Genomic DNA, 57,671 nt, shown 5'->3' with positions numbered 1-57,671 from the left:
GCAGTTCCTGCTGGAGACCACCGACCACGGCGTCGAACGCGTCGCCGCGCAGGCCGGGTTCGGCTCGGCCACCGCGTTCCGGGACCGGTTCAAACGCGTCGTCGGCGTCACGCCGCAGTCCTACCGTTCCTCCTTCCGGACGAACGCCTCAACACCTTGACGCCGGGAGGGGATCAGGCGCGGCCGGCTCCGGAAACCCCGGGCCCCTACTCCTGCTCGGTCGGCCTGATCAGCAGTTCGTTGACCGCGACATGCCGGGGCCGGGTCACGATGTACGTGATCGCGTCGGCGATGTCCTCCGGCTGCATCCGCTCGATCCCCCCGAACCGCGCCCGGATCGTCTCCAGCACCTCCGGCCGGTTGTGGCCCGCGAGTTCGGTCTCCACCGCGCCGGGTTCGACCAGCGAGATCCGTACGTGCTTCTGGCCGACCTCCTGCCGCAGGGCCTCGCTGAAGGCGCCGACGCCGTGTTTGGTCAGGTTGTAGACGCTGCTCCCGCTGCGGGGCACCCGTCCGGCGACCGAGGAGACGTTGACCATGTCGGCCACGTGCCTAGGCCCGGCACCGGCCGCCTTGAGCAGGTACGGCAAAGCCGCGTGGGCACAGTAGAGCAGCCCGAGCACATTGATCTCGACCATTCTCTGCCACTCGGTCATGGGCGCTCCGGCGGCCGGGCCGAGCAGCATGACCCCGGCGTTGTTGACGAGCGTGTCGATCCGCCCCAGCTCGGAAGCCGTACGTTCGACCGCCTCGACGGCCTGTGCCTCCTGGGTGATGTCGGCCTCGATGACTAGGACGTCACCGCCGTCCCCGCGGATGCGGGCGGCGAGCTCGTCCAGGCGCTCCCTGCGCCGGGCCACCACCGCGACCGCCGCGCCCTGCCGGGCCAGGCTGACCGAGGCGGCCGCCCCGATTCCGCTGGACGCCCCGGTGACCAGGGCGACCGTTCCGTCAAGCCGCATGATGAACCCCTCGCGTAGGGAATGAGCCGACCCTGCCCACTCTAGGCAGCGATCCCCGCATGGGCGATCTTCGTCGAGGACGACGTGACCGCGCGGGATTCACCGGAGCATGCGGGTGACCACCTCCGTGGTCGAGGGCACCTCATGAGCCAGGAATCGGTAGTTGATGATCGCCGCTTCGTACCCGTCGCCCCGGTCCGGATGCCGCGGTCCGGCGGTCGCGTCCCTGACAACCGCGACTTCGAAGCCCTGCTCGAGAAATTCGCGCAGGTGGGATTCGACGCACAGGTTCGCCATCATGCCACCGAGGACGATCCTGGTGATTCCCCGCTTGCGGAGCTGCAGGACCAGGTCGTTGGTCTGCGGCCCGAACACCTTGTGCGGGCTGACGACGATCGTCTTGCCGTCTCCGATGTAGGGCTTGAAGCGATCGAGCCAGTCGGCGCCGGAGCCGGGGAAACCGGTCAGATCCAGCGGGCCGCTCCGGGCGAAGGTACGAGTCGCGAACTCATCTGCCTCCAAAGGCCCGTTGAACTTCCACCCGTGGTCGGTCGGGTAGAAGTAGTGGGGCGATACGAAAACGTCGTATCCCCGCTCCTTGGCGGCCTGAAAGATACGCTCCATATTCTCGACGGTGCCGTTTTCGGTGACGCTCGCACCGACTGCCGCCCAGCTCGTTCCATTTTCGCTCAACACGTCGTTCTGCGGATCGATGAACACCACCGCTGTATCGGATCGCTGAATTTCCATTTCGCCATGATCCTTTTACCGTTTTCCGACTCGCCCGGCAGGCCCGTCAGCAAGATCAGCCTTCATTCGCGTACCCCTTCGACCGGCCGACAACCGTCATGAACCCACCAGGGACGAGGGTCCTCCCCACATATCGGCGGGCTTCGGGGTGGGCGTAGCCCACATTGCAGCGGTCAGTCGTGAGGAAGAAGGTGACATCACGATCGGCTGGCGGGAGACGTGATGATTCTCAGGCGAATCGCTGCGGCCACGACTTTGGTCGCGGGCCTGCTGGTGTCGGCGTTACCGGCGGACGCCTCCGCTTCGGTGACGCTGGAGGCGAGCTACACGACCGCGCTGGAGAACGGCTGGGCGCTGGTGGAGCGGTACCGCGACAACTCCTCCGGGTTCCAGGCCGAGACCTATCCTCCCGACGGCCGGGGCGATCACACGGGTCAGACCAGGCGGTTGTTCGGCGACGTCGCCCGGCCGCATTCCTCCAGGTTCCTGCTCTACCACGCGCCCGGCTGGCAGAGCGGCTCCAAGGCCACCCCGGTGCTGCTGGTCCACGGCGCCAACCAGACGGCCGACCTGGCCTGGGCCAACCCCAACGCCCGCGGGGCCTACGGCTGCGGCCAGGCCAGCTGTCCCACGACGGGGCTCATGCAGTATCTGGACACGCGCGGCTACAAGGTCTTCGCGATCGGGTTCCCGCATGTCACGGGCGACGGCCACTACTGGGCCGAGCAGATAGGCGACGCGGTGGCCAGGATCAGGGCCAAGACCGGCGCGGCGCGGGTGGACGTGATCGGCTGGTCGAAGGGCGCCTTCAACGCGCGCATGTACGTCTCCTCGCTGCGGCAGTCGTGGGGTACGCCGTACGCGGGCGATGTTCGCAAGCTGCTGCTGGTGGGCGGGCCGAACAAGGGTTTCGACTGGGGCTACCGGCACGGCTGGACCCACGATTTCGCGATATTTCCCGAATGCGGGGGTACGTTGAACGCGCCCGCTCCGCACTCGAAGATGATCTGCTACGGCCTGTGGCGCAACCACCCCGAGCTGAGCTACGAGGGCAACGCCTACCCGGGCTCGGACGACATGCTCTACCGCTGGGACGACGTCTACCCGCTGCCCGCCACCGAGCAGGACTGGTACACCACCTACTACGGCGGCACCGGCTTCTACACCTACGGCCGCGGCATCCAGTGGGCCATCGACCGCGGCTCCCTGGTCAGCCCGCTGATCGCCGCCGGCACCCCGGCGAGCGTGGCCGTCTACCAGCTGTGCGGCAACTCCCCGGACATGGCACTGCTGCACAATGAGCACACCGGCCCGTCCGACGGCGCGGTCTTCGTCGCCAGCTGCACGGCCCCCGACGGCCTCACCACCCGAGCCGGTACGGCCACGCTCGGCCTCAACCACCTCAAACTCGGCTGGTCCACCACGGCGATGTCCCAGCTCGCCACCTGGCTCGGCTGATCCAAGGGCGTCAGGCCGGCATGTACGGGCTGCCGCTGGGACCCGGGAAAGGGTAGCGCCGACGGAAGTCGTACGCGGCCGCCTCCATGGTGGTCCAGGTGACGCCCTCATGAGCGCTGATGTACTCGACCAGGCGCTCGAGCACGAGCAGCATCTGAGGCCGCCCGGAGACGTCCGGATGGATGGTGAAGGCGAACACCCCGTAGTCCTGCTCCCGGTACACCCAGTCGAACTGGTCCTTCCACCACGATTCGACGTCGCGGGGATTCACCCAGCCGGCGCTGTTGGGAGACTTCTTGATGAACATCATCGGCGGCAGGTCGTCCATGTACCAGTTGGCGCCGATCTCGACCAGGTCGATGATCTCGCCACGCCGCAGCGGCTTCATCCAGGTGGCGGCCTCCCGGCCGTAGTCGATTTTCGTCCAGGAGTCACCGACCCGGGCGTAGAACGGCGTGAAGTCGTGGAGGCCCTGGCTGTGGTCGTAGGCGAAGCCGTACTTCTTCAGGAGCGAGGCGGTGTTGCCCGACATCTCCCACCAGGGCGCGACGTAACCGCGGGGGGCTCTGCCGCTGACCTGTTCGATGAGGTCGACACAGTGGGAGAGCACGTCCTCTTCCTGCTTGAGGGTCATGGAGACGGGGTTCTCGTGGGCGTAGCCGTGCGCGCCGATCTCGTGACCGGCGTCGACGATCATCCTGACCGAGTCCGGGAAGGTTTCGATGGAGTGGCCGGGGATGAACCAGGTCGCCGGCAGGTCGTACCTCTTGAAGAGGGTCAGGAGCCTTGGGGTGCCGATGTCCCCGGCGAACATGCCGCGCTGGATGTCCGAGGGCGAGTCCTCGCCGCCGTACGAGCCGAGCCATCCGGCGACGGCGTCGATGTCGACGCCGAAGACGCACTTGATGTCCTTGGGCATGGGTGATCCCCTTCCTCGACGGCGCCGCGGCGCCGCGCGACCGGATGCCGACGATCGCGGTGAGTGGGGGGATGCGCTGGCCGAGATACTCTCCTCGTCCGTCTCCTACCCACGGGCCCCAGGGGAAAGCGGAGCGGGCCCCGAAACGGTGCGTTTCAGGGCCCGTGGCGTCGAGAGCGGTCAGCGCAGGTAGTCCTGCCAGGGGCCGGTGACGGCCAGCGTGATGCCCGGAGTCTGGATGTTGACGAAGAGGACCTTGCCGTCCGGGGAGAACGTCGGGCCGGTGAACTCGGAGTACGTCGGGGAGCCGTTGCTGGTCCCGATGGCGAGCTGGTTGCGGGCGATCGCGTACGTGGGGCCGCCCGGGATGGAGCTGAGCACGTGCGAGGCGCGGACGCCGTCCTCGGCCAGGACGAGCGTGCCCCACGGCGTGACGGTGACGTTGTCGGGGCTGTCGAAGGTCATGTCGGCGAACGCAGGGGACGCGCCCTCGCCCTCGGCGAACGGGTTGTGCGGGAAGTACGTGACCAGCGTGATCGTCTCGTCCTTGTAGTCGTAGAACCAGACCATGCCGTCGTGCTTGGCCGCGTCGGCGGGCAGGTCGCCGGGGGCGAAGGCGAAGCTGTTGACGATGTAGCAGCCGTCGCCGTTGCTCCACACGCCCTCGAACTTCTTGCCCCGGGTGACCGTGCCGTCGGCGAACTGGGTGCGCACCGGCTTGGACGTCGCCTCCCGGTCCGGCACCGCGATCCACGTCACGTCGAACGGCTGCCCCAGCTGCGCGGAGGTGATGTAGGCGACATCCGGGACGATGGTGCCGTCACCCAGGCGGATCTGCATCGCCTCCAGCGTGCCCTCGGTGTCGCCGAGCTGGTCGGCGATGCCCTGCTCCAGGCGGCCGGCGCTCGAGGTCCACCGGTAGAACAACCCGTTCGGGGCGCTGGCGTCCTCGGAGAGGTACACGCGCCTTCTCTTCGGCTCGACGGCGAGGGCCTCGTGGTCGAAGCGGCCGAACGCCTTGATCGGCTTGGGCTGCTGGCTCGCCGAGTTGCTCTGGAAGACCTCGAAGACGTAGCCGTGGTTCTTCTCGTACCGGCCGGTACGGCCGCCGGCCGACCAGGTGGCGCCCGCGGTGATGAAGGTCTCCTCGCAGGTGAGCCAGGTGCCCCACGGGGTCACGCCGCCCGCGCAGTTGCGGACCGTGCCGGAGATGCCGACCCACTCGGCCGTGGGGGTGCCGTTGGGGTCCGTGGTGATCACGGTGCAGCCGCCCGCGTTCGGCGCGCCCGGGTCGTAGACCGTCCCGGGGACGTGCGGGACGCCGTACTGCGAGAGGTGCGGCGACATCTCGTGGTTCTGGATGATCGTCAGGCCGGCGTGCTTCATGGCCACGACGCCGGTCCCGTCGTGCCAGCCGGGCGTCTTCCCCTGGCCGAACGACATATCGGTCACACCCTCACGGGTGACGATCTTGTACGAGAAGCCCTCGGGGAGGGCGAGGATCCCGTTGGGGTCGTCCTTCAACGCCGGGAACGGACGTAACGGGCGTCCGCCCGATGCGCCGGCGCTGGCCGATGCCGGGGTCCCGGCGAGGCTCGGCAGCACGCCGGCGACGGACAGGCCGACGGCGGTGGTGGCGCTTCCGGTAAGGATTTGGCGGCGAGAGATGCTCATGCGTAACTCCTGCGACACGGCCAGAGACGGTGGTCCCCCGACCTTGAAGAGCCTTGGAGCCTCACCTGAACCTCAAGCCAACTCCCCGTTGCCGCCGAATGTTCATTGGACCAGCACCTCGCATTCGTCCTTGACGCGTCACGCGGGATGCCCCCACGTCCGACGCGAGACCGCCACGACCACGTAGTTGTCGCCGGTGCTGGCCACCTGGAAGTCCCACGCCTCCCCGGCGTTCCCGATCACGCAGTAGAGGAAGGGCCGGCCGGACCGCGGGATCCGCCGCGCGCAGGCGGCCGGGGTCTCCGACGCCTGGGCCAGCGCCGGGCGCTGATCGTGCAGCAGGGTCCACACGCCGAGGGTGTACGCCCCGAACGCGGGCACCGGCGTGACTCCGCCGAGGAGGGCGGACGCCTGGGTCGCGTCGCCGGCGTACGCGGCGTCGACGAGCATCTCGACCGCGTGCGCGGCCTGCAGTTCGTGGTGGTACGGCCCGCCGCTGTCGTACGCCATCGCGATGGGCAGCCGGACGAGGGGCACCTGCTCCCGCGCGCAGTCCGCGCCCTGGAACGGGCCCGGCCGTGCGGTGTAGCCGCCGCTGTAGTTGACCACCCGCAGGGTCAGGTCGCCCGGGTCGAGGGCGTAGTAGAAGGATGCCGTACGCACCCCGGACGGTTGCGCCGGATGGCTGATCGTCGTCATCAGCAGCCGCTTGGACCCGTCCGAGACGCAGCCGGTGTGATGTTCGCCGGTCGCCGGCGGGATCCGGAAGAGCCTGTCCTGGTTGTGGCCGTTGCCGTACCGGACCGCCTGGAGGGCGCCCGTGCGGGTGAGGCCCACCAGCATGGCCGAGCCGCCGATATCGACGCTGACCTCCTGGCGCGGCGAATCGTCCAGTCGCGTGACGGCAGCCGACATCCCGCCCGCGCCGGGCAGGGAAGGCGATCCGGGAGCCCAGGCGCGGATGCGGCCGTCCGACAGGTACGCGGCCCCGCCCACCGGTCCGCCGGAGGCGTTCCACAGGACCAGCCGGTCGGGGACGCGGTCACCGTCGAGATCGGCGTCCACGGGCAGCAGGCAGGCGGGCGGCCCGGGCGCGTACACGGGGGGAGCGGCATCGGGCGCGAGCGGGGTGCAGGTCCCGGCGGGAAGCGCCGACGCCTCCCGCCCCGTCATCCGGCTCGGCCACGAGACGTACGCCGGGTACGAGCCCGCCTGCCGCAGGCGGACGAGGCTGATGACCACTTCGAGGGTGTTGGCCGCGATACCCGCCACCATGAACGCCGCGTCGATGTATCCGAGGACGGGCAGCTTCCTGACGTACCCCATGGTCCGCTGCAGCCAGTCGATCGCGTCCGGGGCCTTGGACACCAAGGACGGCAGGAAGACGGCGACGAGGTCGGCCAGCAGTTTCGGGTCCGACAGGATCGTTCCCGCCACGTCCACGACGAAGCCCAGGTCGTCGCCCTGGCCGGGTGCCGGGGTGGCGACCTGCCCGGTGAGCCTGTCGAGCAGCGCCTGCTTCTCCGGGCTGTCGATCGAGGACAGGTCCAGGACGACGTCACGGTTGAGGACCATGCCGACGACCGGCAGGACGGCGTAGTTGAGAAAAGTCAGCGTACGGCTGTACGCCCTGGGCCTGCTGATGTCGAGTCCCGCCGGAACGCCGCTCTCATCGCCCCAGGCGACCGAGTAGTAGCGCGGGGAGCCTCGGAACTCGCCACCACCCGGGCGGATGATCTCGAACAGCTCGGCGACCGCGCTCTCGGTGAGCTCGTCAGGGTTCCGGCACGGCGCGAACGATATGCCGAACCAGCCGAGCACCGTACAGCCCACCGCCTTGACGCCGCTCACCACCAGCCGGCCGATGTCGGCGAGGACCGCCAGCACGATCTTTTCGAGATTGGGCACGGTGACGACTTCGCCGGGCACGGCGCCCAGCGGGGAGGCCGGGGATTTCCCGTTTTCGTAGAAGAACGCCACCGCCGGGCTCCGGTTGACGACCCGGTTGGTGACCCCGTCCGAGCAGACGGTGAACGGCGATGTCCCCGAAGGGTCGGCGGCGTCGAACCGCCACATCGGGAGGTCGCACGATTCCCTGTCCGGCTCCCTCGTGGTGATGGACGTCCGGGTCGCGGCGTCGAGCTTCAGGGCGCCGCCGCGCGGTTTCGGGCACGCGGTGATGTCTCCGCTCGCCGCCGGCCGCTCTCCGGAGTCGATCGCGGCCCTGATCTCCGCCATCCGTCCGTCCAGCGCGCAGATCAGTCTGGCCTGGGATCTGAGTTCGGCGGGAGGCGGCGTGCCGCCCGCGTCGGGATTCCCGGCGATGCGGGCGCACAGACGCTCGGCGTGGTCGAGCAGCACCACCGAGGTCGGCCCGCTCCGGGCCAGCGTGTCGAAGAAGCTCACCGACAGCGCGTCCGGCCTGGCCGTCCACGGCGTGAGCAGGGTCTGACCGATGCTGGCCGCGCCGCAGTCCGCGACGAAGCTCTGAGGGGTGAGCCCCGGTAGGGACCAGACCGGTACGGTCGCGAGCGGGCCACCGGACCGATTGAGGATCACCGCGAGGCCGCCCGTGTTCCGGGCGATGTCGATGTCCGCCCACGGATGCCCGGACGTCCCGGCGGCGGGTTCGGCGGACAGGTCCTGGACGACCCCGCCGACCATGACCTTGGCCGCGTGCTTGGTGGCCTCGCCGAGGTCGACGATCATCCTCCGGCGTTCGGTGGGAACCTCGCTCAGCCCGCCGGCCGAGGCGCCCGGACCCAGACCCATCACCAGGCCGTCGCCCGGGGAATTCCCGCCGCCTCCGCTCCACACCACGACGCCGGTTCCCGCGACGAGCGCGAGCCCGAGCACCACCCCGAGGACGCTTTTGGACCGGCGTCTCCGCTTCCGGCCTTTCGCGGGCAGGGACGCCGGGCGTGCGGTTTCCAGATCGACGGGAAGCGACGGTGCCGCCCGGCCGGAGGAGATCTGTGTCATGCGCCGTTCTCCCCACCCTGCGACGACTCATCACGCGTACGGGCCAATGGCGGAATTTGACAGGTCACGAATTCCCATTTCAGATTCCCCGACGGGTTTCCGAAATCCCGGTAGGTGCCCGGCCCTTTATTTTGGTCTCTGCGCCGGAGTCGAGGCAATGCCGGGTCTCTCGCGGAACCCGCTCTTTGTCGCCCTTTTCGCTTTTCACCGGCGGGCATTTCAAAAATGAGGGTCGATCAGTGGCGTCACCGCACTGGGCGGACCTGATCCGCGAGAGACTCCGCGGAGATCGGCCGGGTCGCCTCCACCGCCGCGAGCAGGGTCGTCTCCTCGGCGCCGTGGCTTTCGATCTCCACCAGCGCGCCGCCGCTGTGGGCGAACACCGCGACCCGACCCTCCCATCCGTGGCGAACCCACCGATCGCGTGAGGCAGGGCGGCAGGGCTCGCTCCCGGCCGCCCAGGAATCGGCGTAGTACGGCCTCGCGCACGCCCGCGCGGGGGTCGCGGCAGAGCTCCGTCGCAGGAGCACCTGAATGCCCAGCCGGCTCCCGCCCACGGTCTCCGCACCGACGCGGCGGTACTCCAGCATGATCACCGGCTCGCCCGCGCCACCGACGACCGGCGCCGCGGCCTCGTACAGCCTGTATCCGGGGAGGTGCGGCGCGACCAGGGGTACCCCCACCAGGGTGAATCCGCGGGCCAGGTGCCAGCGCGAAGCCGGCTCCGCCAAGGGAACGGCCAGCACGCAGACGGCGGCGAGCACGCCGAGCATCGCGATCCTGGACCACCACCGTCGCGTGGCGGCCACCAGCCAGGCCGCGACGGCGAATCCGGCCACCGCCGCCAGCAGGTGGACTCCGCCGAGCAGCCATCGCTGGAACCCGTAGTTGGTGGTCTCGGGCGTGACCCTCCACAGAGCCTCGCCCAGCGCCAGCGTGGCGATCCCGCCGGCGAACGCGACGAGGGGCCAGAGACGCAGCCGGACCTGACGTGCCGCCACCGCCCCGATCACGAAAGCCGCCACCGTCATCGGGAGGGTGTAGGGCCCCCGTGTGCCCGAATGCCCGTCCCACGGCGCGCTCACCGCCCACAGCACGGCCTGCACGACGCCGACCACGCCGCCGACCACGACGCCGACCACCACACCAGCCAGTGCACCCTTACCCGTCTCGGGCACGAAACCATAATCGCGAGCCCGTCCCACGATCGCCTCCGATCTCCGGCAAGCTCCGAAACCGGAGGCGCGGCGTCCAGGTCACGGTCCCGTGGCCGGGTGGTGGATCTTGTTGTGCCTATGATCCCTGGGAATGGGAGGTGGCGGATGGCGACAGGGAAACTGGGGCGGCAGCCGTACGAGAAGGAGCTCTTCCGGCTGCAGGGTGAGTTGGTCAAGCTGCAGGAGTGGGTGCGGGCCGAGGGTGTGCGTCTCGTCGTGCTCTTCGAAGGGCGTGACGCGGCCGGCAAGGGCAGCACGATCAAGCGGGTGGTCGAGTACCTGAATCCGCGGGTGACCAGGATCGTGGCGTTGCCGGCGCCGACCGAGCGGCAGCGCGGCCAGTGGTACTTCCAGCGGTACGTCGAGCAACTCCCGGCCGCCGGGGAGATCGTGCTGTTCGACCGCAGCTGGTACAACCGGGCGGGAGTGGAGCGGGTGATGGGGTTCTGTACCCAGGACGAGTACACCAGGTTCCTCCATCAGTGCCCGATCTTCGAGCGGTTGCTGGTCGAGGACGGCTTCCTGCTGCGCAAGTACTGGTTCTCCGTCAGCGACGCCGAGCAGGAGAAACGGTTCAGGGCGCGGCTGGAGGATCCGATGCGCAGCTGGAAGCTCTCGGCGATAGACCTGGAGTCGATCACCAGGTGGGAGGACTACTCGCGGGCCAAGGACCAGATGCTCGTCCACACCGACATCCCCGAGGCGCCCTGGCACGAGGTGGAGAGCGAGGACAAACGATCCGCGAGAATCAACATGATCTCCCACCTGCTCTCCTCGATCCCGTATCGGGAGGTACGGCGCGCTCCGCTGGAGATTCCCGAACGGCCCGCCGCCACGGGCTACCGTCGTCCGCCCCGCAGCCTTGAGAACTACGTTCCCGACGTCGCCGCCAGACTGCGGGACGCCTCTCACTGAAGTCGGTCGTGGGTCCTCGGATCCAAGCCGAGTCTCAGAGACTCACAAGACACGCTTGCCATCCTCTCCACAACCGATTCGAGGAGAGGATCTGATGAGGAGCATCAAGGCACTGTCATGCGCGGTCCTGGCGGCCGCGCTCGGACTGGGGCCGGCGTCGCCCGCGCAGGCGACCACCCGTGCGTACGCCGCGGATTCGCTGAAGTTGTACGACGACGCGTTCTACGAGGGCTACTGGAGGCTCTTCCCGCACACCAACCACTACTTCGACTACGAGGACAACGACGAGGCGAGTTCGGTCGAGAACAACACCCCGTCGGCCTGGGTGCTGTTCGACGACGTCGGCTTCAAAGATCGCCGCTTCTGTATCCGGCCAGGTGAGAAGGTGGTCCATCTGGGGGCGCCCGCCTACAAGTTCAACGACAAGGTCTCGTCGGTGCTGAGGCTGGGCAGCCCGAGCTGCGGGGATTACCCCACCTTCTTCTCAGGGGACTGAGCGGCCGCTGCCCGGATTCCGGGCCGAATCATGGGCTGTCGGGGGCGAGGACGATGTCGAAGCGGACCTTCGACCAGGTGCCGTCGAGTCGTCTCCCGTCGGGGGCCGGCGTGCCGGTCGGCTGCTGGTCGAAGCGCCGGACGAGTGACTCCTTGACGCCGAAGACGGCGTCGGAGCCGAGGAGCGCGTCCCCCTGGACGAAGATGTGGGTCACCAGGGTGCGGTAGCCCTCGTGGACGACCTTGAAGTGCAGATGCGAGGCCCGCATCGGGAATCGTCCCACCGCTTGGAGCATCGCGCCGACCGGCCCGTCGTGGGATCGGGTACGGCGTCGGCGTGATGCCCCAGAAACGGTATTCTCCGTCGTCGCCGGTGTAGAGGTGGCCGCGGGCGGCGGTCCGGTCGTCGCCGTACTGGACGTCGTAGTGGCCGTCCTCGTCGGCCTCCCATACCTCCAGGAGGACGCCGGGGAGTGGTCGGCCTTCCGTGTCGCGTACCGATCCTTCCACCCAGCACGGTTCGCCGGCCGCGCCGTTGGAGATGTCACCGCCGAGCGGGACCTCCGGTGAGCCCTCGACGAAGAACGGGCCGACGACGGTCGCTTCGGTGGCCTCGCCGTACGCCTCGTTGTTGACCGCGATGGTCTGCATCGAGGCGCCCAGGGTGTCGGAGAGCAGGATGAACTCCTGCCGTTTGCCGCTGGTGATGTGGCCGCAGCGGGTGAGGAAGTCGATCGCCTGGGCCCATTCCGCCTCGGTCAGGCGTACCTCGCGGATGTAGGCGTGCAGGTGGCGTACGAGTCCGGCCATGAGTTCCCGGAGCCGGGGGTCGGCGCACGCGTCGAAGGAGCGCACCACGCGCTCGGTCAGCTCCTCCTCGCGGGCCTGCTGCTGCGCGCTGATCTTCGCGGTGCTCATCGCGGTGGTCTTCCTTCCCAGGCCGCGCGGATCAGCGCGGTGACGTTGTCGTGAGTGACGAACCTCATGCGCTCATTTCTACTTCGGGGTCGTATCCGTAGATCCAGCCGTTCGCCACCAGCGGGTCCGCCTCGGTGAAGGACTTGTCGCGAGCCTCCTGGTCGGGCCCGTCCGGTAAATGGTTGATGTGGGAACGCCCGTGGCTCACCTCCTGCAAGCGGGTCGTCCGCGGCAGGCGCAGCTGCTCGTAGCGTCGCAGGGCGCGGGCCGGGTCGGTCACGTCCTCGGCCAGGCAGCCGGCCAGCACGGCAGCGTCTTCGATGGCCTGCGCGGCGCCCTGGCCGAAGAAGGGGAACATGGGGTGGGCGGCGTCGCCGAGGAGCGTGACGGTGCCACGACTCCACTGCCGTAGCGGGAGCCTGTCCAGCAGCGCCCAGCGTCCGGGGACCCCGGCGGCCCTGATCAGGGCCCGCAGGCGGGGATCCCACCCGTCGAACTCCGTGAGGAGCTCCTCGACGGTGGCGGTCGCCGTCCACGACTCGACCGAGTACTCGCCCGCGGGGGCGACCGCCACCAGGTTCACGAACGCGCCGGCCGAGATGGGGTAGTGCACCAGGTGGTGGTCCGGGCCGATCCACAGCGTCTGCGCCGGCCGCCGGGCGAACGACGGGGCCCGCTCGGCCGGGACCAGCGCCCTGAAGGCGGAGAGCCCGGAGACTCTCGCGGGCGCCGACCCGGCCAGCGACCGCCGTACGACGGAATGGACGCCGTCAGCCCCGATCAGGACGTCGGGCTCGACGCGTTCCCCGTCCTCGAAGAGCAGCACGGGGCGATCACCGTCGTGCCGGAGCTCGACAGCGCGCCTGCCCAGTCTGACCGTCCCGTCCGGTACGGCCGACTTGATGACGTCGAGCAGGTCCGCGCGGTGCGCCGTGTACGTCTGCTCGCCGTAGAGCCGGACGCATTCGGTGGTGAGGTTCTCGGCCGACAGGATCGTCCCGTCCTCCCATCGCCGGAACTCCCAGCCGACCTCCAGCTCCACGGCCCGGCGCAGGAAGACGTCGAGCACGCCCAGCCGCCGGAGCAGCCGGGCGGCGTTGGGGGCCACCACGAGGCCGGCGCCCAGCTCCTTCAGTTCCGACGCCTGTTCGTACACGGTGCACGGGAGGCCCGCGCGGTGCAGGAAGGCGGCGGTCGCGAGCCCGCCGATGCCACCGCCCAGGATCGCGATGTCGGGGGATCGCACTGATCGCACTGATCGCACTGCCGATGCGGCCATCTGCCTCGCACTCCGATTCGGGTCGTGAATCTGAACTACGCCATACTGCTGCGACAGGTGGGCAACGAGGTAGGCATGGTCATCCTAGGGTCCGCGCCGGATGAGCACCCCACGTGATGAACCTGTTATGAAGATCTACCTTTCGAAATACGCCGGTAACGCCCTAGCCTCGGGATAACGTTATCTCGACCGGTCCAAGCCGACTGGAAGAGGTCTTTTGCCTGCTCAGGCAGGGGCAGAAAGGCACCCCCATGAGGAACACGCGAGGCGTCCTGGCGGCCGCCGTCATGGCGACGGCGCTCACCAGCTCGCTGATCACGGCGATCCCCGCAACGGCCGCGGTCCCCACCGTCGACGACCAGTGGGCGGAGATCCAGCAGATCGTCGGCCCGATCAAGGGCCGCTGGACCACCCAGGGCTACGGAGGCTCGGTCAACAGCACCATGCCCGACACCGCCCTCCTCGGAAACGGCGACATCGGCGTAGCCTCCGGCGGCGGCGACGGTTACAAGACCTTCCACATCTCCAAGGGCGACTTCTGGACCCCCACGCCCAGCGCTTCGCTGCTCGCCCTCGGCTCCGTGACGATCACCCCCGACACCACCGTCACCGCCTCGAACCTCGCCCTGGGCGCGAACGCGACCTCATCCAGCAACCACGGCTCCTTCCCGCCCAACCGCGCGGTCAGCGGCGCCTGGGCCGCCGGCTACGAAGGCTGGGTCTCCAACGTCGGCAAGCCGCAGTGGCTCCGGCTGGACCTGGGCTCCGCGAAGACGTTCCGCCGCTACATCGTGCGCCACGACGCCGCGGCCCGCCCGGCCGAGACCGCCAACGTCACCAAGAACTGGACCCTCGAGGCCAGCACCGACGGCGCCGACTGGACCACGATCGACACCGTCACGGGCAACAGCGCGGCGACGACCGACCGTGCCCTCCCGAGCGTGACCGCGCGCTACCTGCGCATGAACATCACCGAGCCGACCCAGGGCACCACCTCCGACTCGCTCAACAACCCGCGCGCCCGCATCGGCGCCTTCGAGCTGTACGACGTCGAGGGCCCCACCGCGCCGACCGGCCCGTTCCTGGAGGAGCAGAACATCCTCAAGGGCGACATCGACACCACCATGGTGATCAACGGCGCCCCGGTCACGATGAAGACCTTCACCGGCGCCGACAGCAACCTGGTGGTCACCTCGATCACCTCGCAGGGCACCGCGCCGGTCCGGCTGCGCGCCCAGACCGCCGTCGGCGCGGCGGGCGGCGGCCGCAACCTGCCCGCCACCTCGGGCGTGTCCGGCGACACCCAGTGGGCCACCCGGTCGACCTCCCCGGGCGGCGCCTGGGTCTCCCGGGCCTCGGTGGCGACCCGCGTCATCGGCGGCACCCAGATCGGCGCGCCCTCGGGCGGGCGCATCACCTTCGAGCTGGCCCCCGGCGAGACCGTCGACATCGTGACGGCCGTCGCCGGAGGCGGCGCCGACACGCCCGACCCCGGACCCGCCGCGGTCGACCTGGCGAAGGCGCAGACCGCCGCGTCGGTGGACGCCCTCTACGGCGAGCACCTCGACTGGTGGAAGAACTACTGGCTGCGCTCGTACGTCGACCTCGACGACGACGTGCTGGAGAAGTTCTACTACGGCTCGCTCTACTTCCTGGGCTCCTCGCTCCGCGAAGGCAAGACCGCCTCCGGCTTGTACGGCATCTGGGCCACCTCCGACAACCCCTCCTGGGGTGGCGACATGCACATGAACTACAACTGGCAGGCCAACTACTACGGCGTCTACAGCAGCAACCGGCCCGAGCTGGCGCTGCCGTACTTCGACCTGGTGACCGACTTCCTGCCCGCGGCGCGCACCCGGGCCCGGACGGACCTGCGCCGCGTCAAGGCCGACTACGTGGACAGCCGCTTCCCGTCCGGCGGCATGCCTTCGGGCGTGCTGTTCCCCGTGGGCATCGCGCCCTTCGGCGCGACCGCCGACAACAACTACCACCAGCAGGTGGGGAACTCGCTGTTCGCGGTGTCGCAGTACATCTCGTACTGGCAGTACACGCGGGACGAGCAGTGGCTCCGCGAGACCGGCTACCCGTTCATGAAGGAGGTCGCCGCCTTCTTCGAGAACTGGCTGGAGCGCGACGAGACCACCGGCCAGTACTCCTTCTTCGGCGGCCCGCACGAAGGCACCTGGGGCAAGAACTCCAGCCCCGACCTGGGCATGCTGAAGTCGCTGCTGACCACCCTGGAGGAGGCCGGCACCCGCCTCGGCGTCGACTCCGACCGCCGCTGGGTGTGGGGCAAGATCCTGCGCAACCTCCCGCCGTCGCCCACCACCGTCCACAACGGCAAGACCGTGTACGCCCTGGGCGAGCCGGGCACCCTCATCGGCCTGCCGGCCATCCGCCCCGGCGACAACACCGTCAACCTGGAGTTCATCCACCCGGGTGAGCGGATCGGCATCGGCTCGCCGGAGCTGGAGCGGCAGACCGCGATCGACACCCTCACCGCGATGAACTCGTGGGGCCAGGACAACAGCTTCCCGAAGGTGTTCACCCAGGCCGCCCGGGTCGGCTACCCGGCCCAGAGCCTGATCGACCGCCTCAAGCAGCAGATCAACACCAAGTCGGCGGCCAACCTGCGCATCGTCGACGGCTTCCACGGCCTGGAGAAGGCCGGCGCGATCGAAGCCCTGAACAACATGCTGCTGCAGAGCTGGGACGGCCTGGTCCAGGTCTTCCCGGTCTGGCCCGCGGGCAAGAGCGGCGCCTTCCACAACCTGCGCGAGAAGGGCGGCCTGGTCGTCAGCGCCAAGCGCACCGGCGACGCGGTGGAGTACATCACCGTGACGAGCGAGCAGGGCGGCAAGTTCGAGATCAAGAACCCGTGGACGGGGACCAAGGTCGACGTCTCGGTGAGCGACGGAACCGCGAGCGACATCGGCGCCGGAAAGTCGACGCTCCGCATCGTGGCCGCCAAGGGCGCGACCTACACCTTCACCCCCGCCCAGTAACAAATCACCGACGAAGGCCCGGCACCGACCGCCGGGCCTTCGTCATTCGTCGGCACCCGTACGGCCCGCACTCGTGAAACTGCGGAGAAACCGGTGGCTCCTAGCGTACGAGCGAAGATCTTGCCCGATTCGAGAGGAGCAACACATGTCGTTACGGCTCAAACGGTTCCTGTCCGCGGGGGTCGCGGCCGGTCTGGCCGTGCTGACGATGGCCGGTCCGGCGCGTGCCGACGACTTCGTCCCGGGCGGGACCGAGCCTGACGGACCCTACGTTCAGCCGGTGGACGCCGCTGTGCCCAAGCGAGGCTGCGCCACCACGCTGGCCGACCCCAAGAACGCCGCTGGCAGCATCCCGGCGGTGCAGGTGATCTACGCCTGGCACGAGGGCAACGGGAACCACTACGAGGCCTACGCCGAGCGGATCGCCAAGATCGTCGATCGGATGGACTGGCTGCTCGACGAGACCACCAACTACGACCACCACCTCAACATCAGCTGCCGGACCGGCCACGACACCAGCACGTACGCGGGGTACGCGCGCGCGATGGTGATCCCCGAGAAGATCGAGGACGCCGTCATCGACGGCGAGACCGACCCGTTCGTCATCGCCGACGACCTGACCGCCGCCGGGTATGACAACGCCGGTCGCAAGTACCTGGTGTTCGAGGACTTCGACGGGACGGCGACGGCCCACTGCGACGGCGTCTGCGTGGCGACCACCGACGTGGACTGGGACAGCGGCACCATGATGCACGAGCTGATCCACACCTACGACGTGGATCACGCCAAGGTCAGTGAGGTGCCGGGCAGCTTCTCGTCCCAGGACGTCATGATCAGCCAGTACAACGACTGGCAGATCGACCAGGAGTTCAACACCTACTACGACCCCAGCGAGCCCTCGGCGCTGTTCTACACCTCCAACGACCCGAATGACAGCCGCAAGGTCAACATCGCCAACGCGCCGGAGTTCACCACGCCCGTCTGCTGTGACGTGGGCTACAGCAACGACCTGCTGACCGCCCAGGAACGCACTGTCGAGGCCGACGCGCCGTTCGGATTCCCGTCCGGCTTCACGGTCTCCGGCGGCGGCTGGATGCAGGTCACCCCGCCCGGACCGAACTTCCAGACCTCGGCCCGGTGGTACGACGGCCGCCGGTCGCTCACCATGAACGTCCAGGCGCACGCCGAGGGGAGCGTCTCGGTCACCCGCAGGCCGGCGGTGACCGCCGGGCAGCCGTACAAGTTCTTCGCCCGGTTGACCACCAACACGGCCGGCAACGTCAAGCTCCGGATGGCCTGGTACAACGCGTCGAACACGCTCATCTCCACCACCGACAGCTCCACCTTCGCGCTGACGTCGGCCTGGCAGGAGTATTCCGTCTCCGGGACCGCGCCGGCCGGGACGGCCGGCGTGCGGCTCTCCGTCGTGAGCCCCGCGGGACAGAACTTCGCCTACCTGCTGGACAGCCTCCAGCTCAACCACTGCAACAACGGCCGCACGGCCAGCGGCTGCCGCAACGACGGATGATCCGCGGCCTGCCGACCCCGACCGACTAGAAGCAGCGATCCGCCGCGCCGTGCGGCGGATCGCTGTTGTGCGCCTGCGCTCGACGAAGGGCGTACGCGTTCGTCGGGGAGACGGACGGCGTGCGTAGACGGTAATCCATGTCCCCGTGACCTGGTGGAAGTGGTGAAACCGCTGTGAAACCGGGCGTTCCTACCGTGGCTGTCGATCATCGACGCCGTGGTCAGGAGCGGTGTCCAGTCGCCTGTGAGGTGCAGGGTGTTCCTCCATGCCCGGTTTCATGATGAGCGTGTTCCACGCCGGCGTTCCGGCGGCGTGCTGACCGTCTGCGCACTGCTGGCGGCGTTCCTCGTCGGGGCGCCGCAGCCGGCCACGGCCGACGATCCCGGACCACCCCCGCCGGTGGTGTACGAAACAGACCAGGCGCTCCAGGTGGCCCAGCAGACCGGGCAGACCGTGGAGATCGCCTCCGCGCGGACCGAGACGTCCCAGGTGTTCGCGCAGCCGGACGGCACCCAGCGGCTGGTCGTCGCGGCCCGTCCGGTACGGGTGCTCCAGGGCTCGCAGTGGGTCGACGCCCAGCCGAAGCTGGTCCGGCGCGCGGACGGCACTATCGGCCCGGTCGCCAGCACCCTGGACATGACCTTCTCCGGCGGGGGGACCGGCTATCTCGTCCGGGTGGACAGGGAGGGGGTCACCCTCACCTACACCTGGCCGACGCCGCTGCCCGCGCCCGTCCTCGCGGGCACCGCCGCCACGTACGCCGAGGTGATCCCCGGCGTCGACCTCGTGCTCAACGCCGACGTCGAAGGGTTCTCCGAGGTGCTCGTGGTGAAGACGGCCGAAGCCGCCGCCCGGCCGGAACTGGCCGAGCTGCGGATCGCCGTACACGTCAGCGGGGGAACGCTGCGGCGGGACGCCGGCGGCAACCTGACGCTGATCGCGGACGACGGCACGGTGGCGCTGCACGGGGCCGCGCCGCGGATGTGGGACTCCTCCGGGGACGCGCTGGAGGACGGCGACCGGCGCACCGGCCCGCGCACCGGGGACGCCGTCGGCGAGATCGCCACCAGCCTGGACGGCGGCGTCCTCACACTCGCCCCGGACCTGGGGTTCCTGCGCGATCCGGACCTGACCTTCCCGGTCTACATCGACCCGCCGATGCACGGCGCGGCCCGGCTGGCCTTCACGTACGTGTCCAAGCACTTCGCCGGCACGAAGTTCTTCAACACCAGCGACGTGGCCAAGGTCGGGTACGTCAACGACCCGAACGTGCCCTCCGGGCCCACCATCGACACCTACCGGTCCTTCTTCCGGATGAACACCGCCCCGGTAAACGGCAAGCACATCATCAGCGCCGTCTTCCGCACCTTCGAGGTGCACTCCTGGTCGTGCAACGCCAGACCGGTGGAGCTGTGGACCACGGGCGCCATCGGCACCGGCACGACCTGGAACGCGCAGCCGGGCTGGTCCTCGAAGATCTCCACGGTGAACGTGGCCAAGGGGTACAACTCCAACTGCGCCGACGGCGGCGTCGACTTCCCGGCGACGTCCGCGGTGGTCACGGCGGCGAGCCGGGGCTGGCCGAACCTCACCCTGGGCCTGCGCGCGAGCAACGAGTCCGACACGTTCGGCTGGAAGAAGTTCCGCAACAACCCCACCCTGGAGATCACCTACAACTCCACGCCGAACGTGCCCGACCAGCGGTCGGCCGACATCGGCGCGAGCGTCGGCGTGCCGTGCGCGGCCGGCGCCGCCGCGCCGTACGTCACCACGACCACGCCGACCCTGCGGGCCAGGGTGCAGGACCCGGACGCGGCCAAGGGGCAGAACGTGCGCGCCCACTTCGAATGGTGGGCGACCGGCGGGAGCAAGGCAGGCGAGAACTTCACCGCCTACGTCAAGTCGGGCACACCGGTGACCGCCGCGATACCGTCCGGGGCGTTCGCCGACGGGGCGAGGATCTCCTGGCGGGTGCGCGGGCAGGACGGGGTCGCCACGAGCGGGAACAGCGACTGGTCGCCGTGGTGCGAGCTGATCGTCGACCGCACCAGACCGTCGGGCGCGCCCGTCGTCACCTCCGCCGACTACCCGGAGACGCCCGAAGGCGGCGATCCGGTGCCGTCCGGCGGCATCGGCAGGATGGGCACGTTCACGCTCCGGCCCGCGACGGCGGACGCCGACATCGGCGGCTTCCTGTACGCGCTGAACGACGACGCCCCCGGCGCGGCCGCCACGGCGGCGATCTCCGGCGGCCAGGCGACCGTCAGGCTGACCCCGTCCCGCGACCTGCTCAACGTCCTCTACGTGTGGAGCCGGGACCGGGCCGGCAACATCGGCCCGTTCAAGCGGTACGAGTTCAGTGTGCGGGCAGGCGCGGGACCGGTGGCCAGGTGGACGCTGGACGAGGGCGCCGGCACCGCCGTGGCGGACTCCTCCGGCGGCAACGGCGGCACGCTCACCGGCGGCGCCACCTGGACGTCCGGGCGGGACGGCAGGGCGGTCCGGCTGAACGGCACGGACGGCAGGATCGAGCTGGCGCGGACCACCCCGCTCGTCGCCACCGAGCTCAACTACAGCGTGGCCGCCTGGGTGCGGCTGACCGACAAGTCCGACTACCGGACGATCCTCAGCCAGGACGGCAACACGCGCAGCGGCTTCTACCTCCAGTACAGCCTCTCCACCGACCGGTGGGCGATGGTGGTCACCTCGGCCGACTCGCCGTCGGTGACGTACAACATGGCCAAATCCGACGCGCCGCCGCAGCTCGGCGTGTGGACGCACCTGGCGGCCACCTTCGACGCCGCGACCGGCCTCATCCGGCTCTACGTCAACGGGCGCCCGCAGGCGGCCACCGCCGTGCAGGCCACGCCCTGGCACGCGGGCGGCCGGTTCGCCATCGGGCGGGCGCTCGGCCTCACCAACCCGTGGGCGGGTGACGTGGACGAGGTCCGGGCGTACGACCGGGTGATCTACGCGCCCGAGGTGGCCGCGCTCGCCACCCGGCCGCCGGTCCTGGAGGGTCACTGGAAGTTCGACGAGACCTCCGGCACCACCGTGGCCGACTCCTCCGGCCGTGGCCGCACCGGCACGGCGACCGGCATGACCTGGGACGAAGGATGGGTCGGCGGGGCCGGGAGCTTCACCGGCACCGGGCACGTCAGCACGGCGGGACCGGCCATCCGGACCGACCAGAGCTTCACGGTCGCCGCCTGGCTGCGGCTGGACGCCAAGGGCGACTACCGCACCGCCGTGAGCCAGGACGGCGTCAACCGCAGCGGCTTCTACTTCCAGTACAACAAGACCGTCGACCGCTGGGCCATCTACCTCACCCAGTCCGACGCGGCGGGCGCGCCCCTGGACGGAGCCCTGTCGTCCGAACCGCCAACGCTCGGCGAGTGGACGCACCTGGCCGCCACCTACGACTACGCCACCGGGAAACTCCAGCTCTACGTGAACGGGAACCCCGAGGGCTCGGGGAGCCACCTCACCACCTGGAACGCCGGAGGCCGCCTGGCCATCGGCCGCGCCCTGGGCGCGACCAACCTCTGGCACGGCCTCATCGACGACGTACGCGTCTACACCGGCGTGCTCTCCGAAGACGAGATCTTCGACCTCGCCCTGCAGTGATCCCCTCACGACCGCCGTGGGAGGCGAATCCCTCCCGCCTCCCACGGCCAGGAGGCAAACAATGATCTTCTTACGCCGCAGCCGCCGGAGCAGGTGGCTGCCGATCGGCATCGTCGCGGCGGTCGCCGCCACCACCCTCGTCATCCCGCCCGGGCCGGCGTACGCCGACGGGTGGAACCCGCCGGAGCCGCAGCAGGACACCCTGGTCGAGGGTGAGCCGGTCGAGGCCCAGCCCACACCCGAGGATCCCGCCGAGACCGGGGCGCTGACCGGGCCCCCGGACGTCACCTGGCCGGCGACGGGCAGCGCGGAGGCCACCCTGCAGTCGTCCATGACCGCGCTCACCGGCCTGCCGGTCTCCGTCGGACCCGCGCCGGGCGCGGCCGGCTCCGCCGCGCCCGGCCGGGTACGGGTGGAGCTGCTGGCCGCGGACGCGTCGGACGTCCGCCTCCAGGTCACCCGCGCCGACGGGACGGCCACGGCGGCGCCCGTACGGCTGAGCTTCGACTACTCGGACTTCCGGCACGCGTACGGCGGCGACTGGGCCGCGCGGCTCCGCCTGGTCGAACTGCCGGGCTGCGCGCTCACCCAGACCGCGGGCGTCGGGGACTGCCCCGCGCCGCGCCCGGTGACGACCGCCAACGACATGGAACACGGCACGCTCACCGCCGACGTCACCGCGGCTCCGGCCGCCGCCATCGGCGCCGACGCGTCGTACACGGCCGGGCTGTTCGCCGTGGCCGCCGCGCCGTCGGGGGCCACCGGGAGCTTCGCCGCGAGCACGCTCTCGCCGACCGCCAAATGGCAGGTGAGCGCCCAGACCGGCGACTTCTCCTGGTCCTACCCGCTGCGGGTGCCACCCTCGCTGGGCGGCCCGTCGCCGCAGCTCGCCTTCACGTACTCCTCGGGGAGCGTGGACGGGCAGACCGTGTCCACCAACAACCAGCCCAGCTGGGTCGGGCAGGGCTTCGACTTCACCCCCGGCGGCTTCATCGAGCGCCGCTACAAGTCGTGCAACGACGACGGCGTCACACCGAAGAACGGCGACCAGTGCTGGGGCGGCGACAACGCCACCATGATGCTCGGCGGCAGCGCCACCGAGCTGGTCCGCGACACCGGCGGCGTCTGGCGGCCCAAGTCCGACGACGGGTCGCGGGTGGAGAAGCTGGACGGCGCGATCAACGGCGACGACGACGGCGAGTACTGGAAGATCACCTCGACCGACGGCACGCAGTACTTCTTCGGGCAGAACCGGCTGCCCGGCTGGGGGACCGGCAAGCAGGAGACCAGGTCGGCGTGGACGATGCCGGTGTTCGGCGACGACGCCGGCGAGCCCTGCAACGCCGCCACGTACGCGGCCTCGTGGTGCCGGCAGGCGTACCGGTGGAACCTGGACCACGTCATCGACACGCACGGGAACACGCTCAGCTACTTCTACCAGCCGGAGACCAACCACTACGGCCGGAACGTCAAGGCGGCCGACGAGACGTCGTACACGGCGGGCGGTTACCTGGAGCACATCGAGTACGGCCAGCGGTCCGGCGCCGTCCACACCACGCGGGCCCCGGCCCGGGTGTGGTTCACGGTCGACGAGCGGTGCCTGAAGACGGCGTCCTTCGACTGCGCGCCGGACAAGCTCACCCCCGCGAACGCGAAGTACTGGCCGGACGTGCCGGCCGACCAGCTCTGCGCCGCCGGCAAGGACTGCCCGAACTTCTCGCCGACGTTCTTCACCCGCAAGCGGCTCACCAAGGTCACCACCGAGGTGCTGAAGGCCGGCGCGTACGTGAACGTGGACTCGTGGACGCTGACGCACACCTTCCCCGCCGCCGGTGACCGCATGAGCCCCGCCCTGTGGCTGGACAAGATCCAGCAGACCGGGCTGGTGGGCGGTTCTGAGAGCACGCCGCCGGTGGACCTGGACGGCGTCGAGAAGCCCAACCGCGTGGACGCCCTGGAGGGCATCGCGCCCATGATGAAGTGGCGCGTCAACGCGGTGGAGAACGGCACCGGCGGCCGGCTGATGGTCAACTACGCCGAGCCGTCGTGCGCCCGGTCGGCGCTGCCGTCGCCGTCCGGCAACGGCAAGCTGTGCTTCCCGTCGTACTGGGCGCCGGAGGGGTCGGCCAATCCGCTGCTCGACTGGTTCCACAAGTACGTGGTCAGGCAGGTGCTGGAGGCCGACCTGATGGGCGGGTCGTCGATCGTTCAGACGAACTACGCGTACCGGGGCAATCCCGCGTGGGCGTACGACGATCAGGAGTTGGTGCCCGCGAGTCGCCGTACCTGGTCGCAGTACCGGGGCTTCGAGAAGGTGCAGGTGACGAAGGGGGACACGCGGGACGTCCGGGTCGCCGTCGAGCATCTGTTCTTCCGCGGCATGGACGGCGACAAGCAGCCGAGCGGCGTCCGCGACGTGCGCGTCACCGACTCCGAGGGCGTGGCCGTCGAGGACCACTGGCGACTGCAGGGCTTCGAACGGGAGACGCGCTACCTGGTCGCGCCCGACGGGGCCGAGCAGTCGGGCACGATCAACGATCCGTGGCTGGACGGGCCCACCGCGTCCGGCGGCGGCGACCAGGCGTACCGGCTCGACCTCGCCAAGGCCCGCAGCCGGGCCAAGCTGAGCACGGGCGTGATCCGGCGCACCGAGACCCAGCGGTCCTACGACGCCTCCGCCGCGGTGACCCAGATCAACGACCTCGGGGACACCGGCACGGCCGCCGACGACCGCTGCACCCGCTTCACCTACGCGCCCAACACCACGGCGATGATCCTCTACCTGCCGATCCGGATCGAGACGGTCGCGGTGGCCTGCACCGCCACGCCCGCCAGGCCCGCCGACGTGATCGGCGACGGGCGCATGTCCTACGACGGCGGCGCGTACGGCGCCGCGCCGACCAAGGGCGACATCACCAGGACCGAGGAACTGGACGCCTACAACGGCGGCACGCCGCACTACCTGACCGTGTCGCGCAGCGTCTACGACGACCACGGCCGGGTGACGGAGAGCTACGACGCGGCGGACGCCAAGACCACCACGGCCTACAGCCCGGCGTCCGGGGAGCCGGTCACCCAGATGACCACCACCAACCCCCTCCAGCACACGAACAAGATCTTCCTGGCGCCCGAATGGGGCGCGATGGTCAAGCAGGAGGACGCCAACGCGGCCGTCACCCACCTCGCCTACGACCCGCTCGGACGGCTCACCAAGGTCTGGATGCCCGGCCGGGCCACCACCGCCACACCCGACGGCGAGTACACCTACACCGTGCAGGCCGGCAAACCCGTCGCGATCACCACCAAGACCCTGCGCAACGACGGCACCACCACGGTCGGCCACGAGCTCTACGACGGGCTGCTGCGGCTGCGGCAGACGCAGCTCCCCGGGCACGACGGGGGGCGTCTGGTGAGCGACACCCTCTACAACACGCTCGGCCAGGTGGCGAAGAAGAACGACGTGTACGCCAACGCCGACCCGCCCTCCACCACGATCCTCGGCGCGGCCGACAGCGCGATGCCCGCGCAGACCGTGTTCGGCTACGACGGTTTCGGCAACATCACCACCGAGACCTTCAAGGTGCTGGGCTCCACCAAGTGGCAGACCACCAGGGCGTACGCCCCGGACCGGGTGGACGTCGACCCGCCCAACGGGGCGACGCCCACCACGAGCATCCTCGACGGGCGCGGCCGCACGGTCGAACTGTGGGAGTACAAGGGCGGCGCGCCCACCGGCGACCACGACGTCACCAGGTACGCCTACGCCAAGAACGGCGCCGAGGCGACGGTCACCGACTCCGCCGGCAACGTCTGGCGCACCACGTACGACGTGCGGAACCGGGTCGCGACCACGGAGGACCCGGACAAGGGCACGACCAGCTACACCTACGACGTGCTCGACCGGCCGGCCACCAGCACGGACGGCCGGGGCCGCACCCTCGCCTACAGCCACGACGCGCTGGGCCGCCGTACCGCCATGTTCGAGGGGTCGGCCACGGGCACGAAGCTCGCGGAATGGACCTACGACGCGCTCCCCGACGGCACCTCGGTGAAGGGCCTGCCGGTCGCCGCCACCCGCTACTCGGGCGGCGCGGCCTACGTCACCCGGGTCGACGCCTACGACGAGCAGTACCGGCCGACGTCGGCGAGCTACGTGATCCCCGACGCCGAGGGCGCGCTGCGAGGCACCTACACCTTCGAGCCGCGCTACAACCAGGACGGCACGCCTTCGGCGCTGATCTACCCGGCGGCGGGGAACCTGCCCGCCGAGACCGTGCGGACCACCTACACCGCGCTCGGCCTGCCCAAGCAGACCCGCTCCAGCCTCGGCATGTACGTCAACGACACGCTCTACTCCAAGACCGGCGAGCTGCTCCAGGAACGCTGGGGCGAGACCGGCGCCCGGGTCCTGCACGACTACACCTACGAGGAGGGCACGCGCCGGGTGCTGCGCCGCATCACCGACCGGGAGACCGCCTCCCAGGCGCGCCAGGCCGACCTCAACTACCGCTACGACGAGGCCGGCAACATCATCCGCGTCGCCGACACGCCACCCGTCGCGAACGCGCCGTCGGACGTGCAGTGCTTCCGGTACGACTACCTCAGGCGACTCACCCAGGCGTGGAGCGCCACCGACAACTGCGCCGCCGACCCCGCGGCGAGCGTGGTCGGCGGGGCCGCGCCGTACTGGCACTCCTACACCTACGACAAGACCGGCGGCAGGCTGACCGAGACCAGGCACGCGGTGGCCGGGGCCACGGCCGACACCAGGAGCGACTACACCTACCCGGCCGGACCGGGCGCCGTGCGCCCGCACGCCCTGCAGCAGGTGACCACCACCGGCCCGGCCGGCACCAGGCTCGACACCTACGCCTACGACGGCGCGGGCAACACCACCACCCGCAAGCGGGGCTCGGCCGAGCAGACCCTCACCTGGGACGCCGAGGGGAACCTGAGCAAGGTCACCGAGGCCGGCCAGACCACCTCGTTCCTGTACGACGCCGACGGCGCGCGCCTGATCCGCCGCGACCCCACCGGCACCACCCTCTACCTCGGCGCGATGGAGGTACGGCTCGCCACCGGCGCCACCACGCCGACCGCGGTCCGCTACTACGGCCACGGCGACCAGATGGTCGCGGTCCGCACCGACGACCGGAAACTGAGCTGGCTCGACCCCGACCACAACGGCACCGCGATGCTCTCCATCGACGCGGCGTCGCTGCAGGTCACCCGCCGCCGCTTCGACCCGTTCGGCAACCCGCGCGGCGCCGTGCCCGCGTCCTGGCCGTCGGAACGCGGCTTCGTCGGCGGCACCGCCGACCAGTCCACCGGCCTCACCCACCTCGGCGCCCGAGAATACGACGCGTCCACGGGCCGCTTCCTCTCGGTCGACCCGATCATGGACCCGACCGACCCGCAGCAACTCCACGGGTACGCCTACGCGGGCAACAGCCCGGTCACCTACGCCGACCCGGCGGGCACCCGCGAACTCTGCGGCAACTACCCCGGCGAATGCCAGGACGCCCCGCCGGACGGCTCCAGCCCGAAGCCGCCCGCGGGCTCCAACCCGGGTGGCGGCGCGCCGCCGACGCCGCCCAAGGGCGGCCCCAGCCAGGGCGACCAGGACGAGGCGCGCAACACCGTCAAGAAGACCTGGCAGCAGGTCGCCATCGAGGTCGGCGGCAAGCTGATCCTGGACATCATCGGCTTCACCGACATCCGCAACTGCCTCCAGGGCAACATCGGCTCCTGCGCGATGGCCATCGCCCAGATCCTCCCCTGGGGCAAACTCCTCAAAGCCGGACCTCTCATCAAGTCGGCCGTCCGCGCGGGCAAGGCGGTGCTGCACTGGCTGGAGCGGGTCAAGTGGGCCCGCCGGATCCTCCGCGAAGCCGACGAGGCCGCCGCCGCTGCCGCCAAGTACGAGGACGACCTGGCCAAATGGAAGAAGGCCCAGGACGCGGCCAACGCGAAGAAGGCCGCCGGGGCGGGCCCGGCCGGCGGTTCGCCCAAACCGGGCGCGGGCGGCGGTGGCGGCCTGAAACTGCCCACCGTGCGAGAACGCGGCCCCAGCTGCACCAACAGCTTCGTCCCCGGCACCGGGGTGCTGATGGCCGACGGCTCCCACAAACCCATCCAGGAGGTACGGCTCGGCGACGAGGTCCTGGCCACCGACCCCGAGACCGGCGAGAGCACAGCCCGTCCCGTGGTCGCGACCATCGTCGGCGAGGGCGACAGGCACCTGGTCGAGATCACCGTCGACACCGACGGCGCGCGCGGAGCCGGGACCGGGCTCGTGGTCGCCACCGGCAACCACCCCTTCTGGGTGGACGACCGGGGACTCTGGATCGAGGCCGCCGACCTGGAGATCGGCGACACGCTGCGCACCCCGGCGGGGGCCCGGCTGGCCGTCGTCGGCCTGCACGAGCGCGACACCCGCACCCGGGTGCACAACCTCACGATCGACGGCGTGCACACCTACCACGTCGCCGCCGGAGAGGCCGATCTCCTCGTGCACAACTGCCCGAGCGGCGGCGGAGGCGGCGGCACGGGCAAATCGGGCGGTGGCTCCGGTGGCTCCGGTGGCTCCGGCTCGTCCGGTTCCGGGGGAACCTCCTCTGGAGGCGGCGGAGGCTCTTCACCCGGTTGGGGACCCGACTACACCGCGGGCACTCGCCACGACCCGCCCGACTTCGAGCTCCTCGGAAAGGAACTGAAGGACAAGAAGCCCACAACGCTGCTGGTACCCGCGCCCAAGACCTTCACCAAGCGGGAGAAAGTCAAGTGGTACGCGCGCCAGGGCCTCATGATCATCACGGAAATCGCCAAACGCATCGTAGACGGCGTCTAGAGGGGAACGCATGAAAAGGATCAAGATGGTGCTGGCGGCGCTGGTGGTCGCCGCGGGGGTCGTGCCGCCGATCGCGAACGACTTTCCCAAGCCACGCCCTGGCCGGATATGTCCGTACCCGCCGGGGCAGGCGGAGAAGCTCTGCGGCAGCCACTGGATGCTGCCCCCGGATCCCGCGGTCTAGGCGGACGGCGGCTGCTGGCCGGATCGGCCGCCGGGCAGGGCGCGGAGCGCGTCGGCGGCGCGCTCGTGCCAGACCGGCAGGCCGATCCGCTGGAAGCCGCGGTCCGCCTCTTCGAGCAGTGCCCTGGCCGTCCCGGCGTCCCCCGCCGCGGCGGCCAGGCGGCCCGCCGCCAGGCGGGCCCGGGCGGCCACGAAAGGCTCCGCCACCTCGGTGGCCAGCAGCAGCGCGGCGTCGAGCGCCTCGGCGGCGCCGTCGTGGCCGCCCGCGAGCAGCCGGGCCTCGCCCAGTCCGAGCAGGCCGTACGCCTCGCCGATGCGGTCGCCCGCCGCGCGGGTGCTCTCGGTCACCTGGCGGTAGGCGGCCTCGGCTTCGGCCGCCCGGCCCTCGCGCAGGTGCGCGGCGCCCATGCGGTTGAGGATCTGCGCGGTTCCCCGTACGTCGCCTAAATCGCGATAAATCACGACTGCGGTTTCCAGGAGCGGGCCCGCCTCCTCGGCCGAGCCGTGCTCGATGTGGATCTGGGCGACGCTGCCCAGCACGTGCGCCTCGGCGCTCAGGTCGCCGACCTCCCGCAGCAGGTCGAGCGCGTGACCGTACCGGTCCAGGGCGACCTCGACGCGGCCCTCGACCCGGTCGAGCAGTGCCGCGTTCCGGACGGTGAGGGCCTCCCCGTGCCGGTCGCCCGCCTCGGTGAACAGCGCGAGGGCGGCGTCGAAGTGCGGCCTGGCGGCGCCGTACCGCTGCCGGAACAGGTCGAGTTCGCCGAGGGAGAATCGCATCGCCGCCTCGCCCCGGACGTCGCCGGCCTTCCGGGCCACCTCCAGCGCGGTCGAGCAGGTGCGCAGCCAGTCGTCGTACAGGCCCTGCGCGTCGAACAGCGTCACGGCCGTCAACGCCAGATCCCAGCAGGTCTCGGCGAGGCCCAGCCGGGCCGCCTGGTCGACCGCCGCCACCAGGCCCTGCCGCTCGCCGCGCAGCCACCCCGCCGGGTCGCCCAGCAGCAGGCTCTCGGTCTCCGGGTCCACCTGCCAGCGCTCGGCACCGCCGTGCAGGATGAGATAGTCACCGCCGTACTGGCGGCGGTGGGCACGCTCGGCCAGCGCCAGGTACGCGCCGGTCAGCCGGGCCAGCGCCGCGTCGGCCTCGCCCGGACCCTCCTCCTCGGCCGCGCGCTCCTTGGCGTGCAGCCGTACCAGATCGTGCAGGCGGTAGCGGGCCACGCCGACGCCGTCGAGGCCCGCGTACTCCACGAACCGCGCGTCCAGCAGGCTCTCCAGCGTGTCCTCGGCGGCGCGGGGGGCCGCGTCCAGCAGGGCGGCCGCCACCCAGCCCGCGAACTCGGGCGTCTCCACCAGGCCCAGCCGCCGCAGCAGCGTACGTGCCGGGTCGGCGAGCCCCGAGTAGCCGAGGGCGAGGCTGGCCCGCACCGACAGCGCGCCGTGGGCCAGCTCGTCCAGCCGGTCGTGCTCGGTCTCCAGCCGCGCCGCCAGCCGTTCCGCGGACCAGTGCGGCCGGGCGGCGAGCCGGGCCCCGGCGATCCGCAGCGCCAGCGGCAGCCGGCCGCACAGCTCGGCGAGCCGCCGCGCGGTCGCGCCGTCGAGGTCGTCCCGGCCGGTGATCGTGCCGAGCAGGTCCACGGCGGCGTCGACGGGCAGCGTGCCGAGAGCTAGCCGATCCGCCCCCGCCAGGGCGGTGAGCGCGGCCCGGCTGGTGACCAGGCACACGCTGCCCGCGTCGGCCGGGAGGAGCGGCTCGACCTGCGCCTCGTCCGCGGCGTCGTCCAGCACCACCAGCACCCGCCGGCCCGACAGCCGGGCCCGGTACACCTCGGCGCGCTCGTCCAGCGTGTCGGGGATCCCCGCCCCCGGAACCCCGAGCGCGCGCAGGAACCGTCCCAGCGTCTCCCGCGGTTCGACCGGCCGGGCCCCCGCGCCGTGCAGGTTCACGTAGAGCTGGCCGTCCGGGAAGTCCTTGCGCACCTCGTGCGCCGCCCGTACGGCGAGCGCCGTCTTGCCCACCCCGGCCATGCCGGAGATCGCGCACACGACGGGCGTGCTCGGGGAGAGCCCGCCGAGCGTGCGCACCAGGTGGCGGAGTTCGGCGTCGCGTCCGGTGAGGTCGGCCACGGACGCGGGCAGCAGGCACGGCGCCGGATCCGGCTGGAGCGCCTCCGCCGCCCGTACGGCCGCGCCGCCCCACCGCGCGGACGACCGGCGCGCCGGCGCGACGTCGGCGTCACCCCGCAGCACCGCCCGTTGCAGCCGGCGCAGCTCCGGCCCCGGCTCCAGCCCCAGCTCCTCGGCGAGGACCGTCCGCGTCCGCCGGTACACCGCCAGCGCCTCCGTACGCCGCCCGGACCCGCTCAGCGCCATCATGAGCCGGGCCGTCACCGACTCGTCCAGCGGGTCGGCCGCCGCCAGCCCCATCAGCTCGGGCACCAGCGCGCCGTGGCGGCCCAGCCGCAGCTCGGCGTCGATGCGCTCCGTGACCGCCCGCCGCCGCATCTGCTCCAGCCGCTCCGCCGCCTCGGACAGCGCGATCACGTCGTCCAGCCCGCTGAACGCCGGCCCGCGCCAGAGCGCCAGCGCCTCCGCCAGCAGTGCGGTCGCGGCCTTCGCGTCGTTCCCGGCCAGCGCCTTACCGCCCCGCTCGGCCAGTTCGGCGAAGTGCCACGCGTCCACCTCTTCGGTTTCGGCCAGCAGCGCGTAGCCGTACCGGTCGTGCCGGATCCGCTCGGCGTCGCCGAGCGTCCGCCGCAGCCGGTGCACGAGCACCTGCAGGTTCTTCGCCGCCTGCGACCCGAGCCGCTCGGCCCACAGCGCGTCGGTGAGCGTCCCCGCGTCCACCACCCGGCCGCCCCGGCTGATGAGCAGCGCCAGCAGCTGCTCCTGCCGCCGGGAGGCGAGCGGCAGCGCTCGTCCCGCGGTGAGGACGGTCAGATCGCCAAGCACCCGGAACTCCATCGACGCTCCCGTGCACGGTGGAACACACATTCGATGTGATCGACGTGATCGATGCTACGTCGCCCCCGCCGCGGCCGAAGATCTTTTCAACGCCGTCGCTGCCGGGTGTCAGTCCCGGGGAGCCGATGCCGGGCGAGGATTTCGGTGACCCGGAGGAAGCCGTCGGCGCCGTGGCCCTGCCCGATGGCGCGGCGGGCCAGTCCTTCGGCGGCGCGCATCACTCCCGCGTCGATGCCGTGGGCCTCCGAGGTGTGGACGATATGGGCCATGGACGAGGCCGCCGAGGTGATCGGGTTGTCCTCGCCGGAGAAGTTGCCGCTGTCCGCGTCGTCCGCGAGCTGTTCGAAGATCGGCGGGAGGATCGAGCCGATGCCTTTGGCGAACGGCGCCAGTTCCTTCGCGGTGATCCCTTCGGCGTTGGCGACCGCCAGCGCGTGTGCGTAACCCGTCATCGCGGTCCAGAAGATGTCGAGCAAGGCGATGTCGTACGCGGCGGCCTGGCCGATCTCCGTGCCGAGGTGGGTGTGGCTGCCGTTCAGGGCGTCCAGCACCGGCCGGTGGTCCAGGTACAGCCGCTCCGGGCCGCTGTAGAGGAATACCCCGTCCGGTGTCCCGATGGTCGTGGCCGGTGTCATGATCGCGCCGTCCAGGTACCCGATGCCGTGCCCGGTCGCCCAGGCCGCGGTCTCCCGGGCCCGGCCGGGGGTGTCGGCGGTCAGGTTGGCGACGGTGCGCCCGTTGAGCGCGCCGGCGACCGCGTCACGCCGCGTTATGGCGTCCACCGCGTCGTAGTTCAGCACGCAGACCACGGTCAGCCCGCTCGCGGCGACCGCCTCTTCGGGCGTCGGAGCGGCGACCGCACCCCGCTTGACCAGCTCCGGTTCCTTGCCCGGCGTACGATTCCAGACCGTGGTCCGCAGACCGGCGTCCAGGAAGGCCCCGGCCAGGGCCCGGCCCATCGGCCCCAGGCCGAGCACGGTGACGGCAGACTCTTCAGTGTGCGAGGGCATGCCTCAAACTCCTCGAAATTAGCAAATAGCGATGAATGGGGATGAAGATGACACGCAGCCGTGCCCAGGACCCGAACGTCTGCGGAGTGACCGCCGCCATCGCTGTGATCGACGGCAAGTGGAAGACGGTTCTGCTCTGGACGCTGGAGTCCGGCCCGCACCGCCCCGGCGAGCTACGCCGGGGGTTGCCGGGCCTCACCGAGAAGGTGCTGACCCAGACGCTGCGGGAGATGGAGGCCGACGGACTGGTCCACCGGGAGGTCCACGACGTACGGCCCCTGAAGACCGTCTACTCCCTGACCTCGTTCGGCCGCGAACTGGCGGACGCGCTGGAACCGCTCTCCGACTGGGGCCATCGCCGCCTGGAGAAGCTGACCGAGGCCCAGCCAGTCTCCTGAGGCACCGCCAACCTCCCATCTGATCTGGATTCGCGGGCCTTCACCCCGCACGACCAAGCTTCCGGTCACCCCGTCCCGGCCCACAAGTACCCACAAAAAAGTGGCTACCGCAGGTGCGCGTAGCGAACCCCCTGCCGCCGGTGGGGCGGCAGGGGGTCGGGGGCGTTATCTCGCTGTGCAGGTCAAGGCGGGTACGGAGTTGGTCGTGCCGGCGTTGGCGAGGAAGCCGAACGCGGTGGTCGCGCCGGCGCCGAGGCCGCCGTTCCAGCTCAGGTTGCCGGCGGTGACGCCGGCGCCGCTACTGGTGATCGCGGCGTTCCAGGACTGCGTGATGGCCTGGCCGTTGGCGTAGGTCCAGGTCACGGTCCAGCCGGTGATCGCCGAACCGCCGGCCCGTACGGTCACGTCGCCCTGGAAGCCGCCCTGCCAGGTGTTCGTGATCGCGTAGGTGGCCGAGCAGGCGCGCGTGCCTCCGGAAGGGCTCGGTGAGGGGGAGGGGGAAGGACTCGGTGAAGGGCTCGGCGAGGGTGAGGGTGACGGGGACGGGGACGGGGTGGGGCTTGGTGAGGGGCCGGAGCCCAGCGTCAGGTCGGCGTCGGTGAATGTGCCGTGTGCCGGGTTGACGTCGGTCTCGCCGCCCGCGCCGTTGCAGCCCCGATCGGGGTTGAACATCAGGTAGGTGCCCGAACCGCAGGCGATGGCCGGCTCGGCGTCGCCGCCGACGACCACGCTCCCGCTGAGGTTCGCGCCGCCCTGCACCAGGGCGCTGTCGCGGACGATCGCGTTGCCGGTGACCGTGGCGCCGCTGTTGACCCAGGCCATGCCCTCGATCCGGGCGTTGCCGCTGACCGTGCTGTTGCCGTAGACCGCCGCCCGTGGCCCCACGTACGCGGTGGACGCCACGTTGGCGCGGCTGTCGACCCAGCCGCCGCCGTTGGAGTGCCACCGGCCGCCCGTGGGGGTGGGCCGGGTGTGCCCGGCCTCGTGCCCGTACGGGACGGCTCCCTCGATGCGGAACTGGTAGGGGTTGCGGTAGTTGCGCGGGTAACCGTCCAGGAAGGCGTACTTGTGGACGACTCCCGGCGTGCCCGCCACGACGAGGTACACGTCCCGCTCACCGGACTGGGTCTGGAAGCTGAGCGTGCTGTCGGTCGTCACGGTCACCGGGCTGTAACGCGGCGTCCCGTTGCGTACGGCCACGAACCCGGCCGCGAGACCGTTCTGGCCGGCGCTGCTGACGTGGGCCCGGACGCGTACCCGGATGAGGGCGCCGTCGCTCGCCGGGACGAGCCGGATCTTGTTGTACCCGTAGGTGGACGGCGCCAGCGCCTCGGGGATGCGGTAGTGCCCCGCCGCGGCGTTGACCGCCTCGACCGGATGGCCGTTGTAGACGGTCACGAAGGGATACAGCCGGTTGATGAAGGGCATGATGTCGGCGCGGTTGGCGTAGTCCCAGGTGACGTTGCGCTGGGCGTACTCGCCGATGCGCCGGTTGAGTTCGGCCTGGGTGATTCCGGTCAGCCGCCGGTAGACCTCGAGCGGGTGCTCGGTGTTGCGGGCCTCGTTCCACATCCGGTTGAACATGGCCAGGCCGTCGCGTTCCTTGATGTACTGCACCAGCATCCAGTTGCCGTAGTGGTGCCGGCTGCTGCTGTAGGCCAGGTGCTCGGTGCGGATGAACCGGGTCAGGTCGCCGGCGGCCACGGTGGGGTAGACCTGCATCGCCATGAACTCGGCGCTGGTCTCCCAGAAGGTGCCCGCGGAGGCGTGCGTGAAGCCCATCCCCGAACGGCCGAGGAAGGTGTAGTTCTGGAACACGTGCGCCAGTTCGTGGGCCAGGCCCCAGGATCCGGGCGCCGCGGCGGCGGGTGCGATGTTGATGACCCCCACCAGGCCGTCCACCGAGCCCCCGGTGGCCCAGGCGTCCAGGGCCGTGCGGTTCCAGGTCCGGGTGACGATGACGATGATCTTGTGCTGGGCCAGCAGGCCGGTCTCGGGCGTGAACCGCATCGTGTTCACGTAGAAGTTGTAGAGGCTCTCCAGCTGGCTGAGGATGTTGTCCGGATCGAACCGGACGTCCGACGGCGCGGTCAGCGGGTTGGTGCCGGACCGCTCGCCCCACAGCAGGATGAAGTTGGCCGACTCCCTGGTGCGGTTCTGGGCCCAGGGCACCTCGCCCGTGCTCACCCAGCGGCTGGGGATGTAGACCGTCTTGGCGACGGCCGCGGAATGGGGGAGGGGCGTCGCGGCGAGGGCGGCGAGCACCAGGATGACGGTCGCGATGATGGAGCGGAGACGCGACCGGCGCGATTGAACCATCTGAGTCCTCACGGTTGCGGCCGATGCGGCCCGGCGCCGGCGGGGGTCCGCCCACCCACGCCGAGGCACCCGATCCACACCCGGCAAGACCTTTGCCGTTCCGCATAGTTTGTCGCCCCAACAAATCATGTCAAGGCGGGGAGGGCCGCGCCCGCGTCCGGCATCGGCGGGTACGGCCTGAGCCATGAAAGTTTCGGATCGATCGGCGAGATCCACGAAAACCTTTTCCGGGCTATTCCTTGGTGCCCCCGGCGAGCATGCCGGACACCAGGGCCCGCTGGGAGAACAGGAAGACCAGCAGAACGGGAAGGATGGTGAGCAGCGCCGCGAGCGCGAGCTCCGGGCGCAGGATCGGCGCCTCGGTCCCGGCGGAGGTGTTGAACACCGCGGAGGCGGTGAGCAGGTTGTTCAGGCCGACCTGCGCCGGGTACTGCTGGCTGTCGGGCAGCATCACGAACGGCAGGAAGAAGTTGTTCCAGTTGCCGACGAAGCTGAAGAAACTGACCAGGGCGATGATCGGCTTGGCCAGCGGGATCGCGATCTTGGCGAAGACCTGCCATTCGGTGCATCCGTCCAGGCGGGCGGCGGCGAGCAGGTCCTCGGGGATCGTCGAGGAGTAGTAGATGTAGGTGAGGTACACCCCGAACGGGAAGAAGGACAGCGGCAGGATCACCGACCAGATGGTCCCGGTCAGATTGACCGCGTTGATCTCCAGGTAGAGCGGGAGGACCAGGGCCGCGGCCGGCATGATCATGACGATGAGGGTGATGGTCAGCAGGGTCTTGCGGCCGATGAACTTGGTCAGCGCGAGGCCGTAGCCGGCGGGGATGGCCGTGACCAGGGTGATCACCAGGGCCCCGAAGGCGTACACCGCGGAGTTCTTCATCCAGAGCAGGATCGCGCCGTCCTGGAAGGCCAGGAGGTTGTTCCAGGTCTGGGTGAAGTCGTGCCAGTTGCCCAGCGCGAACGGGTGCCCCCGGATGATGTCCCCGTCGGTCTTGCCGGTGGCGAGGATCATCCACAGGACGGGCAGGGCGAAGAAGATCAGGAACAGTCCGGTGCCGCCGAACCAGGTGGCGCGGCCGAGGACCCGGCCGGCGGTCCAGCGGCGCCCGTCCCGGTGACGCGGCTTGGCGTGGCCGGTGGCCGTGGCGCGTGAGCGGTCCTGGAGTGTGACCACCTGAGATCAGTCCCTTTCGAACATGCGGCCGCGGAAGACCACCGCGGTGGCGCAGGCGAGGCCGACGAAGAGCAGGTCCACGGCCAGGGCCGCGGCGCCGTTGAAGTCTCCGGCCTGGAAGGCGTACTGGTAGGAGAGCTGGTTGGGGGACCAGCCGTCGGGGATCATGCCGAAGCTGGCCGTGGAGACCAGCTGGGGTTCGACGAACAGCTGGGTCCCGGTCGCGAAGGCCAGGATCAGCATGTACGCGATCCACTTGCGCAGCAGCGGAAGCTGGATCCGCATGGCGATCCGGAAGGTTCCGGCGCCGTCGGCGCGCGCGGCCTCCAGGATTTCGGCCGGGATGTTGTTGAGCGCTCCGTACATGACGAGAATCCAGCCGCCCGCGCCGGTCCAGAAGGCGATCACGGTGAACAGAACCGGCAGGTGCGAGGGCAGGATGACGGTGGCGAGGGAGTCCCAGCCGAAGGCCTCCAGGATGAACCCGACGGGGCTGTTGGCCGGGTCGAGCAGGATGAGCCACAGCACGACGCTCGCCACTCCCGCCAGGGCGCCGGGCAGGTAGTAGACGAAGCGCAGCGCCGCGCTCGTCCTTCTCATCCGGCCGTGCAGCATCAGGGCGAGGGTGACGACCAGGACCATCAGCGTCACCAGCCAGATCAGCACGTACACCACGATGTGGGTGAACGCGGCGGCGAACCGGTAGTCGGTGAAGGTGCGCAGGAAGTTGCCCAGGCCGACGAGCTGGCCGCGCGAGTTGCTGATCGACAGCCAGACGGCGTACACGGTCGGCAGGATCCCGAACGCCACCAGCAGGATCACGTAACCGGACACGAAGAAGTAGCCGGCCCGGCTGGGCTTCTGACCCCCGCGCACGCCGCCCTCGGGACGGCGTGCGGAGGTGCTTGCGACGGCCATCGGCTAGCTGACCTTGTATCCGAGCGTGGCGGCCTTGTTCTTGATCGCGGTCTGCCAGGCGTCCAGGGTGGAGGTGATGGTCTGCCCCTGGTTGAGGGCGGGGACCACCGTCGACGCGTAGATCGACTCGTGGCTGTACTGGGTCGCCGACCAGCCCGGCCAGACCTGCTTGGCGGCGGTGGTGAACGCCGGGGCGATGTCCTGGGCGAAGTACCCGGTCGCCTGCTGGTTGCTGAGCCACAGCGTCGCCGCGCTCTGGAACGCCGGGTAGGTGCCCGCGTTGCCCTGCGCCTCGTCGGACGTGGTCACCCAGCTCACCAGGTCGGCCGCCGTCTTCAGGTTCTTGCTGTGGGAGGAGATGTACCAGACGCCTCCGCCGACGTTGCCGGTGAAGGTCTCGGAGTCGGCGGCGTACTTCAGCGGCGCCGCCGCCGCGATCTCCCCCTTGGGGATCTTGAAGGTCGCGTTGAACAGGACCTGGCCGTACCAGGACGGGCCCGGGGCCATGAGCAGCTTGGCGGCCTTGTCCTTGATGAATCCGGCGTCGAAGACGCTGGACTTGGACATCGACCCCGCCTTGATCAACGTGTCGATCATGCTGACCGCGCGGGTGCACTTCTCGTTCTTCAGATCGACGGTGACGTTCTTGCCCTCGGTCACGGTCGAGGCGGGGCACTGGCTGGCCCACAGGTAGATCTCGGGCATCCACGGGTCGCCGGCCGTCCCGACGAGGTAGCCCGGGTGCTCGGTGGCGACCTTCTCCCCGAGGGTCTGGTACTCCTCCCAGGTGGTGGGGACCTGGTAGCCGAACTCGTCCAAGAGCTTCTTGTTGTACCAGAGCACCACCTGGGCGAGGTCGTTGCGCACGCAGTAGACGTTCTCGCCGACCTTGCACGGGTCGAGCGCGCCGGGGGAGAAGCCCGACAGGACGGACTGGTCGATGACCTTGTCGACGGGCGCGGCGTACGGCTTGGCGCCGAAGGCCGCCCAGGCCGTGTCGGCCGTCGTCGTGCTGAACGCCACGTCGGGCCATCCGCTGCCGGTCCGGTCGAACAGCTGGACCTTGGTCTGCAGGTCGGTGGCGCCGTTGGCGTTGCCGCTGTAGGTGACCAGCTTGATCTTGGCCTCGGGGTGCGCCTTCTGGTACGCCTCGACCACAGGGACGCGGGTCGCGTCGGCCCAGACCGTGATCTCGCCGGCCGGGTCCTGGGCGACCTGCTTGAACTGCTCGGCGTCGGCCGAGGGCGCCGGCGCCGGATCGGCGCTTCCGCACGCGGTCAGCAGGAGCGCGGCACCGAACACGGCGACCGCGCCGGCAATCCGATGGTTCATAGGGGTGCGTCCTTTCGGGGGGATGAAAAATACCAGGTCACAGGTGCTGACCCAGCTCAGCGGGATAGTCCAGGCCAGGGGGAAGGCCCACTCCCGGTGCGGTCGGCGCGTGCACGAGCCCGTCGGAGTCGACGATGGACTCGCGTCGCGCCGGGTTGGAGGTGATCAACGATTCGTAGTAGGTGTTGTTCGGGATCGCCATGCACAGGTGCTGGTGCGGGATGATCGGCCCGTGCACCTCGGCGCGCAGCCGGAACGAGTCGGCCAGGTGCGCGATGCGCATGGCGCCGGTGAAACCGCCCCGCAGTTCGGTGCTGGTCCGCACCCCGCCGGTCGCGGCGCCCGAGGCGATGAAGTCCGCGCTGTTCATGTGCGCGCCGTCGGACGTCTCGCCCACCAGCAGCGGTACGGAGACCTTCTCGGCGAGCCACTTGTACGCTGTCACGCTGAACTCGCGCATCGGCTCCTCGTACCAGAGGTAGCCGGCGTCGGACAGGACGTGGCCCAGCCGGATGGCGTCGGCCAGGTCGAATCCCGCGGAGCCGTCGTAGGCCAGCGGGAACTCGTCGCCGACGTGCTCGCGCAGCGCCGCGCACAGCTTGGCGTCGCGCCGCCAGTCGCCCCAGGCGTGCAGCTTGATCGAGGTGTAGCCGAGCTCGATGATCTGGTCGGCGACGTCGAGGAACTCCTCGACCGAGGAGTAGGTGACCGTCGAGGCCTGGGCGGGGATCTCCGTACGGTATCCACCCAGCAGCTTCCAGACCGGCAGTCCGACGGCCTTGGCCGCCAGGTCCCACAGTGCCACGTCGACCAGGCCGAGCACGTACAGCGGCATCTCCTCCACCCGGTCCAGCTCCCAGACGCGGTGCCAGAGCCATTCACGCTGGAGCGGGTCGGCGCCGAGCAGTTCGTCGCGCAGGAGCCGATCTACGATGTTCTGTACGATCAAGCCCTTCCGGGGAGCGAATGCCACACCCTCATTGCCTTCGTCGGTGCAGATGCGCAGGACCGCGCCGTCGCCGTCGGGCCACGACCCCGGCAGTCCGTCCCGCCAGGCGAAGGCCGGATCGGGCCCGGGGACCTTGACGAGATAGCACTCGACGTTTGTGATGCGCACGTTGCGCTCCTTCCAAGCTGGACATATGCCATTGATGGCGCCGAAACGTGGGCGTCATGTGACGGCCGCCACTTCATCATATGAATTACGTATGCGCAAGGGTATGCTGCTACCGTCTTCACGATGGGAGGAACCTTGACCACGCCTTCAGGGATTCAGCGGGACGATTCGAACGCGCACCCGCTCAACGTCCCCCTGGCGCCGATCAGGCCACGGCAGGCCGGCAGGCTGGGCGACGTCGTGGTCACCCACCTGGTGGACCGCATCGTCTCGGGGGAGTACGCGGTGGGCACGGGACTGCCCATCGAACAGGTGCTGTGCGACGAGTTCGGCGTCTCACGCACCGTCGTCCGCGAGTCGATCAAGCTCCTGGAGGAGAAGGGCCTGGTCCGGGCGACCCGGGGCCGGGGCACCCTGGTCCTGCCGGAACGCGGCTGGAACCTGCTGGACCCGCTGGTCCTGGAGGCCCGGATACGCCATGACCGGGAACTCTCCATCCTGGACGACCTGGTCAACGTGCGGGCGGCCCTCGAATGCGACATGGCCGCCCAGGCCGCCCGGACCATCAGCGCCGGGCAGTCGGCGGAGCTGACCGCGCAGCGGCTCGTCCTCGCGGCGCAGCTCGGCGATCCCGTCCGCTACGCGGCGGAGGACGTGATCTTCCACGATCTGATCATGCAGGCGTCGGGCAACCGGCTGGGGCACGCGATCATACACAGCATCCACAGCAAGGCCCGCCTGTCCAGCCGCTACAACGGCACACCCACGCTCCAGGAGCTCCGGGAGTCCCTCGCCGAGCACCAGCGGATCGAGGAGCTGATCCTCAGCGGTGACGCCGACGGGGCCGCCGCCCAGATGCGCGCCCACATCCTCAAGTCCTGGGCCAGACGCCGCCCCGCCATCATGGGCGCGCAGGCCGGGCAGACGATCTAGCGGCGCGCCCGGGAGGCGCCGATCCGCCTCCTCCGATTCGCCGCGGCGCAGGCCGGGCGCCGCAGGGGTCAGCCGGGCCGCAGGGGTCAGCCGACGCGGGCGGTCAGGTAGTCCATCTCCTCCGGGCGGGAGACCACGTTGCGCAGGACGCCGATCCCGTCGATCCCGATCGTCATCTCGTCGCCGTGGCGCAGGGTGAAGGGCAGATCCGGCACCAGGCAGGTGCCGGTCGAGAGGATCGCGCCGTCGGGGAAGGCGTCGGCGCGGAACAGGTGCTCGACCAGGTCCTCGAAGCGGCGGTGCAGCTGGCCGGTGCTCGCTTCGCCCGACCACACGGCGACGCCGTCCCGGACGATCGAGGCGGTGATGGCCAGGTCGTACGGGTCCTCGATCTCCCAGGACGGGCGGATCGCGGGGCCGACCGCGCAGCCGCCGAGGTAGACCTTGGCCTGGGGCAGGTAGAGGGGGTTCTCCCCCTCGATGCTGCGCGAGCTGAGGTCGTTGCACACCGTGTAGCCCGCGATCTCGCCGGCGGGGGTGAGCACCAGGGCCAGCTCGGGCTCCGGGACGTCGACGGCGGAGTCGTCGCGGACCGTGACCGGTTCGCCGTCGCCGCAGACCCGCCACGCCGCGGACTTGAAGAACAGCTCGGGCCGGGGCGCGTCGTAGACCTGCTCGTAGATCGTCGCCGAGCGTTCGCTCTCCTCCATGCGGGCCTCGCGGGAGCGCCGGTAGGTGACTCCCGCCGCCCACACCTCCATCCGGCCGTCCACGGGCGGAAGCAGCCGCTCCGGCGCCACGGGATCCGGCGCGGCCTGCGCCAGGGCGGCACGGAACCCCGACAGGCCCTGCCGGAGCAGGCCACCCACGGTCGCGCCGGGGAGCCGGTGCACCACCCCGTCCCGCCTGACCCCGACCTCGACCGCGCCCTCGCTGATGTAACGAACTATCTCCATACGGCTCACATTAATGACTTCATCAGATAAAGGACAATCTTCATCTGATGAAGACTGGCAATCCGCCCGGCATCTGGCTAAGCTCCCCACCCAGAGAAGGGGGTGTCGGCGTGAACCAGACCTATCCGGACGGAGCCCGGCACGGGCTCGTCGTGCACACACTCGGACCCCAGATCGTCCGGGGCGGCCGCAAGCCGGGCGACCTGGTGCCCACCGAGGAGGCGCTGGTCAACGAGCTGGGCGTCGGCCGCTCCGCCGTACGCGAGGGCGTCAAGGTGCTGGCGGGCAAGGGACTGCTGGTGACCAGGACCAGCGCCGGAACCCGCGTCAGGGCGCGCGCCTCGTGGAACCTGCTGGACCCCGACGTGCTGGCCTGGCGCTACGATCCCGACCCGACCGAGTACGACATCCGCGTCCTGGCCGACCTGCGGGTCGCCCTCGAACCCGGCGCGGCCCGGGTGGCCGCCGAGCGCGCCGACGCGGCCGGCATCCGCGGCATCGACGAAGCCCTCGCCGCGCTCTACGCCACCGTCGAGGACCCGGACGCCTTCATCGAGGCGGACCTCCGGTTCCATCAGGCGATCTTCGCCGCCGCCGACAACGACCTGCTGCTCTACATCCACGAAGTCATCGCCATCGCGCTGCGCTCGGTCCGCGAGGTCCACACCCGGGCGGTGGAGCACAACAAGGAGACACTGCCGATGCACGAGAAGGTCGCCCTGGCCATCCGCAAACGCCACCACCGCAAGGCCGAGGACGCCATGCGCGCGGTGGTGGAGGGAGCCCGCCACGACGCGGAATCGGGGCTCTACCAGTGCTGAAGGAACCGGCCTCGGTCGACCTGACCTGCGAAGGACCGGTCGCGACGATCACGCTCAACCGGCCGGCGAAGCTGAACGCGATCACCCCGGCGATGGCGGACCAGCTCCGCGAACGCGTGAGCGAGGTGAACGCCGACGACCGGATCCGGGCCGTGGTCCTGACCGGCGCGGGACCCAGGGCGTTCTGCGTCGGCAGCGACATCGCCGAACTCGACTCGTACGCCTCCCCCTGGCAGTTCCGCAACCGGCTGGACTACGGCGACCTGCTGCGCACCCTCCGCAAGCCGATCATCGCCGCGGTCAACGGCTACGCGTTCGGCGGCGGCCTGGAGATGGCCCTGGCCTGTGACATCCGCCTGGCCTCGGCCAACGCGACGTTCGCCGCGCCGGAGATCAAGCTCGGCTGGATCGGCGGCAGCGGCCAGTCCGCGCTCCTGGCGCACAGCATCGGCAGCAGCAACGCCGCGGTGATGCTGCTCACCGGAGACCCGATCGACGCGGCCCGGGCGGAGCGCTGGAGCCTGGTCAGCGAGGTCGTGGAGCCCGACGCGCTGGCCGAGGCGGCGCACACGCTGGCCGGGCGGATCGCCGCGCGCGCGCCGATCGCCGCGCAGACCGCCAAGGCCAACCTGCGGGCCGCGTACGCGATGCCGCTGGACCAGGCCATCGCGTACGAGCGCGATCTGCAGACCATCTGTTTCGCCACCGCCGACGCCGCCGAGGGCCGAGCCGCCTTCGCCGAGCGCCGCGCCCCGAACTTCACCGGAAACTGAGGCACCACCCATGGGCGTACTGGACGGCTACACCGTCATCGACCTGTCCATCGCGATGGCCGGACCGCTGGCCGCGATGCGGCTGGGCGACCTCGGCGCCGACGTGATCAAAGTGGAGCCGGTCACCGGGGAGTGGCAGCGCAGCTCGCCCGCGGGCGGAGCCGTCGGCAAGGAGATCAACGCCTCGTTCCTGTCGCTCAACCGCAACAAGCGCAGCCTGGCGGTCGACCTCAAGAGCGAGGAGGGCAGGACGATCGTGCTGGAACTCGCCCGGACGGCGGACGTGTTCCTGCAGAACTACCGTCCCGGCGTGGCCGAGCGCCTGGGCGTGGACTACGAGAGCGTCAGGGCCGTCAACCCCTCCATCGTGTACGTCTCCATGTCCGGGTACGGCGAGTCGGGCCCGATGGCCGGCCGGCCGGGACAGGACCTGCTCCTCCAGGCGATGAGCGGCGCCATGTACTCCACCGGCCGGGACGGCGACGCGCCCGCCCCGTCCGGGACCTTCGCCATCGACGCCGTCACCGCCTACAGCGCGTTCGAGGGCGCTCTCGCCGCGCTGCTGCACCGCGCCAGGACCGGTGCGGGCCAGCTGGTGTCGGTCAACATGCTGGACGCGGCCATCGCGGTCCAGATGCAGGAGCTCGGGGTGTACACCGTGGGCGGCGTACCGCAGACCCGCGGGACGGAGGCGCACGCCCACACCTACATCCGGGCCCCCTACGGCGTCTTCGCCACCGGCGACGGCTACCTGGCGCTGGCGATGCCCGACCTGGGCGTCCTGGCCACGGTGCTGGACGTGCCCGAGCTGGCCACGATGGACCCGCACGTGGACGGCTACGCCCAGCGCGACCGCATCACCGCGCTGGTCCGCGCCGCGCTCGCCCGGGACACCACCGCGCACTGGCTGGCCGCCCTGCGGGACGCCGGACTGTGGGTGAGCCCCGTCTACTCCTACGCCGACCTCCTGGACGACCCGCAGGTCAGGCACAACGGCTCGTTCGTCACCTACGACCACCCGACGGAGGGGACCGTGACCACGCCCGGGTTCGCCTTCCGGCTCAGCGCCACCCCGCCGGAGGTCCGTTTCGGTGCGCCCCGGGTCGGCGAGCACACCGGCGAGATCCTGCGCGCGCTCGGCTACCCGCCGGAGCGTATCGAGGAACTGGCCGACCAGGGCACGGTCGCCCATGTCTGACACGACCCTGACGACGCTGAGCGGGCTCACCTGGGACCATCCGCGCGGGTACGGGCCGCTGGAGCGGCTCAGCCGCGACGGCGCGCCGGTCCGGTGGACCCGCCAGCCGCTGCACGGATTCGAATCCGAGCCCATCCACGACCTGGCCCGCCGCCACGACCTGCTGGTGATCGACCACCCGGGTCTCGGCGCGGCGGTACGGCACTCGGCCCTGCGGCCCGTCGACTCGCTCCTCGACGCCGACGAGCTCATGGCGATCCGGGCGGCCGGCGTCGGCGCGAGCTACGACTCCTACTCCCTCGACGGCACGCAGTGGGCGCTGCCCATCGACGCCGCCGCCCAGGTCAGCGTGATCCGGCCGGACCGGTTCTCCGGACCGCCGCCCGCCACCTGGGCCGAGGTCGCCCAGACGGTACGGACGACGCCCACCGCGCTCTGCCTCGGCGGCCCGCACGCGTTCCTGATGTTCAGCGCGATCTGCGTCGCCGCGGGCGAGGAACCGGGGCGCACCCCGGACGGCTACGTCTCCCGGGACATCGGCCGCGCGGTGTTCGAGCTGATGGCCGAACTGGCCGGCCACAGCGACCGGGGCCTGGCCGGGGCCGACCCCATCGGGGTGTTGGCCGCGATGGAAGGCGACGACGGGCCCGCGTACTGCCCGCTGGTCTACGGCTACGTGAACTACCAGGGGACGCTGCGGGCCGGGTCCGCGCCGGCCTGGACGCCGGACGGCCGTCCGGGCAGCGTGCTCGGCGGGACGGGCGTCGCGGTCTCCGCGTACTGCGCGCGCCCCGATCTGGCCGCGCGGGAACTGCGCCGGCTGGTGTCCCCGCGAGTCCAGCGGGAGGTGTTCCCGGCCTCGGGCGGACAGCCCGCGGCGCTGGCCGCCTGGACGGACCCGGGCGTCAACGCCGCCGCGCACGGCTTCTACCGGGAAATCGCGTCCACGGTGGCCGCGGCCTGGGTCCGGCCGCGTTTCGACGGCTTCATCGGCTTCCAGGCCACGGCCTCGCGGCTGCTGCGCGAGGCCCTGCTCGACGGGTCGCCGCCGGACCGCACGCTGGACGGGATCGACGAGCGGTTCCGCGCCGCACGCGAAGGAGCGTCACGATGAACCCGCACGCCGCGGCCTTGATCACCGGCGCGGGCGGCGCCCTGGGCCGGGCGACCGCGCTGCGGCTGTCCGCCGACGGACGCCCGGTCGCGATCCTCGACGTCGACGAGGACAACCTGGCGGAGACCGCACGCCTGATCGAGGAGACCGGCGGCGCGGCGCTGCCGCTGATCGTGGATCTGCGCGACGCCCAGGCCATCGCCGACGCGATCCAGCGGACGATCGACCGGTTCGGGCCGCTCGGCGTCCTGGTGAACAACGCCGCGATCTACCCCAGCCGCCCGTTCCTGGACGTCCCGATCGCCGAATACGACGACGTGCACGCGGTCAACCAGCGCGCCTACTGGATCGCCGCGCAGTGCGCCGCCCGGCGGATGGCCGCCACCGGCGGCGGCGCGATCGTCAACCTCGCCTCGATCACCATGCACGGCGGCTGGAGCGACCTCGCCGCGTACGTCGCGACCAAGGGCGCCATCACCTCGATGACCCGCGCGCTGGCCCGCGAACTCGGGCCCATGGAGATCCGGGTGAACTGCGTGTCGCCCGGCGCCTTTCCCACCGCGGCCGAGACGATCCATCCGGATCCGGACGCCTACAACCGGTCCGTGCTGGCGAGCCAGGCGCTCAAACGGCGCGGCAAACCGGCCGAACTGGCCGCGGTGATCTCTTTCCTGACCGGCCCGGACTCGACGTTCGTGACCGGGCAGTGCCTCGAAGTCAACGGTGGATGGGTGATGGCGTGAAGCTGTACGGCAAGGAATACGACCGGCGGACCCTGGCCCGGATGGCGGGCGACGTCGCCGCGGCGGGCGGAGTGCGCTCGGTGGTGCTGGCGGACGGCTCCGAGCGGGGCGTCCGCACCCTGGAGTTCCGCACCGCGGCCGGGCTGGCCTTCGACGTGCTGGTCGACCGGGCCATGGACATCGGCCCGGCCCGGTACCGCGGTGTGGGTTTCGGCTGGGAGTCCGCGACCGGCTACCGCAACCCGGGCCTGCACGAGTACGCCGACGAGAACGGCCTGTCCTGGCTGCGCAGCTTCTCCGGCCTGGTCGTCACCGCCGGGCTCGACCACACCCTGTTCACCGCCGACGTGGACGCGGCGAACTACCGCTACCCGCACCGGAGCACGGTCTGGAACGGCCTGCACGGCCGGGTGGCCAACATCCCCGCGCGGCTGTCCGGCTACGGCGAGCGCTGGGACGGCGACCGCTGCGTGCTGTGGGCCGAGGGCGAGGTCAGGCAGGCCGCCATCTTCGGTGAGCACCTGCGGCTCGTCCGCCGGATCGAGGCCGACCTGGACGGCACGGAGATCCGGCTGACCGACACCGTGCGCAACGCGGGCTTCGACCGCACCCCGCACATGTACCTGTACCACATCAACATCGGCTGGCCGCTGCTCGACGAGGGCGCCCGGTTCGTCGCGCCGATCAGGGAAACCCTCTGGGCCAGCGACAGCGACACCGAGCAGGGCGCGTCCAACCTGGTCTTCGACGGCCCGCGCCCCGGCTTCGTCGAGCAGGTCTACGAGCACGACCTCCTCCCGGACGAGCACGGCCGGGTACGCGCGGGGCTCGTCAACGACCGGCTCGGCCTGACCTTCGAGGTCGAGTACAACAGCGCCGAGTTCCCCGCGTTCTTCCAGTGGATGCACCTGCGCGAAGGCGCCTACGCCGTCGGCTTCGAGCCCAGCACCAACGCCGTCGCCGGCGAGCCCGCCGCCCGCGAGGCCGGCACGCTCACCTTCCTCGAACCGGGCGAGGAACGCGCCTACCACACCGCCCTGCGCATCCTGGAGACCTGAGGGCGGCCCTCGTCGGTGCTGATCCCGACGTCGCGCCGCGGTGCTGGAGGATGGCGTTCAGGCCGGGGCGCGGTGCCGTCCACGAACGCCTCGACGTCGTCGAGCCGGCCGGCCGGGCCGCCGACCGCGTCGAGCACGCCGCGCGCGGGCGAGCCGGGCGTGGTCGGGGCCTTGTGCGGGCGCAGCCCGCCGGTCGCCTCGTCGCAGGCGATGGCGTCGACGAACGTGCCGCCGATGTCCACCGCGAAGCGGATCGCCGAGGTCACAGGGCACCTGCGTGCCGGGGGGCAGGCAGGTCGTCGCGGACGATCCGCCCGGCCTGCATGACGAAGGGGATGCGGCGCAGCGCGGAGACGTCGCCGAGCGGGTCGCGGTCGGTGACGATCAGGTCGGCCAGGTAGCCCTCCTCGACGGCGCCGGCCTGACCGGTCATGCCGACCAGGCGGGCCGCGTCGAGGGTGCCGGTGCGCAACGTCTGGGCGGGGTCGAGTCCGGCCTCCGACAGGAACTCCATCTCGCGGACCGCGACCACGGTGTCCTCGATCGGCTCGCCCGGCGGGTAGTCGGTGCCGGCGAGCATGGTGATGCCCGGCGCCCGCGGATCGGCGGGGTCGGCGACGCCGGCGGCGATGGCCCGGCGGATGCTGGCCAGGTGGCCGGGGCCGACCTCCAGGGCGCGCTCGATCTGCCAGGGCGTGAAGGCGTGCTCGGCCATCCACTCCGGGCAGCGGGTGACGCACAGGGTCGGGGTGAGGTAGACCCGCCGTTCCGCCATCCGCGCGGCCGTGTCCCCGTCCAGGTCGTAGGCGTGCTCGAAGCCGCGTACGCCCGCGTGCAGCGCCTCCCTGATCGCCGACCCGGACCCGGCGTGCGCGGTGACGTAGGTGCCGTGCTCCTCGGCGGCGCGGACCACCGCCCGCATCTCGTCCACCGTCATCTGCGCGCCGGTGAAGGACTCGCCCTGGTGGGCGATCCCGCCGGTGATGAAGATCTTGATCAGGTCGGCGCCCGCCGCCAGTTCCTGCCTGGCGGCGCGCAGGAATCCGTCGTGGCCGTCGGCGTAGGAGCAGGCGCTGCCGTGCCCGTGCCCGCCGGTCGTGGAGATCGCGCGGCCCGCGCCGACGATGCGCGGCGCGTCCACCCAGCCCTGCTCGGCGGCCGTGCGCACCAGCAGGTCGGCGCGGTTCTGCTCGTGCACGCAGCGGATCGTGGTGACCCCCGCGCGGAGGGCGTCCTGGGCCCGGGACAGCGCGCGCAGCGCCGTCAGGCCCGGGTCCTCCGACTCGTCGGTGGCCGAGAACGGGTAGACCACCGAGAGGTGGGTGTGCACGGAGATCAAGCCCGGCAGGAGATACCTGCCGCCCAGGTCCACCGTGGCCGCCTCCGGTGGCGGGGCGGCGGCGGTGATCCGCTCGATCCGCCCGGCCGTCACCGCCACGTTGTGGTTCGCGCGGACCCGCCCGGACCGTACGTCCACCACGTGCCCGCCGGTCAGCCAGAGCGTTCCGGGTTCCGGCGGCCGGGTGCGTCCTCCGGTCGTCACCGCTGTCTCCTCTCGTTCGTGTCCGGCGTCCCGCCCACCTTGGCCGCCGCGGTCGATCTCCTGGCAGCGCTGGTGTGGCAGCCCGCGGGAACCGGGGGAGCTGGCCATGGATCTGCTGCAGCGGCTGGAGAAGCGTTCTCCCGGCGAGCATGGCGGCGGGCGTTCGGACCGGGTGGGGGCCAAGCTCATCACCTGTGCGTCCTGCGCGCCCCCGCGTTGACGGTCATCAGGACATGGGGCCGACGTAGAGCCAGCCGTCGCCGTCCCGGACGAAGCGGCTGTGCTCCCGCAGGACGCCGGGGCCGCCGGCGTCCACGTAGTGCGCGGCGAAGCGAACCGTACGTCCGGCGGCCTCCAGGACCTCCAGGCGCACCCAGCGCAGCGAGGACTCCAGCTCCAGGGACTCCGGCCGCGTCGCCGGGTGCCAGGTGCGGAGCAGGTAGCCGACGTCGCCGACGGCGAAGGCGCTGAACCGGGACCGCATCAACGCCTCCGCCGTCGGAGCCGCCTCTCCCCGGTGCAGCCTCCCGCAGCAGTCCTCGTACTCGGCGGGCAGCCCGCACGGGCAACCGGATCGTCTGGCCATGCCGCCCATCATGAACCCTCAGGCGAAGAGGCGTGACCACCGGGGCTGTGACCGGCGCCGAGCGGAGTGCGAATCTGTCGGCGGGGGCTGCTAGAACTTGACTCCCCCTTCGTTGAGGAGTCCCAGTGATTCACGCGCATCTCACCGAGTTCCACGGTCTCCCCGTTCAGTACGTGGGCGGAGCCGGTTCCGCCTCGCAGGTCGCCTGGCGGGTGGCGGGAGATCCGTACGACGGTGACGAAACCATCGAGGACAGCCTCCGGCAGCTGTTCGACGAGGTCGACGGCGACGAGGTGCGGGCGATCGTCGTGGGCACCTGGGGGTGGGCGCACGACGACGACCGCGCCGACGTGCCGGTCCAGCTGCTCGTCGAGGCCGCCGGCAGGCTTCCCGCGCTGGAGGCGATCTTCCTCGGTGACTACGTGAGCGAAGAGTCCGAGATCTCCTGGATCGGGCAGGCCGACGTCACGCCCCTCCTGACCGCCTATCCCCGGTTGAAGCGGCTGGACGTGCGGGGGAGCGACGGGCTCGAACTCCGTCCCGTCACGCACTCCTCGCTGGAGACCCTCCGCTTCGAGTCGGGCGGGCTGCCCGGCGCGGTGGTCCGCGCGATCGGCGCGTCCACGCTGCCCGCGCTCCGCCATCTGGAGTTGTGGCTCGGCTCGGAGAACTATGCGGGCGACTCCGGCCCGGACGACTGGGCGACGATCCTGGCGGGCGGCGGCCTGCCCGCGCTGACCCATCTGGGGCTGCAGGACAGTGAGCGGCAGGACGACGTGGCCGCCGCCGTCGCCACCGCGCCCATCGTGGCCCGGCTGGAGTCGCTCGATCTGTCGATGGGCGCCCTGTCCGACGAGGGCGCGGAGGCGCTGCTGTCCGGCCAGCCGCTCACCCATCTCAAACGCCTCAACCTGCGCCACCACTACATGAGCGAGGAGATGGCCGCGAAGGTCGGGGAAGCGCTCGCGGACGTCGAGGTCGACCTGACCGACCGGCAGGAGCCCGACGGCACGTGGCGCTTCATCGAGGTGTCCGAGTGACGGCACCCGCCTTCGTGGTCGTCGGCACGCCGGGGGATCGGCGGGTGAACCTGTTCGCGGCGGCCCTGGAGACCCACGGCCTGACCGGGCCGTCCGTCGTCGCCTGGCGTGACCTGCTCGCTGGGGCCGAGATCGGCGTCCCCGCGGGGGCCCTGGTCCGGATCGACTCGCCGGGGGAGGACCCCGAGGCCGACGCGTTGCTGCGCGGCCCCGGATCACCCGCCCGGGTCGGCGGGGGAGCCGTCTGGCACGCCCGGTTCGTCCAGGCCCTCGAACGGATCCACCAGGCCGTGGCACGGACGCCGGGAGCGCGGCTGCTCGGCGACGTCGAGGAGATCGCGGTGATCTTCGACAAGCGGCGCTGCCACGCCCGCCTGCTGGCCGCGGGCGTGCCGGTGCCGCCCGCGCTGCCGGGACCGGTCGGCGGCTATGCCCACCTGCGGGAACTCATGGCGGCGGCGGGCTGGAGCCGGGTGTTCGTGAAGTCGGCCCACGGCTCGTCCGCGTCCGGGATCGTGGCGCTCCAGATCCGGGGCACGCGGGTCCACGCGGTCACGTCCGTCGAGCTCATCCGGCCCCGGCCGGGACACGTCGAGCTGTACAACACCCTGCGTGTCCCCACGTACACCGACGAGGCGGACATCGCCGCGATCATCGACGCCCTCGCGCCCGACGGACTCCACGTGGAGCGGTGGTTCCCCAAGGCGTCGTCGGACGGACGCATGTTCGACCTCCGGGTCGTGGTGATCGGCGGGCGGCCCACGCACGCGGTCGTCCGCGCCAGCCATCGGCCGATGACCAACCTGCACCTGGGCGGCACGCGCGGCGACCTCCAGCAGGTCCGCTCCCGGCTCGGAACGGCCGGGTGGGAGCGGGCCATGGCGGCCTGCGCGCGGGCGGCCGCATGTTTTCCCCGGTCCGTCATGGTCGGAGTCGATCTGATGGTGGGCGTCACCTGGGACCGTTTCGCCGTGGCCGAGGTGAACGCCTTCGGCGACCTGCTGCCCGGGCTTCCCGGCCTGCCCGGGAGCGGAGCCGAGGGACTGGACAGCTACCACGCGCAGGTGGCCCACCTCCTCGGACATCGGAGCGCGGCATGAGGGACATGGGCCAGATCATCGGTACCCATGATCTGCTGCTGGTCACCCTCGACACCCTGCGCTACGACGTGGCCGTCGACCTGCTGGCCCGGGGCAGGCTCCCCACCCTGGCGAGCGTGCTGCCGGGCGGTGTGTGGGAGCGGCGGCACTCGCCCGGCAGTTTCACCTACGCCGCGCACGCCGCGATCCTGGCCGGCTTCCTGCCCACCCCGGCCGGGCCGGGCCCGCATCCCCGGCTGTTCGCCGCCGCCTTCCCCGGCAGCGAGACCACCGCGGCGGGCACCTGCGTCTTCGACGCCGCCGATCTGCCGGGCGGGCTGCGCGAAGCCGGCTACCACACCGTGTGCGTCGGCGGCGTCGGCTTCTTCAACAAGCTGACCCCGCTCGGATCGGCGCTGCCGTCGCTGTTCGCCGAATCCCACTGGCGGCCCTCGTTCGGGGTCACCTCGCCGACGTCCTTCGAGGAGCAGATCGCGTGCGCCGAGCGGGCGGTGCGCGACCGAGCGGAGCCGGTGTTCCTGCTCGTCAACGTGTCGGCGCTGCACCAGCCGAACCACTTCTACCTGCCCGGGGCGACCGGCGACTCACCCGCGACGCACGCCGCCGCCCTGGAATACGTCGACCGGCACCTCGGCCGCCTCTTCGCTCTCATGACCGAACGGCGGCCCTGCCTGGCCATCGTCTGCTCCGACCACGGCACCGCCTACGGCGAAGACGGCTACACCGGCCACCGCATCGGCCACGAGGTCGTCTGGACGGTGCCCTACGGCGAATTCGTGCTCCAGCCCGGGGGACACCCATGAGACCTTACGAAGGGTACGTCTACGCGTACCCGCACAAAACGGCCTACCGCCCGCTTGATCCCCGGCCGCCGCTGAAGGAGGTCTGGACGGGTGAGCGCACCGACGCGCTCTTCCTCTACCTGCACGTGCCCTTCTGCGAGATGCGGTGCGGCTTCTGCAACCTGTTCACCAGAACCGGAGCCCCGGGGGAGCTGGTGGCCGCCTACCTGGACGCGCTCCGGCGCCAGGCGGACGTCACCCGGGAGGCCCTGCCGTCCGGCACGAGGTTCGCCGCCGCGGCCATCGGCGGCGGCACCCCCACGTACCTGGAGGCGGCGGAACTGGCCCGCCTGCTCGACCTGGCCGAGCAGGCCATGGGGGCGGACTTCTCGGTCGTCCCGCTCGCGATCGAGACCTCCCCGGCCACCGCCACCCCGGATCGCCTGGCCGTGCTCGCCGGGCGCGGCACCAGACGGGTGTCCATCGGCGTGCAGAGTTTCATCGACGCCGAGGCCAGGGCCGCCCTGCGCCCGCAGCGCCGCGCCGAGGTCGAGACCGCGCTCGCCGCCATCCGGGAAGCGGCCTTCCCCACGCTCAACATCGACCTGATCTACGGCATCGACGGCCAGACCCCGGACAGCTGGCGTCACTCCCTGGACGCCGCCCTCGCCTGGCGTCCCGAGGAGATCTACCTCTACCCGCTGTACGTCCGGCCGCTCACCGGGCTGGACCGGCACGGCCGCGCCTGGGACGACCAGCGCCTGAGCCTCTACCGCCAGGGACGCGACCATCTGCTGGCCGCCGGCTACGAACAGGTCTCCATGCGCATGTTCCGGCTGCCGGGCACGGACGCCGGCACCGAGTACTCCTGCCAGCACGACGGCATGGTCGGCCTCGGCTGCGGAGCCCGCTCCTACACCACCCGCCTGCACTACTCCTTCGAGTACGCCGTGGGCGTCCGGCACGTCCGCGCCATCATCGACGAGTTCGTCGCACTGCCGCGCGCCGAGTTCGCCTTCGCCAACACCGGTTTCGCCCTCGACGACGCCGAACGCCGCCGCCGTCACCTCATCCAGTCCCTGCTCCAGGCCGACGGCCTCGACCGGGCCGCCTACAAGGAGCGCTTCGGCACCGACGTCCTGGCCGACTTCCCCCTCGACGCGTTCGCGGAACGAGGATGGGTGGAAGACGACGCCACGCACGTACGCCTGACGCCGCACGGCCTGGCCTACTCCGACGCCATCGGGCCCGCCCTCTTCTCCGGCCGGGTCCACGCCCTTATGGACACCTATGACGCTCGCTGACAACTCAACGAAACCCCCGCCCACCCCCGACCCCCTTCCCGCGGCCCATTCCGTGGCCCGTCCCCCGGGTGTTGTCGGTGGTGGTTCGACGGAGCCGCTGTCGGCTGCCGATCCCGCTTCCGCGGTCCTTCCTGCGGCCCTTTCCGTGGCCCGTCCGGCGGGTGTTGTCGGTGGTGGTTCGAGGGAGCTGCTGTCGGCTGCTGGTCCCGCTTCTGCGGTCCTTCCTGCGGTCCTTTCCGTGGCCCGTCCGGCGGGTGTTGTCGGTGGTGGTTCGAGGGAGCCGCTGTCCACTGCCGATCCCCCTTCCGCGGCCCCTCCCGTGGCCTTTCCCGCAGGGGTTGTCGGCGGCACCGGATGCGCGGTGGAGGTCGCTCCCGCGCCGTCTCGGCCGCTGGGACGGGAACCGCTGTCAATCTGGGACATAACGCCCCGCTACGTGGATGTCGCCCCGGTCGGTGAGGTCCCGAAGCCACGGGAGTTGAGCCTGCTCTATCGGGGCCTGCTCGCCAGTTGCGACTACGACTGCGGATACTGTCCCTTCGCCAAACGCCGGGACAGCCCCGACCGGCTGCGCGCCGACCGCGAGGCCCTGGAACGCTTCGCGGCCTGGGTCGCGGCCCAGGACTTCCCGATCTCGGTGTTGTTCACCCCGTGGGGAGAGGGGCTGGTCAGGTCGTGGTACCGCACGGCGATGGTGGAGCTGAGCCGCCTGGACCATGTGCGCAGGGTCGCCATCCAGACCAATCTGAGCGGGCGGCTCGGCTGGCTGGCCGGCGCTGACCTAAACACGCTCGCCCTGTGGGTCACCTACCACCCCACCCAGGTGACCCACGATCGGTTCCTGGTCAAATGCCGGGAGCTGCTCACCCGTGGGGTGCGGTTCAGCGTGGGCGTGGTCGGCCTGCCCGGCCAGCTCGAAACGGCCAGACGGCTGCGGGCCGACCTGCCCGCCGAGGTGTATCTGTGGATCAACGCCGCCGAAGGGCACACGTACTCCGACCAGGAGGCGGTGGCCTGGACGGAGATCGATCCGCTGTTCGGGTACAGCCGGGAGCCGCACCGCAGCCGCGGGCTACCGTGCCGTACCGGCGACAGTGTGGTGTCGGTGGACGGGGAGGGCACGGTGCGGCGCTGTCACTTCGTCGCCCAGCCGCTCGGCAACCTCTACGACGGATCGGCCCTGCGCGCCCTCCGGCCCCGGCCATGCCCTCTCGACGTGTGCGACTGCCACATCGGGTACGTACACCTCGAAACGCTCGACCTCTACCGCACCTTCGCGGGAGGCGTCCTCGAACGCCTGCCCGCCGCCTGGCCAGGGCCATCCTCCGCGAAGACACCGGGGATCTCCACCTGAGCCCTGGCCGCCTGGCCGAGATCATCCCCCCGCGAAGACACCGGAGGTGATCAGGAAGGCATCGAGCGATCAGGTCTGCCCCTGCGGCCCGCCGCCCGGCCAGGCCCATCCCCCCGCGAAGAAAGCGGATGATCTGCACCTGCGCCTTGGCCGCCTGGCCCGGGATCATCCTCCCGCGAAGACACCGGAGGCGATCAGGAAGGCATCGATTGATCAGGTCTGCACTTGCGGCCCCGCCGCTTGACCAGGCCCATCCCCCCGCGAAGAAAGCGGATGATCTGCACCTGCGCCTTGGCCGCCTGGCCCGGGATCATCCTCCCGCGAAGACACCGGAGGCGATCAGGAAGGCATCGGTTGATCAGGTCTGTACCTGTGGCTCGTACTGCTCGTCGGAGAGGCCGAAGGTCCAGGCCACGCCCTGGCGCGCGGTGGTGACCCACGGTGGCACCCGCAGGAAGTAGGTCCGGCTTGTCCCGTCGGGTTCGGGCGTGGAGTTGACCACCTCCACCATGGTGAGTGGCTCGTCGTCGGCGACCGGAGCCCGCCAGAGTGTCCCGGTCTCGTCGCGGTGTACGAGGTCGGCCCCGGACTCTTGCAGGTAGCGGTCGAACCCGAAGTGCTCCAGCATCACCCGGCGCAGTTCGGCGTTGTCCTCCTCCCTGATGCGGGTCACCGACAGATCGGCCATGGCCGCGCCGAACTCCGGCGGAACGGGCATGCCGCGCCAGGCGTGCAGCGCGAAACCGTCCGGGAAGGCGAGGGCGGGGCCGACGGCCCGGTGCAGGCGGCCCAGGTCGTCAAGGTGCAGTTCGGACGGGCGTTCACAGATCAGCACGGCGTGCTCGAACGGCCACCACCACCCGGCCTCCCGCGCCACACGCATCAGACCGTCGAGCGGGGCCAAATCGACCGCGCCGCCACCTGCACCGCCGTCCGCGCCGCCACCTGCACCGCCGTCCGTGCTCCCCGTGCCGCCACCTGCGCTGCCCGTGCCGCCACCTGCGCTGCCCGTGCCATCACCTGCGCCGACTGTGCCGTCGTCTGTGCCGCCCGTGCCATCACCTGCGCCGACTGTGCCGTCGTCTGTGCCGTCGTCCATGCGGCCGAATGCCTCGAAGAACGCGAGCCAGGGAGCGTCGTGCTGCCCGAGGATCGCGTCAAGGGTTGTCCGGCGCAGGAGCATCCCGACCCCGCCGTCCTCCTCGGCCGGCCGAGGACGGCGAGGCCGACCGGCCGACCTGGCCTCCTCCGACGAGGTCGACCCGGGCGTGGCGGCTAGCCTGCCGATCCCGCGCCGGATCTCGCCCGCGAGGCCGTTGACCCTCGGCCAGCAGTCCGCGTTGACGAGCGCGCACGCCGCCGCCCACGCGGCCGGTGTGAGCAGGGCGGCGGCCTCGGCGCGGACGCGTTCCCACGGCCGGGTTCTGACCAGGTCGCGGACGGGCGCCCCGGCGTCCAGTTCGAGGAGCGCTTCCGGGAGGGCGTTCGACTCCCGGGCCTCGGCGCGGGTCTCCGGGTCTCCCGCGAGGACGGTGGCGGCCACCGCGGCCTGCGCGGGCGAGGCGAACCAGATGATCTGTTCCGGTTCCGGCAGTCCGGCCTGCCGGTAGGCGGCGCGCACGCCTTCTTCGGCGGCGGGCCGGTTCGCCGGGCCGGTCGCGTACGCGGTGAGTTCCCACCGGGTGACGGCGTCGGTGATCCGGGCGGCCAGTTCGGGCGAAAGAGCGAGAGTGGTCATGATTTCCTGGCTTGTCGGGGGGTTGGGGCGTCAGCGCTGAACCGGTCTCAATCGGCCACGAATCTGCGGTATTCGCCGGGCACGTACTCGAACTGACGCACGATCCGGAACCACCCCTTCGGGAGGGTGATGGCGGAATGCTCCTCGTGCACCAGCCGCCCGCCCTCCGGTAAGTGCAGGAACTCGGGATGTTCGCCATCCCGGTCCAGCAGCATCGTGCCGGGCCCGGGGACGGCGTGCGCGTGCCCCGTCGCCTCGCCGAGCGCCAGCACCAGCCGGCCACGACCGTCCCGGGCCGCGGCCCGCCGATGCGCGGGCACGGACTCCGCGGCGACCGGCATGATCAGAATGTCTCCCTGACGGAACACGGAACCTCCTCCTCGTCGTCGCTCGACAAGCTAGAGGACCCCACCGACAATTCCGCCGCCCCCGCACACCGTCGTCCCACGATCAGGACGGCACCACACCGGGACTGGCCACCGACAAGATCATGGGGGTACGAGCGCCGCCAAGGGAACGTGGTGCTGGCCCGCGTGGATGTCCCGATCGCGCAGGCTGCCCTGCGCCACCGGCCGGGGGTACGAGATCTTCACGACGTTGAGGGCGGGGATGCGGAAGATCTGGATGT

At 70.9% G+C, this 57,671-nt stretch carries 44 protein-coding genes and 1 pseudogene (2 of these 45 running past the window's edge); 23 read left to right on the top strand and 22 right to left on the bottom strand.

The genetic code is table 11. From position 1 onward, the window contains the following. Positions 1-160: the 3' end of a GlxA family transcriptional regulator gene (locus tag Aph01nite_RS05480; protein ID WP_204039635.1), read on the top strand. Its footprint begins 797 nt before the window's first position; the window shows 160 of its 957 coding nt (coding positions 798-957); its start codon lies off the left edge, out of view; its stop codon occupies positions 158-160. 46 nt (positions 161-206) lie between these two features. Here the strand turns inward: Aph01nite_RS05480 and Aph01nite_RS05475 are convergent, their stop codons facing one another. Then, positions 207-962, bottom strand: a complete 756-nt coding sequence (locus Aph01nite_RS05475) for an SDR family NAD(P)-dependent oxidoreductase (RefSeq protein ID WP_204039634.1) — start codon at positions 960-962, stop codon at positions 207-209. A 99-nt stretch (positions 963-1,061) separates the two neighbouring features. Then, positions 1,062-1,712, bottom strand: coding sequence for a cysteine hydrolase family protein (locus Aph01nite_RS05470; protein WP_204039633.1), 651 nt, complete (start codon positions 1,710-1,712; stop codon positions 1,062-1,064). A 222-nt stretch (positions 1,713-1,934) separates the two neighbouring features. On the opposite strand from Aph01nite_RS05470, the gene Aph01nite_RS05465 reads away from it, so the two are divergent. Further along, complete coding sequence (locus Aph01nite_RS05465; protein ID WP_204039632.1) at positions 1,935-3,170, top strand: esterase/lipase family protein; 1,236 nt, start codon at positions 1,935-1,937, stop codon at positions 3,168-3,170. Between the two features lie 10 nt (positions 3,171-3,180). Here the strand turns inward: Aph01nite_RS05465 and Aph01nite_RS05460 are convergent, their stop codons facing one another. The 4 genes from Aph01nite_RS05460 to Aph01nite_RS05445 form a co-directional block, all read right to left on the bottom strand. Then, positions 3,181-4,089: a polysaccharide deacetylase family protein gene (locus Aph01nite_RS05460; protein ID WP_204039631.1), complete on the bottom strand. Its 909-nt coding sequence runs from the start codon at positions 4,087-4,089 to the stop codon at positions 3,181-3,183. Between the two features lie 180 nt (positions 4,090-4,269). After that, positions 4,270-5,763, bottom strand: a complete 1,494-nt coding sequence (locus Aph01nite_RS05455; RefSeq protein WP_204039630.1) for an alkaline phosphatase PhoX — start codon at positions 5,761-5,763, stop codon at positions 4,270-4,272. A gap of 138 nt (positions 5,764-5,901) precedes the next feature. Continuing rightward, the gene (locus Aph01nite_RS05450) at positions 5,902-8,745 is read right to left on the bottom strand and encodes a hypothetical protein (RefSeq protein ID WP_204039629.1); all 2,844 of its coding nucleotides are present in this window, start codon (positions 8,743-8,745) and stop codon (positions 5,902-5,904) included. Between the two features lie 245 nt (positions 8,746-8,990). After that, a complete protein-coding gene (locus Aph01nite_RS05445) occupies positions 8,991-9,923 on the bottom strand; it encodes a hypothetical protein (RefSeq protein WP_204039628.1) in 933 nt (310 codons plus the stop codon). A gap of 144 nt (positions 9,924-10,067) precedes the next feature. Between Aph01nite_RS05445 and ppk2 the strand changes: the two genes are divergently transcribed. Both ppk2 and Aph01nite_RS05435 read left to right on the top strand, forming a co-directional pair. Next, entirely contained in the window at positions 10,068-10,877 is an 810-nt protein-coding gene (ppk2, locus tag Aph01nite_RS05440; RefSeq protein WP_239161410.1) for a polyphosphate kinase 2, read from the top strand. A 94-nt stretch (positions 10,878-10,971) separates the two neighbouring features. Beyond that, on the top strand, positions 10,972-11,373 hold the full coding sequence (locus Aph01nite_RS05435; protein WP_204039626.1) for a hypothetical protein: 402 nt from the start codon (positions 10,972-10,974) through the stop codon (positions 11,371-11,373). A gap of 28 nt (positions 11,374-11,401) precedes the next feature. On the opposite strand, the pseudogene Aph01nite_RS05430 reads toward Aph01nite_RS05435, so the two are convergent. Continuing rightward, positions 11,402-12,182: pseudogene (locus Aph01nite_RS05430) on the bottom strand (hydroxyquinol 1,2-dioxygenase). Here Aph01nite_RS05430 and Aph01nite_RS41155 point away from each other — a divergent pair. After that, positions 12,181-12,333: a hypothetical protein gene (locus Aph01nite_RS41155; RefSeq protein WP_239161416.1), complete on the top strand. Its 153-nt coding sequence runs from the start codon at positions 12,181-12,183 to the stop codon at positions 12,331-12,333. The pseudogene Aph01nite_RS05430 and the gene Aph01nite_RS41155 overlap by 2 nt on opposite strands. Positions 12,334-12,354: 21 nt before the next feature. Here the strand turns inward: Aph01nite_RS41155 and Aph01nite_RS05425 are convergent, their stop codons facing one another. Beyond that, positions 12,355-13,545, bottom strand: coding sequence for an FAD-dependent monooxygenase (locus tag Aph01nite_RS05425; RefSeq protein ID WP_239161409.1), 1,191 nt, complete (start codon positions 13,543-13,545; stop codon positions 12,355-12,357). A gap of 275 nt (positions 13,546-13,820) precedes the next feature. Between Aph01nite_RS05425 and Aph01nite_RS05420 the strand changes: the two genes are divergently transcribed. The 5 genes from Aph01nite_RS05420 (at position 13,821) to Aph01nite_RS05400 (ending at position 28,763) form a co-directional block, all read left to right on the top strand. Next, positions 13,821-16,574: a glycosyl hydrolase family 95 catalytic domain-containing protein gene (locus Aph01nite_RS05420; protein ID WP_204039624.1), complete on the top strand. Its 2,754-nt coding sequence runs from the start codon at positions 13,821-13,823 to the stop codon at positions 16,572-16,574. Between the two features lie 145 nt (positions 16,575-16,719). Continuing rightward, the gene (locus Aph01nite_RS05415) at positions 16,720-18,102 is read left to right on the top strand and encodes a hypothetical protein (protein ID WP_204039623.1); all 1,383 of its coding nucleotides are present in this window, start codon (positions 16,720-16,722) and stop codon (positions 18,100-18,102) included. Between the two features lie 255 nt (positions 18,103-18,357). Then, entirely contained in the window at positions 18,358-21,729 is a 3,372-nt protein-coding gene (locus tag Aph01nite_RS05410; protein ID WP_204039622.1) for a LamG-like jellyroll fold domain-containing protein, read from the top strand. A gap of 61 nt (positions 21,730-21,790) precedes the next feature. Continuing rightward, a complete protein-coding gene (locus Aph01nite_RS05405; RefSeq protein WP_204039621.1) occupies positions 21,791-28,579 on the top strand; it encodes a polymorphic toxin-type HINT domain-containing protein in 6,789 nt (2,262 codons plus the stop codon). A gap of 10 nt (positions 28,580-28,589) precedes the next feature. Continuing rightward, entirely contained in the window at positions 28,590-28,763 is a 174-nt protein-coding gene (locus Aph01nite_RS05400) for a hypothetical protein (RefSeq protein ID WP_204039620.1), read from the top strand. On the opposite strand, the gene Aph01nite_RS05395 is transcribed toward Aph01nite_RS05400, so the two are convergent. Both Aph01nite_RS05395 and Aph01nite_RS05390 read right to left on the bottom strand, forming a co-directional pair. Beyond that, on the bottom strand, positions 28,760-31,726 hold the full coding sequence (locus tag Aph01nite_RS05395; protein ID WP_204039619.1) for an AfsR/SARP family transcriptional regulator: 2,967 nt from the start codon (positions 31,724-31,726) through the stop codon (positions 28,760-28,762). The genes Aph01nite_RS05400 and Aph01nite_RS05395 overlap by 4 nt on opposite strands. A gap of 86 nt (positions 31,727-31,812) precedes the next feature. Further along, positions 31,813-32,736, bottom strand: a complete 924-nt coding sequence (locus Aph01nite_RS05390) for an NAD(P)-dependent oxidoreductase (RefSeq protein ID WP_204039618.1) — start codon at positions 32,734-32,736, stop codon at positions 31,813-31,815. A gap of 47 nt (positions 32,737-32,783) precedes the next feature. On the opposite strand from Aph01nite_RS05390, the gene Aph01nite_RS05385 reads away from it, so the two are divergent. After that, positions 32,784-33,134: a winged helix-turn-helix transcriptional regulator gene (locus Aph01nite_RS05385; RefSeq protein ID WP_204039617.1), complete on the top strand. Its 351-nt coding sequence runs from the start codon at positions 32,784-32,786 to the stop codon at positions 33,132-33,134. A gap of 165 nt (positions 33,135-33,299) precedes the next feature. Here Aph01nite_RS05385 and Aph01nite_RS05380 read toward each other — a convergent pair whose 3' ends face one another. The 5 genes from Aph01nite_RS05380 to Aph01nite_RS05360 form a co-directional block, all read right to left on the bottom strand. Next, positions 33,300-35,453, bottom strand: coding sequence for a DUF6055 domain-containing protein (locus Aph01nite_RS05380; protein WP_204039616.1), 2,154 nt, complete (start codon positions 35,451-35,453; stop codon positions 33,300-33,302). Between the two features lie 232 nt (positions 35,454-35,685). After that, the gene (locus Aph01nite_RS05375) at positions 35,686-36,633 is read right to left on the bottom strand and encodes a carbohydrate ABC transporter permease (RefSeq protein ID WP_204039615.1); all 948 of its coding nucleotides are present in this window, start codon (positions 36,631-36,633) and stop codon (positions 35,686-35,688) included. Positions 36,634-36,639: 6 nt separating this feature from the next. Beyond that, entirely contained in the window at positions 36,640-37,551 is a 912-nt protein-coding gene (locus Aph01nite_RS05370; protein WP_204039614.1) for a carbohydrate ABC transporter permease, read from the bottom strand. 3 nt (positions 37,552-37,554) lie between these two features. After that, positions 37,555-38,883, bottom strand: coding sequence for an ABC transporter substrate-binding protein (locus tag Aph01nite_RS05365; RefSeq protein ID WP_204039613.1), 1,329 nt, complete (start codon positions 38,881-38,883; stop codon positions 37,555-37,557). Positions 38,884-38,920: 37 nt separating this feature from the next. Then, on the bottom strand, positions 38,921-40,000 hold the full coding sequence (locus Aph01nite_RS05360) for an enolase C-terminal domain-like protein (protein ID WP_204039612.1): 1,080 nt from the start codon (positions 39,998-40,000) through the stop codon (positions 38,921-38,923). A 123-nt stretch (positions 40,001-40,123) separates the two neighbouring features. Here Aph01nite_RS05360 and Aph01nite_RS05355 point away from each other — a divergent pair, with 123 nt between their 5' ends. Next, complete coding sequence (locus Aph01nite_RS05355; RefSeq protein WP_204039611.1) at positions 40,124-40,933, top strand: FadR/GntR family transcriptional regulator; 810 nt, start codon at positions 40,124-40,126, stop codon at positions 40,931-40,933. A gap of 86 nt (positions 40,934-41,019) precedes the next feature. Here Aph01nite_RS05355 and Aph01nite_RS05350 read toward each other — a convergent pair whose 3' ends face one another. Then, positions 41,020-41,889 carry a fumarylacetoacetate hydrolase family protein gene (locus Aph01nite_RS05350; RefSeq protein WP_204039610.1) on the bottom strand — a complete coding sequence of 290 codons (870 nt, stop codon included), beginning with the start codon at positions 41,887-41,889 and terminating at the stop codon, positions 41,020-41,022. A 110-nt stretch (positions 41,890-41,999) separates the two neighbouring features. Between Aph01nite_RS05350 and Aph01nite_RS05345 the strand changes: the two genes are divergently transcribed. Genes Aph01nite_RS05345 through Aph01nite_RS05320 form a run of 6 tightly spaced genes read left to right on the top strand, consistent with a single transcriptional unit; the run spans position 42,000 to position 47,596 of the window. Continuing rightward, positions 42,000-42,710 (top strand): FadR/GntR family transcriptional regulator, encoded by a 711-nt coding sequence (locus Aph01nite_RS05345; RefSeq protein WP_204039609.1) that lies wholly within the window; start codon positions 42,000-42,002, stop codon positions 42,708-42,710. Then, the gene (locus Aph01nite_RS05340; RefSeq protein WP_204039608.1) at positions 42,704-43,483 is read left to right on the top strand and encodes an enoyl-CoA hydratase/isomerase family protein; all 780 of its coding nucleotides are present in this window, start codon (positions 42,704-42,706) and stop codon (positions 43,481-43,483) included. Before Aph01nite_RS05345 ends, Aph01nite_RS05340 begins: the two co-directional genes overlap by 7 nt. A gap of 10 nt (positions 43,484-43,493) precedes the next feature. Then, positions 43,494-44,681, top strand: coding sequence for a CaiB/BaiF CoA transferase family protein (locus tag Aph01nite_RS05335; RefSeq protein ID WP_204039607.1), 1,188 nt, complete (start codon positions 43,494-43,496; stop codon positions 44,679-44,681). Beyond that, positions 44,674-45,795, top strand: a complete 1,122-nt coding sequence (locus Aph01nite_RS05330; RefSeq protein WP_204039606.1) for a type 2 periplasmic-binding domain-containing protein — start codon at positions 44,674-44,676, stop codon at positions 45,793-45,795. The genes Aph01nite_RS05335 and Aph01nite_RS05330 overlap by 8 nt, the downstream gene beginning before the upstream one ends. Next, complete coding sequence (locus Aph01nite_RS05325) at positions 45,792-46,538, top strand: SDR family NAD(P)-dependent oxidoreductase (RefSeq protein ID WP_204039605.1); 747 nt, start codon at positions 45,792-45,794, stop codon at positions 46,536-46,538. Before Aph01nite_RS05330 ends, Aph01nite_RS05325 begins: the two co-directional genes overlap by 4 nt. After that, positions 46,523-47,596: an aldose 1-epimerase family protein gene (locus Aph01nite_RS05320; RefSeq protein WP_204039604.1), complete on the top strand. Its 1,074-nt coding sequence runs from the start codon at positions 46,523-46,525 to the stop codon at positions 47,594-47,596. Before Aph01nite_RS05325 ends, Aph01nite_RS05320 begins: the two co-directional genes overlap by 16 nt. Here Aph01nite_RS05320 and Aph01nite_RS05315 read toward each other — a convergent pair. From Aph01nite_RS05315 to Aph01nite_RS05305, 3 genes are all read right to left on the bottom strand, one after another. Next, positions 47,563-47,862: a hydantoinase/oxoprolinase N-terminal domain-containing protein gene (locus Aph01nite_RS05315; protein WP_204039603.1), complete on the bottom strand. Its 300-nt coding sequence runs from the start codon at positions 47,860-47,862 to the stop codon at positions 47,563-47,565. The two genes, Aph01nite_RS05320 and Aph01nite_RS05315, sit on opposite strands and share 34 nt — an antisense overlap. After that, a complete protein-coding gene (locus Aph01nite_RS05310; protein WP_204039602.1) occupies positions 47,859-49,139 on the bottom strand; it encodes a metal-dependent hydrolase family protein in 1,281 nt (426 codons plus the stop codon). Before Aph01nite_RS05310 ends, Aph01nite_RS05315 begins: the two co-directional genes overlap by 4 nt. A 226-nt stretch (positions 49,140-49,365) precedes the next feature. Further along, positions 49,366-49,725 carry a YchJ family protein gene (locus tag Aph01nite_RS05305; RefSeq protein ID WP_239161408.1) on the bottom strand — a complete coding sequence of 120 codons (360 nt, stop codon included), beginning with the start codon at positions 49,723-49,725 and terminating at the stop codon, positions 49,366-49,368. A 125-nt stretch (positions 49,726-49,850) separates the two neighbouring features. On the opposite strand from Aph01nite_RS05305, the gene Aph01nite_RS05300 reads away from it, so the two are divergent. From Aph01nite_RS05300 to Aph01nite_RS41150, 5 genes are all read left to right on the top strand, one after another. Continuing rightward, positions 49,851-50,765: an STM4015 family protein gene (locus tag Aph01nite_RS05300; RefSeq protein WP_204039600.1), complete on the top strand. Its 915-nt coding sequence runs from the start codon at positions 49,851-49,853 to the stop codon at positions 50,763-50,765. Further along, complete coding sequence (locus Aph01nite_RS05295) at positions 50,762-51,865, top strand: STM4014 family protein (RefSeq protein WP_204039599.1); 1,104 nt, start codon at positions 50,762-50,764, stop codon at positions 51,863-51,865. The genes Aph01nite_RS05300 and Aph01nite_RS05295 overlap by 4 nt, the downstream gene beginning before the upstream one ends. After that, positions 51,862-52,668 carry an STM4013/SEN3800 family hydrolase gene (locus tag Aph01nite_RS05290; RefSeq protein WP_444978683.1) on the top strand — a complete coding sequence of 269 codons (807 nt, stop codon included), beginning with the start codon at positions 51,862-51,864 and terminating at the stop codon, positions 52,666-52,668. Before Aph01nite_RS05295 ends, Aph01nite_RS05290 begins: the two co-directional genes overlap by 4 nt. Next, positions 52,665-53,951 carry an STM4012 family radical SAM protein gene (locus Aph01nite_RS05285; protein WP_204039598.1) on the top strand — a complete coding sequence of 429 codons (1,287 nt, stop codon included), beginning with the start codon at positions 52,665-52,667 and terminating at the stop codon, positions 53,949-53,951. Before Aph01nite_RS05290 ends, Aph01nite_RS05285 begins: the two co-directional genes overlap by 4 nt. 478 nt (positions 53,952-54,429) lie before the next feature. Then, on the top strand, positions 54,430-55,305 hold the full coding sequence (locus Aph01nite_RS41150) for an STM4011 family radical SAM protein (RefSeq protein WP_239161407.1): 876 nt from the start codon (positions 54,430-54,432) through the stop codon (positions 55,303-55,305). A 358-nt stretch (positions 55,306-55,663) separates the two neighbouring features. On the opposite strand, the gene Aph01nite_RS41145 is transcribed toward Aph01nite_RS41150, so the two are convergent. The 3 genes from Aph01nite_RS41145 to Aph01nite_RS05265 form a co-directional block, all read right to left on the bottom strand. Then, positions 55,664-57,043 carry a DUF6745 domain-containing protein gene (locus Aph01nite_RS41145; RefSeq protein WP_239161406.1) on the bottom strand — a complete coding sequence of 460 codons (1,380 nt, stop codon included), beginning with the start codon at positions 57,041-57,043 and terminating at the stop codon, positions 55,664-55,666. Positions 57,044-57,090: 47 nt separating this feature from the next. Further along, positions 57,091-57,411: a DUF8820 family protein gene (locus Aph01nite_RS05270; RefSeq protein ID WP_204039596.1), complete on the bottom strand. Its 321-nt coding sequence runs from the start codon at positions 57,409-57,411 to the stop codon at positions 57,091-57,093. Between the two features lie 120 nt (positions 57,412-57,531). After that, positions 57,532-57,671, bottom strand: the end of a protein-coding gene (locus Aph01nite_RS05265; protein WP_204039595.1) for a DUF4387 domain-containing protein. The gene runs 184 nt beyond the window's last position; 140 of the gene's 324 nt are visible here — the last part of the coding sequence; the start codon falls outside the window, past its right edge — the gene reads right to left on this strand; it ends in the stop codon at positions 57,532-57,534.

Source organism: Acrocarpospora phusangensis, from assembly GCF_016862995.1.
GTDB lineage: Bacteria > Actinomycetota > Actinomycetes > Streptosporangiales > Streptosporangiaceae > Acrocarpospora > Acrocarpospora phusangensis.
Note: the sequence above shows the minus strand (reverse complement) of the source record. Positions and strands in the feature narration are given on the sequence as shown.

Bases quoted from the DNA above. Each gene is read 5' to 3' on its own strand.
- Aph01nite_RS05475 (WP_204039634.1), bottom strand. From the start codon at position 962: ATGCGGCTTGACGGAACGGTCGCCCTGGTCACCGGGGCGTCCAGCGGA.
- Aph01nite_RS05470 (WP_204039633.1), bottom strand. From the start codon at position 1,712: ATGGAAATTCAGCGATCCGATACAGCGGTGGTGTTCATCGATCCGCAG.
- Aph01nite_RS05465 (WP_204039632.1), top strand. From the start codon at position 1,935: ATGATTCTCAGGCGAATCGCTGCGGCCACGACTTTGGTCGCGGGCCTG.
- Aph01nite_RS05460 (WP_204039631.1), bottom strand. From the start codon at position 4,089: ATGCCCAAGGACATCAAGTGCGTCTTCGGCGTCGACATCGACGCCGTC.
- Aph01nite_RS05455 (WP_204039630.1), bottom strand. From the start codon at position 5,763: ATGAGCATCTCTCGCCGCCAAATCCTTACCGGAAGCGCCACCACCGCC.
- Aph01nite_RS05450 (WP_204039629.1), bottom strand. From the start codon at position 8,745: ATGACACAGATCTCCTCCGGCCGGGCGGCACCGTCGCTTCCCGTCGAT.
- ppk2 (WP_239161410.1), top strand. From the start codon at position 10,068: ATGGCGACAGGGAAACTGGGGCGGCAGCCGTACGAGAAGGAGCTCTTC.
- Aph01nite_RS05435 (WP_204039626.1), top strand. From the start codon at position 10,972: ATGAGGAGCATCAAGGCACTGTCATGCGCGGTCCTGGCGGCCGCGCTC.
- Aph01nite_RS41155 (WP_239161416.1), top strand. From the start codon at position 12,181: ATGAGTTCCCGGAGCCGGGGGTCGGCGCACGCGTCGAAGGAGCGCACC.
- Aph01nite_RS05420 (WP_204039624.1), top strand. From the start codon at position 13,821: ATGAGGAACACGCGAGGCGTCCTGGCGGCCGCCGTCATGGCGACGGCG.
- Aph01nite_RS05415 (WP_204039623.1), top strand. From the start codon at position 16,720: ATGTCGTTACGGCTCAAACGGTTCCTGTCCGCGGGGGTCGCGGCCGGT.
- Aph01nite_RS05405 (WP_204039621.1), top strand. From the start codon at position 21,791: ATGATCTTCTTACGCCGCAGCCGCCGGAGCAGGTGGCTGCCGATCGGC.
- Aph01nite_RS05400 (WP_204039620.1), top strand. From the start codon at position 28,590: ATGAAAAGGATCAAGATGGTGCTGGCGGCGCTGGTGGTCGCCGCGGGG.
- Aph01nite_RS05395 (WP_204039619.1), bottom strand. From the start codon at position 31,726: ATGGAGTTCCGGGTGCTTGGCGATCTGACCGTCCTCACCGCGGGACGA.
- Aph01nite_RS05390 (WP_204039618.1), bottom strand. From the start codon at position 32,736: ATGCCCTCGCACACTGAAGAGTCTGCCGTCACCGTGCTCGGCCTGGGG.
- Aph01nite_RS05385 (WP_204039617.1), top strand. From the start codon at position 32,784: ATGACACGCAGCCGTGCCCAGGACCCGAACGTCTGCGGAGTGACCGCC.
- Aph01nite_RS05380 (WP_204039616.1), bottom strand. From the start codon at position 35,453: ATGGTTCAATCGCGCCGGTCGCGTCTCCGCTCCATCATCGCGACCGTC.
- Aph01nite_RS05370 (WP_204039614.1), bottom strand. From the start codon at position 37,551: ATGGCCGTCGCAAGCACCTCCGCACGCCGTCCCGAGGGCGGCGTGCGC.
- Aph01nite_RS05365 (WP_204039613.1), bottom strand. From the start codon at position 38,883: ATGAACCATCGGATTGCCGGCGCGGTCGCCGTGTTCGGTGCCGCGCTC.
- Aph01nite_RS05355 (WP_204039611.1), top strand. From the start codon at position 40,124: ATGGGAGGAACCTTGACCACGCCTTCAGGGATTCAGCGGGACGATTCG.
- Aph01nite_RS05350 (WP_204039610.1), bottom strand. From the start codon at position 41,889: ATGGAGATAGTTCGTTACATCAGCGAGGGCGCGGTCGAGGTCGGGGTC.
- Aph01nite_RS05335 (WP_204039607.1), top strand. From the start codon at position 43,494: ATGGGCGTACTGGACGGCTACACCGTCATCGACCTGTCCATCGCGATG.
- Aph01nite_RS05330 (WP_204039606.1), top strand. From the start codon at position 44,674: ATGTCTGACACGACCCTGACGACGCTGAGCGGGCTCACCTGGGACCAT.
- Aph01nite_RS05325 (WP_204039605.1), top strand. From the start codon at position 45,792: ATGAACCCGCACGCCGCGGCCTTGATCACCGGCGCGGGCGGCGCCCTG.
- Aph01nite_RS05320 (WP_204039604.1), top strand. From the start codon at position 46,523: ATGGGTGATGGCGTGAAGCTGTACGGCAAGGAATACGACCGGCGGACC.
- Aph01nite_RS05305 (WP_239161408.1), bottom strand. From the start codon at position 49,725: ATGGCCAGACGATCCGGTTGCCCGTGCGGGCTGCCCGCCGAGTACGAG.
- Aph01nite_RS05290 (WP_444978683.1), top strand. From the start codon at position 51,862: ATGAGGGACATGGGCCAGATCATCGGTACCCATGATCTGCTGCTGGTC.
- Aph01nite_RS05285 (WP_204039598.1), top strand. From the start codon at position 52,665: ATGAGACCTTACGAAGGGTACGTCTACGCGTACCCGCACAAAACGGCC.
- Aph01nite_RS41145 (WP_239161406.1), bottom strand. From the start codon at position 57,043: ATGACCACTCTCGCTCTTTCGCCCGAACTGGCCGCCCGGATCACCGAC.